The sequence below is a fragment of the Gluconobacter oxydans genome (genome assembly GCF_006539685.1).
Classification (GTDB): Bacteria; Pseudomonadota; Alphaproteobacteria; order Acetobacterales; family Acetobacteraceae; genus Gluconobacter; species Gluconobacter oxydans.
Map to the genome: position 1 here is coordinate 1 of NZ_BJNM01000002.1, position 56978 is coordinate 56978.

54 protein-coding genes and 1 pseudogene (1 of these 55 running past the window's edge) are annotated in these 56978 nt (G+C 59.6%); 41 read left to right on the forward strand and 14 right to left on the reverse strand.

Annotation, left to right across the window (positions count from 1 at the left end; all coding sequences use genetic code 11):
* Positions 1-257 precede the first annotated feature (257 nt).
* Positions 258-1016, forward strand: a complete 759-nt coding sequence (locus tag GOX01_RS00910; RefSeq protein ID WP_062269545.1) for an NAD kinase — start codon at positions 258-260, stop codon at positions 1014-1016.
* Positions 1017-1019: 3 nt separating this feature from the next.
* Here the strand turns inward: GOX01_RS00910 and GOX01_RS00915 are convergent, their stop codons facing one another.
* Genes GOX01_RS00915 through GOX01_RS00925 form a run of 3 tightly spaced genes read right to left on the reverse strand, consistent with a single transcriptional unit; the run spans position 1020 to position 3434 of the window.
* On the reverse strand, positions 1020-1952 hold the full coding sequence (locus GOX01_RS00915; protein ID WP_011252001.1) for a 2-hydroxyacid dehydrogenase: 933 nt from the start codon (positions 1950-1952) through the stop codon (positions 1020-1022).
* Positions 1953-1989: 37 nt separating this feature from the next.
* Positions 1990-2457, reverse strand: a complete 468-nt coding sequence (locus GOX01_RS00920) for a low molecular weight protein-tyrosine-phosphatase (protein WP_034954582.1) — start codon at positions 2455-2457, stop codon at positions 1990-1992.
* The gene (locus tag GOX01_RS00925) at positions 2454-3434 is read right to left on the reverse strand and encodes an AEC family transporter (protein WP_062269547.1); all 981 of its coding nucleotides are present in this window, start codon (positions 3432-3434) and stop codon (positions 2454-2456) included. The genes GOX01_RS00920 and GOX01_RS00925 overlap by 4 nt, the downstream gene beginning before the upstream one ends.
* A 160-nt stretch (positions 3435-3594) precedes the next feature.
* Here GOX01_RS00925 and GOX01_RS00930 point away from each other — a divergent pair, with 160 nt between their 5' ends.
* Positions 3595-3906, forward strand: coding sequence for a hypothetical protein (locus GOX01_RS00930; RefSeq protein ID WP_011251998.1), 312 nt, complete (start codon positions 3595-3597; stop codon positions 3904-3906).
* 20 nt (positions 3907-3926) lie between these two features.
* Here GOX01_RS00930 and acs read toward each other — a convergent pair whose 3' ends face one another.
* The 6 genes from acs to GOX01_RS00960 all read right to left on the reverse strand — a co-directional run bounded on the left by acs (position 3927) and on the right by GOX01_RS00960 (position 12994).
* A complete protein-coding gene (gene acs, locus GOX01_RS00935; protein ID WP_011251997.1) occupies positions 3927-5834 on the reverse strand; it encodes an acetate--CoA ligase in 1908 nt (635 codons plus the stop codon).
* A gap of 116 nt (positions 5835-5950) precedes the next feature.
* Positions 5951-6952, reverse strand: a complete 1002-nt coding sequence (gene holA / locus GOX01_RS00940) for a DNA polymerase III subunit delta (protein WP_024717250.1) — start codon at positions 6950-6952, stop codon at positions 5951-5953.
* 3 nt (positions 6953-6955) lie between these two features.
* Positions 6956-7627 (reverse strand): hypothetical protein, encoded by a 672-nt coding sequence (locus GOX01_RS00945; protein ID WP_011251995.1) that lies wholly within the window; start codon positions 7625-7627, stop codon positions 6956-6958.
* Complete coding sequence (leuS, locus tag GOX01_RS00950) at positions 7627-10224, reverse strand: leucine--tRNA ligase (protein ID WP_011251994.1); 2598 nt, start codon at positions 10222-10224, stop codon at positions 7627-7629. The genes GOX01_RS00945 and leuS overlap by 1 nt, the downstream gene beginning before the upstream one ends.
* A gap of 7 nt (positions 10225-10231) precedes the next feature.
* Complete coding sequence (locus GOX01_RS00955) at positions 10232-10750, reverse strand: DUF3576 domain-containing protein (RefSeq protein WP_011251993.1); 519 nt, start codon at positions 10748-10750, stop codon at positions 10232-10234.
* 135 nt (positions 10751-10885) lie between these two features.
* Positions 10886-12994 carry an AfsR/SARP family transcriptional regulator gene (locus tag GOX01_RS00960; RefSeq protein WP_062269563.1) on the reverse strand — a complete coding sequence of 703 codons (2109 nt, stop codon included), beginning with the start codon at positions 12992-12994 and terminating at the stop codon, positions 10886-10888.
* Between the two features lie 1023 nt (positions 12995-14017).
* Between GOX01_RS00960 and GOX01_RS00965 the strand changes: the two genes are divergently transcribed.
* A complete protein-coding gene (locus GOX01_RS00965; RefSeq protein ID WP_011251990.1) occupies positions 14018-15814 on the forward strand; it encodes a hypothetical protein in 1797 nt (598 codons plus the stop codon).
* A 172-nt stretch (positions 15815-15986) separates the two neighbouring features.
* Here GOX01_RS00965 and GOX01_RS00970 read toward each other — a convergent pair whose 3' ends face one another.
* The gene (locus tag GOX01_RS00970; RefSeq protein WP_080504776.1) at positions 15987-18410 is read right to left on the reverse strand and encodes a TonB-dependent receptor plug domain-containing protein; all 2424 of its coding nucleotides are present in this window, start codon (positions 18408-18410) and stop codon (positions 15987-15989) included.
* 258 nt (positions 18411-18668) lie between these two features.
* Between GOX01_RS00970 and GOX01_RS00975 the strand changes: the two genes are divergently transcribed.
* Positions 18669-19865, forward strand: coding sequence for an SMP-30/gluconolactonase/LRE family protein (locus tag GOX01_RS00975; protein WP_011251988.1), 1197 nt, complete (start codon positions 18669-18671; stop codon positions 19863-19865).
* A gap of 72 nt (positions 19866-19937) precedes the next feature.
* Here the strand turns inward: GOX01_RS00975 and GOX01_RS00980 are convergent.
* The 4 genes and pseudogenes from GOX01_RS00980 to minC form a co-directional block, all read right to left on the reverse strand.
* Positions 19938-20321, reverse strand: a pseudogene (locus tag GOX01_RS00980) (YidB family protein); the annotation flags it as partial.
* Between the two features lie 60 nt (positions 20322-20381).
* Positions 20382-20660, reverse strand: a complete 279-nt coding sequence (minE, locus tag GOX01_RS00985; protein WP_011251986.1) for a cell division topological specificity factor MinE — start codon at positions 20658-20660, stop codon at positions 20382-20384.
* A 4-nt stretch (positions 20661-20664) separates the two neighbouring features.
* Positions 20665-21477: a septum site-determining protein MinD gene (minD, locus tag GOX01_RS00990; RefSeq protein ID WP_041110869.1), complete on the reverse strand. Its 813-nt coding sequence runs from the start codon at positions 21475-21477 to the stop codon at positions 20665-20667.
* A 148-nt stretch (positions 21478-21625) separates the two neighbouring features.
* Positions 21626-22354 (reverse strand): septum site-determining protein MinC, encoded by a 729-nt coding sequence (minC, locus tag GOX01_RS00995; protein ID WP_011251984.1) that lies wholly within the window; start codon positions 22352-22354, stop codon positions 21626-21628.
* Between the two features lie 77 nt (positions 22355-22431).
* On the opposite strand from minC, the gene fzlA reads away from it, so the two are divergent.
* From fzlA to rpsE, 37 genes are all read left to right on the forward strand, one after another.
* Complete coding sequence (gene fzlA / locus GOX01_RS01000) at positions 22432-23100, forward strand: FtsZ-binding protein FzlA (protein WP_041110865.1); 669 nt, start codon at positions 22432-22434, stop codon at positions 23098-23100.
* A gap of 11 nt (positions 23101-23111) precedes the next feature.
* Positions 23112-24287 (forward strand): BaiN/RdsA family NAD(P)/FAD-dependent oxidoreductase, encoded by a 1176-nt coding sequence (locus tag GOX01_RS01005; RefSeq protein WP_011251982.1) that lies wholly within the window; start codon positions 23112-23114, stop codon positions 24285-24287.
* A gap of 146 nt (positions 24288-24433) precedes the next feature.
* The gene (locus tag GOX01_RS01010) at positions 24434-24679 is read left to right on the forward strand and encodes a hypothetical protein (protein ID WP_024717246.1); all 246 of its coding nucleotides are present in this window, start codon (positions 24434-24436) and stop codon (positions 24677-24679) included.
* Between the two features lie 46 nt (positions 24680-24725).
* Positions 24726-25958, forward strand: coding sequence for a DNA recombination protein RmuC (locus GOX01_RS01015; RefSeq protein WP_011251980.1), 1233 nt, complete (start codon positions 24726-24728; stop codon positions 25956-25958).
* Between the two features lie 64 nt (positions 25959-26022).
* Positions 26023-26754, forward strand: coding sequence for a response regulator transcription factor (locus GOX01_RS01020; RefSeq protein ID WP_034954579.1), 732 nt, complete (start codon positions 26023-26025; stop codon positions 26752-26754).
* Positions 26741-28186, forward strand: a complete 1446-nt coding sequence (locus GOX01_RS01025; RefSeq protein WP_174787466.1) for a sensor histidine kinase — start codon at positions 26741-26743, stop codon at positions 28184-28186. The genes GOX01_RS01020 and GOX01_RS01025 overlap by 14 nt, the downstream gene beginning before the upstream one ends.
* Before the next feature lie 170 nt (positions 28187-28356).
* The gene (locus GOX01_RS01030; protein WP_024717244.1) at positions 28357-31524 is read left to right on the forward strand and encodes an efflux RND transporter permease subunit; all 3168 of its coding nucleotides are present in this window, start codon (positions 28357-28359) and stop codon (positions 31522-31524) included.
* Positions 31521-32813 (forward strand): efflux RND transporter periplasmic adaptor subunit, encoded by a 1293-nt coding sequence (locus tag GOX01_RS01035; RefSeq protein ID WP_011251976.1) that lies wholly within the window; start codon positions 31521-31523, stop codon positions 32811-32813. The genes GOX01_RS01030 and GOX01_RS01035 overlap by 4 nt, the downstream gene beginning before the upstream one ends.
* Positions 32813-34483 carry an efflux transporter outer membrane subunit gene (locus GOX01_RS01040; protein ID WP_024717243.1) on the forward strand — a complete coding sequence of 557 codons (1671 nt, stop codon included), beginning with the start codon at positions 32813-32815 and terminating at the stop codon, positions 34481-34483. The genes GOX01_RS01035 and GOX01_RS01040 overlap by 1 nt, the downstream gene beginning before the upstream one ends.
* Positions 34484-34582: 99 nt before the next feature.
* Entirely contained in the window at positions 34583-35017 is a 435-nt protein-coding gene (gene rplK, locus GOX01_RS01045) for a 50S ribosomal protein L11 (protein WP_008852418.1), read from the forward strand.
* 4 nt (positions 35018-35021) lie between these two features.
* Entirely contained in the window at positions 35022-35714 is a 693-nt protein-coding gene (rplA, locus tag GOX01_RS01050) for a 50S ribosomal protein L1 (RefSeq protein ID WP_062269549.1), read from the forward strand.
* Positions 35715-36021: 307 nt separating this feature from the next.
* Positions 36022-36546: a 50S ribosomal protein L10 gene (rplJ, locus tag GOX01_RS01055; protein WP_024717242.1), complete on the forward strand. Its 525-nt coding sequence runs from the start codon at positions 36022-36024 to the stop codon at positions 36544-36546.
* A gap of 68 nt (positions 36547-36614) precedes the next feature.
* Positions 36615-36992, forward strand: a complete 378-nt coding sequence (gene rplL / locus GOX01_RS01060; RefSeq protein ID WP_011251972.1) for a 50S ribosomal protein L7/L12 — start codon at positions 36615-36617, stop codon at positions 36990-36992.
* A 240-nt stretch (positions 36993-37232) separates the two neighbouring features.
* On the forward strand, positions 37233-41405 hold the full coding sequence (gene rpoB, locus GOX01_RS01065; RefSeq protein WP_062269565.1) for a DNA-directed RNA polymerase subunit beta: 4173 nt from the start codon (positions 37233-37235) through the stop codon (positions 41403-41405).
* Between the two features lie 80 nt (positions 41406-41485).
* Positions 41486-45805, forward strand: a complete 4320-nt coding sequence (gene rpoC, locus GOX01_RS01070; protein ID WP_062269559.1) for a DNA-directed RNA polymerase subunit beta' — start codon at positions 41486-41488, stop codon at positions 45803-45805.
* A gap of 375 nt (positions 45806-46180) precedes the next feature.
* Entirely contained in the window at positions 46181-46552 is a 372-nt protein-coding gene (rpsL, locus tag GOX01_RS01075; protein ID WP_011251969.1) for a 30S ribosomal protein S12, read from the forward strand.
* Between the two features lie 12 nt (positions 46553-46564).
* Entirely contained in the window at positions 46565-47041 is a 477-nt protein-coding gene (gene rpsG, locus GOX01_RS01080) for a 30S ribosomal protein S7 (RefSeq protein WP_011251968.1), read from the forward strand.
* A 115-nt stretch (positions 47042-47156) separates the two neighbouring features.
* Positions 47157-48347, forward strand: a complete 1191-nt coding sequence (gene tuf / locus GOX01_RS01085) for an elongation factor Tu (RefSeq protein ID WP_011251967.1) — start codon at positions 47157-47159, stop codon at positions 48345-48347.
* A gap of 119 nt (positions 48348-48466) precedes the next feature.
* Complete coding sequence (gene rpsJ, locus GOX01_RS01090; RefSeq protein WP_007282720.1) at positions 48467-48775, forward strand: 30S ribosomal protein S10; 309 nt, start codon at positions 48467-48469, stop codon at positions 48773-48775.
* Positions 48776-48785: 10 nt separating this feature from the next.
* Positions 48786-49469 (forward strand): 50S ribosomal protein L3, encoded by a 684-nt coding sequence (rplC, locus tag GOX01_RS01095; protein ID WP_011251966.1) that lies wholly within the window; start codon positions 48786-48788, stop codon positions 49467-49469.
* A gap of 11 nt (positions 49470-49480) precedes the next feature.
* Positions 49481-50095, forward strand: coding sequence for a 50S ribosomal protein L4 (gene rplD, locus GOX01_RS01100; RefSeq protein WP_011251965.1), 615 nt, complete (start codon positions 49481-49483; stop codon positions 50093-50095).
* Positions 50096-50136: 41 nt separating this feature from the next.
* Positions 50137-50433 (forward strand): 50S ribosomal protein L23, encoded by a 297-nt coding sequence (locus GOX01_RS01105; protein WP_172952931.1) that lies wholly within the window; start codon positions 50137-50139, stop codon positions 50431-50433.
* 16 nt (positions 50434-50449) lie between these two features.
* On the forward strand, positions 50450-51280 hold the full coding sequence (gene rplB, locus GOX01_RS01110; protein ID WP_011251963.1) for a 50S ribosomal protein L2: 831 nt from the start codon (positions 50450-50452) through the stop codon (positions 51278-51280).
* 16 nt (positions 51281-51296) lie between these two features.
* Complete coding sequence (rpsS, locus tag GOX01_RS01115; RefSeq protein ID WP_011251962.1) at positions 51297-51575, forward strand: 30S ribosomal protein S19; 279 nt, start codon at positions 51297-51299, stop codon at positions 51573-51575.
* A 2-nt stretch (positions 51576-51577) separates the two neighbouring features.
* Complete coding sequence (gene rplV / locus GOX01_RS01120) at positions 51578-52006, forward strand: 50S ribosomal protein L22 (protein WP_011251961.1); 429 nt, start codon at positions 51578-51580, stop codon at positions 52004-52006.
* A gap of 3 nt (positions 52007-52009) precedes the next feature.
* On the forward strand, positions 52010-52687 hold the full coding sequence (gene rpsC, locus GOX01_RS01125; protein ID WP_011251960.1) for a 30S ribosomal protein S3: 678 nt from the start codon (positions 52010-52012) through the stop codon (positions 52685-52687).
* Between the two features lie 57 nt (positions 52688-52744).
* A complete protein-coding gene (gene rplP, locus GOX01_RS01130) occupies positions 52745-53161 on the forward strand; it encodes a 50S ribosomal protein L16 (protein WP_011251959.1) in 417 nt (138 codons plus the stop codon).
* Complete coding sequence (rpmC, locus tag GOX01_RS01135; RefSeq protein WP_011251958.1) at positions 53161-53394, forward strand: 50S ribosomal protein L29; 234 nt, start codon at positions 53161-53163, stop codon at positions 53392-53394. The genes rplP and rpmC overlap by 1 nt, the downstream gene beginning before the upstream one ends.
* A gap of 13 nt (positions 53395-53407) precedes the next feature.
* Positions 53408-53680 (forward strand): 30S ribosomal protein S17, encoded by a 273-nt coding sequence (rpsQ, locus tag GOX01_RS01140; RefSeq protein ID WP_024717239.1) that lies wholly within the window; start codon positions 53408-53410, stop codon positions 53678-53680.
* A gap of 12 nt (positions 53681-53692) precedes the next feature.
* The gene (gene rplN, locus GOX01_RS01145; protein ID WP_011251956.1) at positions 53693-54061 is read left to right on the forward strand and encodes a 50S ribosomal protein L14; all 369 of its coding nucleotides are present in this window, start codon (positions 53693-53695) and stop codon (positions 54059-54061) included.
* Complete coding sequence (gene rplX / locus GOX01_RS01150; RefSeq protein WP_011251955.1) at positions 54061-54381, forward strand: 50S ribosomal protein L24; 321 nt, start codon at positions 54061-54063, stop codon at positions 54379-54381. The genes rplN and rplX overlap by 1 nt, the downstream gene beginning before the upstream one ends.
* A gap of 11 nt (positions 54382-54392) precedes the next feature.
* Positions 54393-54956, forward strand: a complete 564-nt coding sequence (gene rplE / locus GOX01_RS01155; RefSeq protein WP_011251954.1) for a 50S ribosomal protein L5 — start codon at positions 54393-54395, stop codon at positions 54954-54956.
* Between the two features lie 132 nt (positions 54957-55088).
* Positions 55089-55394: a 30S ribosomal protein S14 gene (rpsN, locus tag GOX01_RS01160; RefSeq protein WP_011251953.1), complete on the forward strand. Its 306-nt coding sequence runs from the start codon at positions 55089-55091 to the stop codon at positions 55392-55394.
* Positions 55395-55406: 12 nt separating this feature from the next.
* The gene (gene rpsH, locus GOX01_RS01165; RefSeq protein ID WP_011251952.1) at positions 55407-55805 is read left to right on the forward strand and encodes a 30S ribosomal protein S8; all 399 of its coding nucleotides are present in this window, start codon (positions 55407-55409) and stop codon (positions 55803-55805) included.
* A 10-nt stretch (positions 55806-55815) separates the two neighbouring features.
* The gene (gene rplF, locus GOX01_RS01170) at positions 55816-56352 is read left to right on the forward strand and encodes a 50S ribosomal protein L6 (protein ID WP_011251951.1); all 537 of its coding nucleotides are present in this window, start codon (positions 55816-55818) and stop codon (positions 56350-56352) included.
* Positions 56352-56714: a 50S ribosomal protein L18 gene (gene rplR / locus GOX01_RS01175; RefSeq protein WP_011251950.1), complete on the forward strand. Its 363-nt coding sequence runs from the start codon at positions 56352-56354 to the stop codon at positions 56712-56714. The genes rplF and rplR overlap by 1 nt, the downstream gene beginning before the upstream one ends.
* 12 nt (positions 56715-56726) lie before the next feature.
* Positions 56727-56978, forward strand: the beginning of a protein-coding gene (gene rpsE / locus GOX01_RS01180; RefSeq protein ID WP_011251949.1) for a 30S ribosomal protein S5. Its footprint extends 324 nt past the window's final position; only the first 252 of its 576 coding nucleotides appear in the window; its start codon is at positions 56727-56729; its stop codon lies beyond the right edge, outside the window.

Here is a 56978-nt window from a genome sequence, read left to right on the forward strand (position 1 = left end):
CCTCCAGGTGCAATGTTTCTTTCGGGCTTCCCTGAGTTTCTGTTGTCGATCCGGTTCCGAGAAATGCAGACATTTCTGATGCTACTCTGTTTTGAAGCTCGGACAGGGGCGTGTTGGGGAGCGTTCTCAGGTCTGGTATTCGATTTTCGGTCCTACCGTTGGCTCTGAAAAATAATGCTCCCTCACGCCGTTCATCTGCTAAGGAGTTCGGCAATAGGGAAAATGATCTCTGCTGATTTCAGGCTGATGCGATTTTTATGAAAATTCATTTTGTTGCCTCTTCCACTGACAGCGCTCAAGCTGCACTGGCCCGACTTTCACAGAAATATGGAAATGTGCGGCTTCACGAGGCGGATGCCGTTGTCTGTCTGGGGGGGGACGGTTTTATGCTCGAGGCCCTGCACAAGGTTCTGGATAAAAGCATTGCCATTTACGGCATGAATTATGGAACGGTTGGGTTCTTGATGAATGCTGCTGATGAAGGAGATCTTTTACAGCGTCTCGAAAATGCCCAGCCTTCGGTTTTGCATCCGTTGCACATGACTGCTACGACAGTGGTAGGGAAAGTCAAAAGTGCACTGGCATTCAATGACGTCTTTCTTTTCCGTCAGACGCGGCAGACGTCCCGTATCCGGATAGAAATAGATGGCCGGTTGCGTCTTGAGGAACTGATCTGCGACGGAATAATCGTTTCCACGCCGGCCGGCTCAACAGCTTATAACCTGTCCGCTCATGGACCTATTGTGCCTTTGAGCGCTAATATTCTTCCTCTTACACCGATTTCCGCTTTTCGGCCTCGGCGTTGGCGGGGGGCTCTTCTGCCGTCGAGCGCAGTCGTGAAACTGACATTGCTTGATACCGAGAAAAGGGCGACAGCAGCGGTAGCGGATTTTACGGAAATCCGTGATGTGGCGGAGGTTGTCGTCCGGGAAGACCGCTCCCGGAAAGCCACGATCCTGTTCGATCCCGATCACGGTCTTTCAGAGCGGATCATTGCCGAACAGTTCGTGGCATAGGTCTTAGATGACGGGTGTCAGCAGGGTTTTATCGGTGAAATAGGCAATCAGGTTGTCTACGACCAGATTAGCCATGGTCGTTCTGGTTTCGACTGTGGCCGACGCCTGATGGGCCTGCAGAACTGTGTTTGGCAGGCTTAGAAAAGCCGGATTGATATTGGGCTCGTTCTGGAAAACGTCCAGTCCGGCGCCAGCGATGCGTTTTTCCTGCAAGGCGCTCAGAAGTGCGGCCTCGTCCACCACTGTTCCTCGGGCGATATTGACCAGGAAACCGTCTTTGCCCAGAGCATCCAGGGTGTCTCTGTCGATCATGTTGGCGGATCGTGGACCGCCTGAGACCGCCAGGATCAGGACGTCGCACCAGGTTGCCAGCGCCTTCAGATCGGGCTCGAAATGGCAGGTGCTTTCAGGTCGGGCATGTGAGTTGAAGTAGGCCACCTCCATACCGAACGCCGAGACGCGTTTGGCAATCGCCTGGCCAATATGTCCAAATCCTGCGATGCCCACTTTTTTCCGGGTCAGGCTTCGTCCGAGGGGAGCCGTGGCGGACGGCCATTTTCCAGCACGGACGAAGGCATCATTCGTTACGATGCTCCGCATCACTGCCATCATCAGCGCGACGGCCATGTCGGCCACGTCGTCCGTCAGGGTGTTCTGGGTGATTGCGACCCCGATGTTGCGGCGTCTTGCTTCATCCAGATTGATGCGGTCCGTCCCCACACCGTTGACGGAAATGACTTCAAGATTGGGCAGGGCGTCCATGATTTCAGAAGGAACCCCGGACCCGCCACCTGTTGTGATCCCGCGGATGGCAGGAGCAATGTTCTTCAGGTTTTCCAGTGAGGTGTAGGGGTGGAGTGTAAACGATTTCTCTAGCCTTTCCTTCATGACCGGCACGAGGGGGTCAATCGTCAGAATGTCAGGTTTGGATGACATGAAACTCTCCATTTCTGTTCCGCTCAAGCTAGAAGCTTCAGGGGCGGGGACCAAGAACTGTTCTGGCAAGGGCGGCACAAGCGGCCTCGACGTCCTCCCATGTCGTGACGAACCCTTCATCCGGCCCGTAATAGGGGTCGATGACGTCCTGTCCGGTACGGGCGGGAATATGGTCCAGCATCAGGGAAAGGCGCGCTTTTGAGTGGTGAGGGCGCATCTGTCTGAGGATGGCGAGATGGGAACGGTCCATCGCAATGATGTGGTCAAAGCGATCGAAGTCTTTTTCGGTGACCAGGCGTGCCCGAAGCGGTGACGCATCCAGACCCTGTCTGGAAGCGACGACGCGGGCACGGGGGTCAGGAGCCTCGCCGAGATTCCAGCGTCCGGTTGCCGCAGAGTCGATATCGAGGGTCAGGCCGCGAAGGCTGGCTTCGCGGCGCATGGCCAGTTCGGCCAGAGGTGAGCGGCAGATATTGCCCGTACACACAAAAAGAAAACTGGTCATGCACCTGTCAGCCAAATGAAAAATGCCATCGTGAAGATTGAACTTAACGTTCCAAAGAACAGAACGGATGCAATTTCACGTTCCAGCACATGATAGCGCATGGCAAGGATGACGTTGATCGACGCACTGGGGATCGCCATCGTCAGGATGCTCTCCTGAAGTGCGGGCAGGGGAAGATGCCACAGACGGGCCAGCGCATAGATGATTCCGGGAATAATGACATTCCGAACGCTGACGATCACGCCGACCAGAGGGCTGAATTTCACCTGGCGCGTGAAGAGCACCACGCCTGATGCGAACAACGCCGCGCCACCTGTTGTGCGGCCGAGCAGCTGAAGTGAGCCCTTCAGAAACTGTGGCAGGAAGGCGCCGGCACTGACCAGGACAAGCGCCATCATCGGAACCCAGACGACCGGCTCCCGGCAGGAATGCATCAGATGCCCGAAAAGTTCGCGGAGTTCGTTCCGGGTTTCCCCTTCAGTCTCGACCCGATGGCGGGTGCCGCGGTCATGTCCCATCAGGATCAGGGTGATGGGAAGTTGAACCAGATTCATGGCCAGGGACGCGATTGAAATCGGCACCGAACTGGCTGGCCCAAAGATCTGTCCCAGGACAGGAATACCGATGAAGGGAACGGAGGGGCCCGTGATGGTCATCGCGATCAGGGCCGCTTCGCCCAGACGGCGTTTAAGCAGTGCGCGAAGAATGGCGAAGATCAGGCCATAGCCGCCGATCATGGCCAGCAGGATCAGAGCCGCCACTGGCCCCGCTGCCAGAACCTGGTTGCGGGGCGTACTGAGAATGGATGCCAGCAGTTCCAGCGGAAGCGCGTAGAGCATGACCAGACGTGTCAGAACACCAGCCTGCTGGGCATCGAAATCCTTTCGGTATGCCGCGAAATATCCAAATCCCAGCGTTACGAGAATCGGGAGAATGGACTGAACGATCGTCAGCAGCAGGGCAGGCGAATTCGTCATCGATGATCCATGTCAGAAAATCCGGTCAGGAAAGGATCACCTTTCGTAACGGTCGCTCCAACATTCGTCTATCCCCATGGCAGATGACAGTTGACCGGAGCCGCGGAGAATGGCTTTGTGGAGTGATCTTGTCCTCTTTTAATCGGTGCCAGATCACGTGATGCAATCCATACTCGATACGTTGTGGGGTCTGATCCTCGGACTGCTGGGCGTGGTTGTGGCCGGTGTGGCGATCATCGAGGTCATGGCCCGCACCGTCCTGGCCAGTTTCGGGATACAGGGAAACTCACAGACGGTGCTGCTGTTCCTGCTTCTGGGAGCACTGATCGTGGCGTCGTTCAGGATTTTCGGACGGCTGTTTGCCGTGCTGCTGGTCGCGGCTTTTTCCGTCTATTTCATGCATGTCGTCTTCGGGTTCCTGAGCGACGCGCTCATCCCGGTTCAGACATCGGGCGGCACGACCGATGTCTGAACCCTGTCAGGGCTGACAGATCAGCTTTTCGGCACCTGGATCAGCGCGATCAGCGTTGCGACGATCTCAGGATCGGCGAGGGTGGAGAGATCACCAAATCCTTCGGTCTCTCCGCACGCAATCTTGCGAAGCAGGCGGCGAACGCTTTTCCCCGAACGGGTCTTGGGAAGGTCCGGCACGACATGGATGCGCTCCGGCGCCGCATAGCGGCCCACTTTTGACGTGATGGCCTTGGCCGCCCGGATGTGAAGATCTTCGGGCGCGTTATCGCGCGGGACGAGATAGACGACGATTCCCTGTCCCTTGAGGTCGTGGGGAACGCCGATCGCCGCACTTTCCGCGATAGCCAGTTCAGTCGCCAGAGCGTCTTCGATCTCGGCAGATCCGATCCGGTGTCCGGAGACGTTGATCACGTCGTCAACGCGTCCGGTGATCCAGTAATACCCGTCCTCGTCACGCCGCGCGCCGTCACCGGTGAAATAGTAGCCGGGATAGGACTGAAGATAGGTGCGCTCGAAAAGGGCCGCATCATTCCAGATCGTGAGCGCTCGGCCGGGCCAGGAACCTCTGAGGCAGAGCACACCTTCCGTTGCGCCTTCTTTCGGAGCGCCGCGTTCGTCCAGAAGAACCGGATGGACACCGGGCAGGGGGAGCGTGGCGGAAGCCGGTTTCTCCCGGACGGCGCCCGGAACGGGCGAAATCATGATCCCACCGCTTTCCGTCTGCCACCAGGTATCGACGAAAGCGCAGCGGCCGCCCCCGACATGATCATTGAACCAGGACCAGGCTTCCTGGCTGATAGGCTCGCCGACAGTCCCCAGAACGCGCAGCGAGGAGAGGTCATGACGCTGCACAACCTCATCGCCTTCGCGCATGAGAGCGCGGATTGCGGTAGGAGACGTATAGAACGTCGTGACCTTGTGGTCCTGAATGACGCTCCACCAGCGGCCTGGTCCCGGATAGGACGGCATGCCTTCGAACAGCAGAATCGTCCCGCCATTCAGCAGGGGGCCGTAAACGCCATAGGTATGGCCGGTGATCCAGCCGATATCGGCCGTGCACCAGAAGATGTCGCCTTCCTGATGATCGAAAACCAGTTCATGGGTGTAGGATGCCCAGACCAGATAGCCGCCCGTGCCATGTACGATCCCCTTGGGCTTTCCGGTACTGCCCGATGTGTACAGCAGGAACAGCGGGGCGGAGGCCGGCATGTCCTGCGCAGCGCAGTCGGCCGATGCCGCGTCCAGAAGGGGGGTCAGCCACAGGTCCCGTCCCGCCGTCAGATCAACGTCGTCCTGCGTCACGCTCACGACCAGAACATGCCTGACGGCGAGAGCTTCCGGACGGAGGTCCAGAGCGGCGTCCAGCGTCGTCTTGAAGGGGATCCGCTTGGGACCGCGGCGTCCCATATTGGCGGTAATGACCAGCACTGCGCCACTGTCAGACAGCCGGTCGGCGATCGCTTCCGGAGAAAACCCGCCGAAAAGAACCACGTGGATGGCTCCGATCCGCGCGCAGGCAAGCATGGCGATCAGGCCTTCAGGCACGGACGGCAGGTGAATGGCAACCCGGTCCCCGGTCTGCACGCCCTGCTCACGCAGCACGTTCGCCATGCGGCAGACGCGCTCGTGGAGTGTCCGGTAGGTGAAGGTCACAACCCGGTCGGTCTCTTCGGCCTGCCAGACAAGGGCGTTCTGATCGCCGCGCGTCTCAAGATGCCGGTCCAGGCAGTTGACGCTCGCATTGAGCACCCCACCCGGAAACCAGCCGCGTTCGGTGCAATGAGCCTGACCGGGCGTGGTGCTCCAGTTCAGCCGTCTGCTCTCACGCTCCCAGTAATGTTCAGGCGCGACAGTGGCCTGCTCCACCAGATGGCCATAGTCCGCCGGAGTCAGGCGGAATGTATGAGGTTGGGAGGAAAGAGACATGGACCTGAAACCTTACGCACGAAAGACGAACGCCATATAGCGGGCGCATCGTTATATTTGGCTTGCAGGATCGGAAATAGAGGAAAATTACTCATCCCCATTCTTGCCCGACTGGTTCAGCCCTTCCTGACGGTGCACAGAGAGGCGATGTGCCGCCTGCACAACGCCATGTCGGGGGATGCGCTCTGCTTGCAGGCCAGTTCGAACGCCTGCGTTTCCCTAGCCGCTGTGCTCAGGGCCGCAAGAGGCCACCGGTCAAGCGCCTGATTGAAAGCCGCCGTTCGTTTGAAGAACACGGGCGGTTTGAGAGCCTTCATGGACTCGGCCCGTCCCTGACCATCCTGCACGCCCTGCGCAACCTTCTGAAGCCGCACCAGAACGCCCAGAACGGTGCGTGCGACTGCCACGGGGTTGGCACCATCGGCCAGCGCCCGTTCAAGAGCCTGATCGGCCATCATGCGGTTTCCGCACAGTGCGGAAAAAGCGGCATCTTCCAGGGAATTGCCGCCTGCATCGCCGACACAGTCCTGAACGGCCTGCAGATCGAGACGGCCATTTTCGCCCGCATACAGAACAAGTTTCTCGATTTCGCCGCGTACGCCACTGCGGTCGGAGCCAAGCACGCCCGTCAGCCAGATCAGGGCATCGCGGTCGATTGTCACACCGGCCTGACCGAGAGCATCCGTCACGGTCTGGGAGAGGGCGCGTCCTTCTTCGGGATAACAGGCGATGGACGCGACCTGCTTGTGGGCTTCGGCGAGCGCACGCAGTTTCGAGCGCGCCGTAATCCCAGGCGCCTCGATAACGATCAGGGTTTCCGTGTCGGTTTCAAGTACCCGCTTGAACAGGGGGGCCAGGCTGTCCTGCCCCTCACGCACCCAGACCACCCGTCGGCCGCCGATCAGGGAAAGCGCCGTGGCCTCTTCTTCAAGCCGGTCCTGTGTCTCCCGATCCAGTTGCGCCACCTGGAAGGGATCATCCGTCGTCCCGGCCACCAGCCTGACCGCCTGCGCGGCACGCTCACGAATAAGACCCGTATCTTCGCCATGAAGCACGATGGCCCGCCAGGACCCGGCATCGGCCAGTGTCCGACTGATGCTTCGTGCGTCGATCTTCACCACTTACTGCGCAGACGTGCTGGTCGTGCTTCTGGACAGACGCCCCGTTGCGGAAGCCGGGAAGCCATCGACACCCGTCCGGTCGGTGGCGGCATTGCCGTTGTCATCCGGCATGCGGTCCGTGTTCAGATAGCGCGGCAGTTCATCCGGCGCGGCTTTCTCGGGCATGTTGTGATTGCGGAACCAGATCGCGATCTGCTGCGTCATGGTCTGCGCCAGCGTGTCCGAGACGCGCGCCTGAAGCGTTTCATCATTCAGCGTCTGGGCGAAATACTGCTCGAACGTGGTGTTGAAACCGTCCAGCGTCGTCGCATCCCCCTGCGCCAGCAGGCGCGGATTCTGCTCGACCGTGATGAGCATCCAGTGTGCCGACCCCGTGCTCCGGGTGCGGCCGGACGTATTGTCCTGATGGATGTCGACCGCTTCCTCATTCATGCCGGAAGAGACTTTCAGCATGTATTTATGAGGATCTTCCGGCCCGGCGCCAGCCAGGTTTTTCTGCAGGGCCAGACGGAGTTCCTGGCCATAACGCCCCGGAATGTTGTCCACATAAATCTGTGCCAACTCTTCCGACATGTCGGTTTTCGGGGTCAGCTTTCCATAGAGGGGGGAAAAACCACACCCCCCCAGCATAAGGAAAGCCGTGAGCAGAAAGGCGCCGCGCCGGTCAGACATCAGCCCGCCACCACGAAATTGACGATCCGGTTCGGAACATGGATTTCCTTCACCAGCCGTTTCCCTTCAAGCAGACGGGCCACGTTCGGCTCGCTCTTCGCTGCGGCCAGCACCTCTTCCTTCGGCGCATTGGGCGGAACCTCGATGGTTCCGCGCAGCTTGCCAAGGATCTGCACACCGATCGTCACACTCTGCACGGCCAGCCATTTTTCTTCGGCTTCCGGCCAGGGACGCTCCACAACCAGCGCACTGCCCGGTTCCAGAACCGCCATCATGTCTTCCGCAAGATGGGGCATCATCGGAGCCGTCAGCAGACACAGCACGCGGGCCGCCTCACGGCGCGCAGCGGCAATGCCGGCGCCTTCGATGCGTTCGGCATCCGCCAGAGCCGAGGTCAGCTCATGCAGACGGGCCACGGCAACATTCGGCGTGAAAGCTTCAAGAGCTTCACCGACGGCGGCAATGGTCCGGTGCGTGACACGACGCAGGTCATCCCCCGTCGCACCATGCGCACTGTCGGCGGCATCCCGTGCGGCTACGGAAGCTACGAGACGATGCAGTCTCTGGCCAAAGCGGGCAGCAGCGGCAACGCCTGCGGCCGTCCATTCCATGTCCCGCTCCGGCGGGCTGTCGGACAGCACGAACCAGCGGGCCGTATCCGCGCCATAACGCTCGATGATGTCGACCGGAGACACCGTGTTGCGCTTGGACTTGGACATCTTTTCCGAGCGGCCGACCTGAACCGGCGTTCCCGTCTCACGGCGCACGACCTGATCGCCCTGCCGCTCGACCTCTTCGGGATACAGCCAGCCGCTATCGTCGCGGTAGCTCTCATGCGTCACCATGCCCTGGGTGAAGAGGCCGGCAAACGGCTCGTCCACATCCAGATGCCCGGTTTCATGCATCGCGCGGGTGAAGAAACGCGCATAGAGCAGATGCAGGATCGCATGCTCGATGCCGCCGATATACTGGTCCACCGGCAGCCAGCCATTCGCTGCCGCCGGAACCGTCGGGGTTTCGGCATGCGGGCTGGTGAAGCGGGCGAAATACCAGGAACTGTCAACGAACGTGTCGAATGTATCGGTCTCACGAACCGCAGGCTTGCCGCAATGCGGGCAGTTGACGTGCTTCCAGGTCGGATGGTGATCGAGCGGATTACCGGGACGATCAAATGTCACGTCTTCCGGCAGGATAACGGGCAACTGCTCATCCGGCACCGGAACCGGGCCGCAGGTGTCGCAATGGATGATGGGAATGGGGCAGCCCCAGTAGCGCTGGCGCGAAATGCCCCAGTCGCGCAGGCGCCAGTTCACGACGCCCTTGCCAGCCCCCAGCCCTTCAAGGCGCTCAATGACTTTCGTCCGCGCCGCAGCAGGATCCAGCCCATCCAGGAAACCCGAATTGAACAGGGTCGCATCCCCCGAAACGGCCTTCTTGCCCAGGACAAAGGTCTCGGCATCCTGCCCCGGAGGCAGCAGCACCTGCGGAACCGGCAGGTCGTACTTACGGGCAAAGTCGAGATCGCGCTGATCGCCGCACGGGCAGCCGAAAACAGCGCCGGTGCCATAGTCCATCAGAACGAAATTGGCGATCCACACAGGCGCCGTCTTTTCGGGATCAAGCGGATTGGCCACCCGCAGACCCGTGTCGAACCCGCGCTTTTCGGCAGCTTCGATCACTTCCTCGGACGTCCCGAGACGGCGACATTCCTCAATGAAGGCAGCGGCCTGCGGGTTGCTTTCCGCAACCTTGCGGGCCAGCGGATGCTCCGCCGAAATCCCGATGAAGCTCAGGCCGAACAGGGTATCGGGACGCGTCGTGAAGACTTCGACGCTGTCGAGATCCTCGTCATAGCCTGCGGGCGGCTGATGCAGCGCAAAGCGGACCCGGGCCCCTTCCGAACGGCCGATCCAGCGCTCCTGCATCGTCCGGACGCGTTCGGGCCAGCGATCAAGCGTCTTCAGATCATCGAGCAGAGGCTGAGCAAATTTCGTGATTTTCAGGAACCACTGGGAGAGTTTCTTCTTCTCGATCAGGGCTCCCGAGCGCCAGCCGCGCCCGTCCACGACCTGCTCGTTTGCAAGAACCGTCTCGTCGACCGGATCCCAGTTGACCAGAGAATCACGCCGCTCAACCAGACCGGCGCCCAGCATATCGGTGAACAGCTTCTGCTGCTTGCCGTAATATTCCGGCAGACAGGTTGCGATCTCACGGTCCCAGTCCAGCGAGAAGCCCAGACGCTGCAGCGTGCCCCGCATGGTGGCAATGTTGTCCATCGTCCACTTGCCAGGATGGACATTGCGCTCACGCGCGGCATTTTCCGCCGGCAGACCGAACGCGTCCCACCCCATGGGGTGCATGACCGCGAAACCCCGGGCCCGCTTGTAGCGCGCGACCACATCCCCGAGCGTGTAATTTCGTACATGCCCGACATGAAGCTGCCCCGACGGGTACGGGAACATCTCCAGCACATAGTATTTCGGACGATCGGCCGGGGGAACATCCGGCACCGCAAAGGTATTCCTCCGCTTCCATTCGTTCTGCCAGAATGGTTCGCGGTCCTGGAAATCGAATGCGGGGGCTGTGGTATCGCTCATGTCTGACTCAGTTGTCCCGCTCGCCGTTTTCGGCACGCAGCTGACGTGCGCGCGTCAGGATACGGGTGGTGATATCGGAAGTGGTGGTGGCGGAAACAGGGGTATCTTCCCACTGGCCGTCCTGCAGAACCTGCCGGAATACGGAGACCCGAAGGGCGTCAGAACGCAGGCGACGATCCAGCACATAAGCCGCAATCTTGAACCGCTCGTTCTGGCTGGCAGACGGCTGATACCAGTCGGTCAGGATAACACCGCCCACGGCATCGGCAGACGCCAGCGGCATGAAGGACAGGGTGTCGATCGCTCCACGCCACAGATAAGCGTTCACACCGCCGCGAAGCTCGTCCGCGCCACCCTCGGCACCGCGATCAACACCAAGAAGATGATTGCGGGGTGCGGTCAGGGTGCTGGGGTCACGTCCACCACCACAGGCGGCAAGAGCGCCGAGCGCCAGAAACCCCAGGGCAAGACGGGTTGTCGGTCGGTGAAAAGGGCGAAGAACGGTCGACTGGATGCGAGACATCATGTGTGGTCCTGCGGGCCGCGCCAGGGCCGGTCACAAGCAAGGATGCAGACTGGCGAGGCCTGCAGCCGGCAACTTCTGTTTGAGTGTTCATATCGTGCCGGCGGCAAGAGGCCAAGCACCTGAAGGAAGATGTTCTTATCCTTCAGGCACGCCGGCCTTGCCCAGCGCTTCAGCCAGCCTCGTCAGTCGTGTCTTTCCCGTACAAGGAAACCGGCTGACAGCTCTGGAAATGGTCAGATCCGGGACCAGACGAAGGAGGTGGCGACAGACCTGATTCATCTCTTCGGCGCAGTCACCCACTTCAACCAGGGCAATGAGATAATAAACCAGCGAACTCGGGCAGGACGGATAAAGGCCGGACATCAACCGACCCATCGAGATTACTTCCTGATAGTCTTCCCCCAGGAGCAGGACCATCATGAAAACCGGGCGCAGCAGTTCAAGCAACTGTGAGCGATACCCGTTTTTCAGCAGCAGCTTCACCTTTCCTGCTGCTACCTTCATCTTCCCGCCCAGCAGGGCTAGGACAATCTCTGCCATCAGAAGATCAGGAGAATCCTTGTGATGTCCTTCGATCCGCAAGATTCCCTCAGCCGCGGACTGGACAACCGAAAGAGCCGTACTGTGCATGGCAGGCTCGTGCATCAGATACGCGGCGAGAAGAACTTCGACTGCATGCAGATCCGGCATCAGCGAAATGGCGGTTCGAACGCTGCGAAGACCTCGGGCGAAAACAGCCTCGGTTTCAGGGCTCCATTCATTCAGGAAGCGGATATAGCAGTGCAGGGCATCAATGAGCGCAATTGCACCGTCGTCCCCGTCCTGTTCGCTGGCGCGTTCCAGCAGAGATCCAATTCGGCCGAAAAGCGAAGAATCATGTCGCAGGAGCAGCATGAAAGCCCGCAGCGCCATTCCGAGTGCTGAAAGTTCTGAATCCGGTCGGGCTGCAATGCGCCGGGCTTCGGTGACGAAGATGCTCCACTTCATCGCCTGGGCAGGCGCCAGAAGGCTGTTTTTTGCCGTATCCGGACCGGAGCGTGGGAAATCGTAATGCGTCCCCCAAATGATGACTCCCCCGCGCCGGGCGTCCAGCACCCGGAGGATCAGCCGGTTTTCAGCCCCCTCAGGGCCTGCCCGCAGATTGCCGGAAATGATGTAATCCATGCCCCAGGCCCGGTAGGCCGCAGCCGCACCTACAGGGTCGGGCAGGGAGGCTTCGGGGAGTGCAAGAATGTCGAAAGTTCCCATGTTGACGAACATGAGTTCCAGTTGATCCCGCAGGCGCTGGCCCTGTTCGGCAAGCGTTTTATCCGTGGACGACGGGATCAGAAAAACCAGTGAGATCTTCCGCGGTTCTGCCGCAGCCGGATGTTGCGACGCGTAATGAAGCGGCAGGGCAAGCATCGGATCCGGGCGCGGTACTGGCGCTGTGAAAGACGCTTCAGGAGTTCCCGCAGCCAGTGCAGTCTGGGACAAGTCCTGAACCAGATCCTTGCCGCTGCTTTCAGTCGGAATACTCCTGATCAGTGCCTGTGTGGCCGGAGTAAGGATATGTCCTTCGGCGTCTCCGAAAAGATGTGTCATCTGGTCAGCAAGTGCGGCTGCCCGACCCTTGTCACCACGATGCAGGGCCATCTGAACCCTGGCCCGCCAGGCAACCTCGTTCAGGCTGTCAAACTTCAACAGACGCTCGGCCACGTCTTCGACCTGGTCCGGGTCGGTCAATTCCCGGACGGCACTTTCATAAACCTGCTGGAGATGTGTTGAGAGGCGCTCCCTCTGCTGGCCAAGCCATTCGTCCAGCGCCGGATCCACACCTGCCAGCTCGCCGAGCAGCGGTTCGTCAGGTAGGGTCACACTGTCGATCGTCCGCACACTGACTGTAAGCAGCCTCTCGGCGTCCACCGAAGTAAGGGCTGGCTTCAGGGCCAGCGAGTGCCGCTGAACATCGATGACGTCCACGCCCAGCGGACTGAGCGCATCCAGAAGGCGGTGGATTTCCTGCCGCAGGGATGCGCGTGCCATTTCTTCAGGCCGCTGGCTCCACAGCAGTTCCGCAAGCCGCGATCGCAGGACAGGTTTCCGGTCAGAAAGAGCCAGAATAGCCAGAAGGGCCCGTGTCTTGCCCCCCACAGGAAGCACGCTTTCGCCCGTGAGGGTTCTTGCTTCCATCTGCCCGATCAGTCGCACGCGCAAAAGGGTGGGATCGGTCTCGCGGATAGGACGGGATGAACTGTCCATCATCTTCGCCGCCTCCACGATCAGGATCCCTTGCCGAAAGGCACGGAAATTCCAGACTGTTTCAGTAAATCGTTGTCAGCAACGCAGATCATGGCAATTCTCAACCCAGTCAAACCTGCAAAACCCCCACAAAGAGGTATTGTGTAGGATGCCAGCTGCGAACGCGCTCTATCCTACTCAGGATTTGGTACTACCAGAAAAACAGATCACCTTTTTGATGGAAAAGAGGTGTCATGCAAGGCCGTAGCAGAAGCCTCACTTAAAAGACTAACCAGAAAAAGTTGAGATAGCATAAACAGGACAGGTAATCTTCATCCCCGATGATATGCCCGTCGAGGGTTCCCGTTTCCCTGGTTTTTCCCGGGTGGTGCTGGCTTGGATGGGGAATTCCCGATGTCTTCCGCTGCTTGATGTGGTGAGAGTACGGTTGCAGCGGCACCGTAACTGAGATACGGTCAGTTTGTTTGTCCGCGTAGCTCAGCAGGATAGAGCACAGGATTCCTAAGGTTTTGAATTGGGCGCCATGATGGGAAACCGCATGGTGGATTCGCTCAAATTCGGGGAACGCTCTGATCATCTCGATCGTGCCAATCCCGAGCCAAGCTTTCCGGCGTGCCGGCAAGAAGGTGTAGAGACTGTACGGGCGACACCTTGGCTTTCTGGCCATGGTGAAGAGACAGTCCAGACCACGAACGTGCCTCCGGGCATGGCGGTGAAAACCGAAGTGGTATGAATCCTGGGGCCGGAGGTTCGAATCCTCTCGCGGACACCAACAAACACGACATTCACCCAAAGAATCATATTGTTCTCTGATCGATGAGGGTTAGGGCTGGCTACCTGTATAGATGTCGCATGAGCAGAGAGCAGTACTGTCAGGCTGTTTTATAAATCTTCTGTTTATTCCTAAGCGTATTGCTCTTTATAGGGCGGCCAAAAAGTCAGCGTTTGAGATCTTGGCGAGAGCTTGGCGTTTTTGGATATTTCAGATTTCCAGGCGCTAGGCGCAGCATGATGGGAGTGAGAAGTATGCAGAGTTTACTGAGTGTCCTTTTCATTGGATCGCTCACTGCTGCCTCGGCCATGGCTCGGCCAATGCCACCATGGAAGTCTGATGCAGGGGGGGAGATCTCAGCCGGCACTGATGCAAATGAGTCCTTGGCCGGCTACGGCAGTCCGGTCCGGTTTACCGTATTTTTAGGAGCCGCTACCGGTTTTCCGCAGTTGGCAAACGATGTTCAGGAAAGTCTGAGTAGGGGAAACATTACCCTCTATGAACATGGTGTCTCGGTTAATCCCGCATATATCACTTCGGCCCAGCGTGAAGCTCTTCAAAATGTATGGGGTTCAACGGGGATAAGACTTACCACCGGTGGTGGCACGGGAATGGCAGAAATAGGTTGCTGCAGTCTTTTGTCTTTTTCTGATCTGAAAAATTTCGGTGGTTCTTTGCCCCTGCTTGCAAACGCCAATCTCCCCGATGATGAAGGTGGAGATGGAACGGTGATGACAGAGGCAAGCGAAGCTGATCTTGAACTTAAACTTGCAGCCATAGTGGCTCAGAAAGGCGCGCCCAAGAATATCGCGCCCATCATGCGTCCCGATCCAGCGCAGCCGACAAAACTCTGGGAGGCTAGCGCTCTATATGCTCCGAACCGGAAGTTGGCTCTGTATACAGGCGCAGTTGCCATCGACATACCTCCCACGCTGGCCATGAGTTTTCCAGGCGCAGCATTGGATAATTATGTCAATGAGATCAAATGGGCACTCAGAAACAGAATTCGTGTAACCCTGATCGTATCGCCTTACGTAATGGGGAAGGGGGGATGCGTATTTGATTCCAGGTTTCTAGAAAATACTAAGGCTTTCACAACATATCTGATCTCCAAAGGGGCGGATCCAACGGAATATGTAGTTGAGTCTTACTGTGGGGAGGTTAGGAATACAGTTAACTCTCCGTCGGGAGATCATGAGTCTGAAAGCATCAACCAAGTTGCCCTGTTCCTGTCTACGATGCCTGTTTCTGCGCCGGGAACCACTGTTCCGGCAATGCCAGGAGGATTATCAGAAGTAGATGCGATTGCATCGCAAATGTCAGATTCGAAGTTGCATGTTGCAAAAGTTGCGGATCAGACGTTTTTTTCTTCTGATAAAAACGTAAATTCTATTATCCGCAGAATGAATTCATTAGATGGTATGGCATATCAGTCAGATGTAAAGGTTTCTATTCATGGAGGTGCACTCGATGGCACGGTAAATCCACTGGATATTACGATTTGTCCGAACTGTTCCATGCTGATGCAAAACGCTCTTGTATTCCAGGCCACACATGGAAATGGGGTCCTGCAGGGGTCAAAGACGGACGCGATGATCCATGTGTTTAACCCTACAACGCCCGCTCCCTCGGGATTCACCTTTGGAAATATGAGTGATGTCCGTGCTCCTCAGGTGTTTCGGGAAACAGGACAGGGCATGAGCAATGTGGAAGGTCTCATGATCAGGGGAGCTGATGAAATGGTTCTGGGTCTGTGGGGTAAGAATGGCTTCGCAAATCTGGGAATATCTGATGATGGGCTTCTGGAAATTCGTAACCCCGGAAGTAGCGCAGATTACCATACAGGCGTTGAATTTGCCCCACCTGGTGCAGATTTGGCCAATCGACCGAAAATTACTGCCTCCAACGAGGGGAATACGCTCGAAATCACTTCCAAGAACACGATTTTTAAAGGAAATACCACTTACAGCTCATTGAGCGGAAATGGTAATGCTTATGCCTGCCTGGATGCTTCAGGAAATCTTTATCGCAGTATGACGGCTTGCCGATAAAACGAATTGTGAGATAAATATCCAGAGGTTTTCTGGGAAGAAAACCTCTGGAATGAAAAATGGGTAAGACGGGCCTGCATTATTTGACGTTGAGTGTGGCGTCCGACGCTTTCCTTCGCCTGGACTCCACACTCAACTGCTATGCAATCCTACCTCGCCGTACGCAGCTCGCTCAGAAGCGGGCTGAAACATCCAGATAGTAATACCCGCCATTCATGCCGAGCTGGGACGTGCTCATGTAATATTTGGGCACGCCCAGATAGCGGTTTCCTTCAGGCACGACTGACGGGAACTTGGCGAAGATGTTGTTCCCGCCGATTGTAGCACTCCACTTGGGCGTGATGTTGTAGGTAACGGAGGCGTTCGTCGTCCATTTCGGCACATTCTGGAACTCCAGGAAGTGGCTCGTGGAGTAGGTATAAGGTCCCGTGTAGTAGGTGAGCTGGGACGTTGTTTCGCCATAACGGATCTCATGGACGGAGACGGCCCACTTGTTGCGGGCAGAGCGCCAGGTCCCACCGAAGATGATCTTGCTGCGCGGATATGCCGTAGTGAGGTAGGCGACATACTGGGCGTTCAGAAGCGCCGCGCCGGTCGTGCTGGTTGCCTGATGGCGCAGACGCGTGCGGTTCAGGTTGATCGCAACATCCCAGTCCGCATGACCATAGCGCCCGAAATCGGTCGGATAGGTCGCCGTCAGATCGAGGCCTTGCGTGCGGGTGTTGGCGACATTGGCAAACCAGTGCGTGGCGAGCTGGCTTCCAGTCCAGTTTTCAGATCCTGCGGGCAGGTTGAAACCATCAGTCTGAAGCGCACTGTAGGCCTGCGATCCGTAGATCGTACCTCCTGGCATGATCCGGTCGCGCAGGTCGATCTGATATACGTCGACGGTGACGTGCAGCTTCTTGATCGGCTCGACGATGATGCCACCTTCGGCACTCGTGGACGATTCCGGCTTCAGGGCCGAGGCGCCGTTGGCAAGTGCGCCGGCGGAGTTCGCCGCAATGATGCCGCTGGCCGCCGTCGGAGAGACGGAGAGTGCGGAATAATGCTCCTGCGCCAGCGTCGGCGCATGGAAGCCATTGCTGAACGTGCCGCGGATGGCAAAGCGCGGGCTGAAATCGTAACGGGTCGAGATCTTGCCAGTCTTGGTGTTGCCGACATCCGTGTAATGCTCGACGCGGCCTGCCAGATCGATCTGCCAGTGCTTCATCAGGTTCGTGGAGATGTCGAGATAGCCCGCCGCAACGTCACGGGACCATTTGCCCGCATTGGCCGGGTTGGTGCCCGGAAAGCCGTCCGAGCTGGAATAGGTGTAGCTCGCCGGAGAGCCGGTGCCGATGGCATAGGCCTCGTAACGATAGGACGCACCACCAGCGACGTTGATGGCATAGGGCCAGAAGGACGTGCGGAACTTGCGGCTCAGGTCAACGCTGTTCGTCCACTGCGTGTCGTTATAGGACTGGGCGGCGAAGGATGTCGGGGTCTGCCCCGTGGCCGTGTACAGGCCCACATTCGTTGAGCTCTCGGTATCGAAGGCATCGTAATCCCGCCCGAAAACCGACGATACATCCCAGTGCCAGCCCGCTAGCGTTCCCTTGAAACCGGCAGTCAGTTCGTAGTCGTCCTCATTCAGGGCCTCGATGGGGGCGTAGCCGTAAGGATAGATCGCGGCATAGCCGGGATACTTGGCGAGCGTGGAGGCCAGTCGGTAGTTCTGATACGATTCCGCATGCCGGTGCGCATAGGTCGCGCTGGCATAGGCCTGCACATTGTCGGTGATGTCGTAGCCAGCATTGATGGCGACGCTCTCACGGGTCTGCTCGGGCTGGCCAAGAAGCTGATTGACATAGGTGTTGGTCCGGTTGTCCGCCCCGGACCGGACCGTATGGTCCTGATGCACGAAATCGCCGCCGATATGAACGAAACCGCGATTGTTCAGGTTCAGGCCGCCGTCGATGAACACGCCCTGCTGGAAACCGTCGCCTTCGCTCGTGATTCCTGTGTTCGAGCGCATGGTCAGACCATGGTTCTGCTTCTTCAGGATGATGTTGACGACGCCTGCAATGGCGTCCGAACCGTACTGGGCGGACGCACCGTCACGCAGGACTTCGATATGGTCGATCATGGACATGGGGATCATGTCGATATCGACAGGCGTGGAGCCCTGAGCCGGGCCGCCATCCGCATAGATATTCGCCGTGGTATGGCGCCGCTTGCCGTCCACCAGAACGAGCGTTTCGTTGGGGTTGAGCCCGCGGAGCGAAATGGTGTCGGTCAGGGCGCCCGCATCAAAACCGCCGGTGGGAACGGTGAGGGACGGCAGCAGCAGCGCCAGGGAGTCACGGAGCGTGGGCTGCCCCGTGCCTGTCAGCTGGCGATTCGTCACGATGTCGACAGGAGCAATCGAATCCCGCGCCTTCTTTCCGAACTCACGCGTCCCCGTCACAACGACCGCTTCACTGCCTCCCGAAACTTCCACAGGTGCCTTCGGAGCTGGACGGGAAGTGGCCTTCCGGGACGTCGGGGTTGCATGGGCCTGTTTGTGCTGAACCGGAACGGATTGCGTTGTCGCAGCCCGGCCCTCGTCCATCATCAGGACAAATGCAGAGCCAAGAAGGGAAGTCCCCAGAAGGGTCACATGACGAAGGGAAAGCTGGGTCAGCACTTTTACCACGCGATAAGTTAGTAATTTATACGAAATACAAAGTCGTTTCGTATTTGCGGAACGTCAACATAATTTTCCGGTTCCGGAAAAATTCCGATCACATTTTGGAGGGGCTGTGGCGTTCCTTACACGGTTGGGGCGTTATGGAAACGGTGTGTCTTGCAAATGGATCTCGGGAGTTTGTGCATGAAGCGACGTCATTTCCTGCGGGCGGCCTCGGCGGCCCCAGCCTCTTTCGCGGTTTCTGCAGCGCTGCCGGTTGCCCAGGCGCGTGCAGCCGGAAACGAGGATAACGGCACGGGTCCTTACGGGGAGCTCGATATTGTTGCCGAATTCGACGGCCCTGGCCCCTCGGGGATCGTGGTTCTTCCAAATGGCAGAACTTTTGTCGGTTTTCCACGTCATGCCGTGGATCATAAGGGAGCAACTCTCGGCGAACTGGTAGGCGGGAAGGTCGTACCTTATCCCAGTGCCGAAATGAGTCTACCCGGGAATGTTCCGGCACAGTGTCTTGTTTCCGTTCACGGCATGACTATGGACCGGAGCGGCAGGCTCTGGGTCATCGATGATGGCAAGCGCGCCGGGCATCCCCTGCAGCCGGGGGCAGCGAAGATCGTCTGCATTGATCCGGCAACGAACCGGGTCGCGCACAAGATCATCCTCAAGGCGCCGGTGCTTCTGCCGGACAGCCACATGAACGATCTGCGGGTGTCGCTGTCCCATGGGGCGCAGGGGACGGTCTTCGTGACCGACTCATCGTTCGGAACAAGCCCCGGACTGGTGATTGTTGATGTCGCGACCCAGCAGGCCCGTCGCGTGCTGACGACCCATCCCGCAATCCTTCCGGAAACAGGATTTCTGGCCATCGTGGAAGGCGTGCCCCGCCGCTATATCCCCGGTCATCCGCAACTGGTCTCAGGCGGCGTGGATGGGATCGCGCTGACGAAGGACGAAAAACGTCTCTATTTCGCGCCCCTGACCAGCCGTCGGCTTTACAGCCTGTCGGTGGATCTTCTCGCAGATCCGGCGTCGGATGATGCTGTTCTCGGCCCTGCAATCCGCGATGAAGGCGAAAAGGGAGTGGCGGATGGTCTGGCCCTGGATGACCAGAACCGGCTCTATACGACGAATTACGAGCATGACTGCATTCTGCGGCGCGACCCGGATGGATCGTTCAAAATGATGCTCCGCGATCCGCGTGCTCTCTCACCGGACGGAATTTTCGCAACTGCGGATCATGTCTATTGCACGTTCGGGCAGTGGAACCGACTGGCGTCATTTAATGAGGGAACCGATCGCAGGGTCACGCCCTATCTTCTGATCCGCTTTCCGATCGAACAGCCGCGGCCTTACAACGCCCTGCCGCAGGGGCAGAAAACCTGACCCCGAATACGAAAAAGCCCCGATGGAGCAATCCATCGGGGCTTTCTGTAGCTTCTTTGTAGAAGTTTTGCTTCAGGCCGTCGTAGAGGGCGCCTGACCGTCCGGCGTGTGCTTGTCCACGGCGGCGGGAAGAAGCTGTGCCAGTGCCGGCAGGATCGTATTGGCGGGCAGACCCGTCTTGCTGACGATCATCTGGATCTGCTGATCCGTCAGGAGACTACGCAGTTCATCCGCCGTGATGGGCAGGTTCTCGCCATTACCGATCCAGGAATGGATCTTGTCCGTCAGGCCAGCGCTCTGGGCCTGGCTGATGAGCATGTTCAGGCCATCTCCCTTGAGGAAATCGCCAATGCTGCCGCCAAACTTTTCGCCCAGCTGTCCGCCGATGGCGCCGACAGCCTGATTCATGAGGTTTCCGAGAAAGCCGCTCATCCGTATTGTTCCGTCTCTTGCGGATGCGGCATCAGGGCCGCAGCCGGTATCTCTAAAACTGGGTTGTGTCCGGAAGGCTCCGGATCACGAACCCCGCTTGCCGCTGAGTTCCTGCGGAACCTCGACGTCGATTTCGAGCATGGAGCAGCCGCTGCCACGGTCGACCTTGATCTGGACCTTGTCCTGATCAACGGCGACATGGCGCGCGATCACTTCCATGATTTCCTTGTGAAGCTGGCGGATCAGATCGGACTCACCGGCCTCACCCGCACCGCGTTCATGCGCGAGCAGGATCTGCAGACGGTCCTTGGCGACGCTGCTGGACTGCTGGCGCCGGGCGAAGATGTTTGAGAGAAAACTCATGAACTCATGCGTCCCTCTTGAAGAGCCAGTCAAAGAAACCGCGCTTCTCGACTGGAACCGAGACCTCGAGCTTCTCGCCGCTCAGGCGACGGGCTGCTTCGAAATAGGCGCGGGCAGGAAGGCTCGTAGGCGCAGCCAGCGTGACGGGCGCACCGACATTGGAGGACTTCAGCACATCCTCGCTTTCGGGCACGATGCCGAGCAGCGGGATGGACAGGATTTCGAGAACGTCCTCGACGCTCAGCATTTCCTTGCGCGCGGCGCGGGCAGGGTCATAGCGCGTCAGAAGCAGATGCTTTTCGACCTTCTCGCCCTGTTCGGCCTTCTGGGTCTTGCTGTCGAGCAGGCCAATGATCCGGTCGGAGTCACGGACCGAGCTGACTTCCGGATTGGTGACGATCACGGCCATGTCGGCGTGATACATGGCGAGCTGTGCGCCACGCTCGATGCCGGCCGGGCTGTCGCAGATGACCCAGTCGAACTTCTCGCGAAGCTCGTCCATCACGCGGGCGACGCCCTCGGAGGTCAGCGCGTCCTTGTCACGGGTCTGGGATGCCGGGAGGATGGACAGCGTTTCGCAGCGCTTGTCCCGGATCAGGGCCTGCGACAGGCGGGCATCGCCCTGCACGACGTTGATGAGATCGAAAACAACCCGGCGTTCGGCACCCATGACCAGGTCGAGGTTCCGCAGCCCGACATCGAAATCAACCACCACCACATTCTGCCCACTCTGGGCGAGAGCGGCGCCGAGTGCGGCGGTCGATGTCGTCTTGCCGACGCCACCCTTGCCGGAAGTGACAACCAGAACCTTGGCCATGAATACTCCAAAAAAACGTCTCTGCGGTCGGCGTCTGCGTGTGACGGGTTACCGCAACCGGTTTCCCATTCTATGAAAGTTTTATACCCCGCCGCAACCTGCGAATAGGGGCGCTTTCGTGGCAGGCCCCATCAATTCGCAGTTCGGTTCACGGCGTCAGAGGCAGGACCCGGACGCGGTCCTCGTCCAGGGTGGCCTGCGCGGCCTGCCCGAGGATCGTCGGATCGATGTCTTCCGTCACGGCATAATACCCGTCGAGGGCGAGCAGTTCAGCCAGCATCCGGCTTGCGAAAATCCGGCTCTGGGACTGTCCGCCCACTCCGGCGATCGCCCGGCCCCGCAACGTTCCGTATACGTGAATGGACCCCGCGGCCACGATCTCAGCGCCGGATGAGACTGATCCGAGGATGATCACGTCGCCCTGCATGTGCTGGATGCTCTGCCCCGAACGGACGGTCTGTTCGATGATGAGTGTCCCGCCACCGGACACCGGCCCCGCCGCACTGGCAGCAGGGTCTTCCGGGATCTCGACTTCCCCGGCCGGGCGGCCACCGTCGAGCGTTTCGGGCCAGTCCCAGTGCGCAACGGCCGGCCAGTGACGGCTGCCGCCCTCAATGCCGATGATCCGGACACCTCTTCTGCGGATATCGTCCAGCAGCGTCGCCAGGCCCGGCGTGGTTTCGCTGAGGAGACCGAGGTCCAGAATGACCGGTTTTCCGGTGAAAAGGCCGCCTGAACGGGCGATCTGATAGTCGAGACCTTCCAGCCAGAGGGGGAGGGGCGCCTCGGGGGACAGGACGAGCGCCAGGAAGGAGCGGCCGCGCGCACGGATGCGCATGGGGGTGTTCGAAGAGGTAGCGGAAACGGGATCGGGCATCGTGAAAATCGTCGGACCTGTGTCGGGCAGTCGGTGAGGCTCTTGTGAGCGGGTATCGGCTGACTTAGAAAGTGGCAATGCGTATCCTGCATCACCTTCCACTTTCTCCGCAATGCCGTCTCGTGAGGCTTGCCCTCAGCGAGAAGCGACTCCCGTTCGAACCCGTCATCGAGCGGGTCTGGGAACAGCGTGAGGAATTTCTGCATCTCAATCCCGCGGGCGAGGTTCCCGTGCTGGTTGAGGAAAATGGTCTGGCCGTGCCAGGCGGGCGTGTCATCTGCGAATATCTGGAAGACGCCTATCCCGATACACCGCTTCTGGGGCGTACTTTCGCCGACCGCGTCGAGACGCGACGGCTCGTGGACTGGTTCGACACCCGTTTCGCGCAGGAGGTCACCCGGAACCTGCTTGGCGAAAAGGTCGACAAGCGCCAGTTCGGACGCGGTCACCCGGACGGCAATGCGCTGCGGGCCGGCTATGCGAACATGCGCTTTCACCTTGATTATATCGGCTGGCTGGCGGAGACGCGGTCCTGGCTTGCGGGACCTGCGCTGTCGCTCGCGGATTTCGCGGCTGCGGCCCATCTGTCGGCGCTGGATTTCATCGGGGACGTAAACTGGTCCAAGGCGCCTGCCGCGAAGGACTGGTATGCGCGGGTGAAGTCGCGGCCCTGTTTCCGGGGGCTGCTGTCTGACAAGGTCAGTGGCATCACGCCGCCGGCGCATTACGCCAATCTGGATTTCTGAGAGCCGCCATGATGAACCCCGATGTGATTGTGCTCGGAGCCGGTGCAGCGGGGCTGATGGCTGCGGCGACGGGCGGTCAGAACGGGGCGCGGGTCCTGGTTCTGGATCACGGGCCGGAGCCGGGACGCAAGATCCTGATTTCTGGCGGCGGCCGGTGCAATTTCACGCATCTTGAGACCGGGCCCAACTGCTTCATCTCGCAGAACCGCCATTTCGCGCGTTCCGCACTGGCGCGATACACGCCGCAGGATTTTCTCAAGCTGGTGAACCGCTACGGGATTGCCTGGCATGAGAAGGCGCGGGGGCAGCTGTTCTGCGATGGCTCGGCCGGGCAGATCGTGGACATGCTGGTGTCGGAGTGCCGGACCGCCGGGTGTGAGTTGCGGATGCAGACCCGTATTCTCGATGTGCGGCAGGCGGAGCACGGCTTTATCGTCGTCACGGATGGGGGCGAGATCCGGACCGGGGCGGTGATCCTCGCAACGGGCGGCCTGTCCATTCCCAAGCTCGGAGCGTCCGACCTGTCGTTGCGGCTGGCGAGGAAATTCGGTCTGCGGATTGTGTCGCCAGCACCCGCGCTCGTGCCGCTGGTTCTGGCAGATGCCGATCCGGAGCTTGCGGGTGTGTCGCTGCCGATCGTGGCGCGGGTGGGCAAGAAGGGGCCACGGTTTGAAGACGGAATGGTGTTCACCCATCGGGGTGTGTCCGGCCCGGCGATCCTGCAGATTTCATCTTATCTTGAAGCCGGGGATGCGGCGCAGATCGATCTTCTGCCCGGGCAGAATGCATTGAACGTGCTGCTGAAGGTCAAGAAAGACCGTCCGAAGGCCCTGCCGCCGAGTCTGCTGGAAGCGCTGCCCCAGCGGCTGGCCCGCGTTCTGGCTGCGGGGCTGGGGGACACGATGCTGGCGAACCAGCCGGACCGCGCGATCAAGGCCCTGGCCGAGCGTGTGTCAAACTGGCAGCTTCGCCCGGCTGGTACGGAAGGTTACGCCAAGGCGGAAGTCATGCGGGGGGGGATCGATACGCGGGACCTGTCATCCCAGACACTCGAATCCCGAGATGTTCCGGGGCTTTATGCGATCGGCGAGGCCGTGGACGTGACGGGTTGGCTGGGCGGTCACAACTTCCAGTGGGCCTGGGCGAGTGGTGTTGCGGCAGGGCAGGCGGCGGCCGGACATCGCTAGTCGTTCACCAGTCCGGGCTGTCAGCGTGTCTTTGCCACAGGATTGCCATCCTGACGTCCGATCACGCGGCAACCGATGAGGTGGCGATCCGTTTCCGCTTTTCCAATTCCGGTTTTCTGAAACTGGCCGATCAAGGACACATCGAAATGTCTCGTTCCGTTTTCCGTCATGTTCTGCGTGCTGCTGCCGGTCTGTCCTTTCTGGGGCTTGGCGCCTGTGTCGGCACGGCGGCGTCCGGTCCCGTCGCGCCGGGCACGCCGATCGCGGGGTATGGCTATACCTGCAAGGCCGGGATCTACACCTGTAAGATGCCGACGCAGGTTCCGCTTGGCGCGCCGTGCTCGTGCCCGGGTCTTGGTGCTGCGTCTTACGGGAATATCCATCAGCCCTAAGACGCCGGCCATTGGCCCCGTTGTGCTGAGCGGGTAGGACTGCGCCATGCAGGAGAATATTTCCGGAATGGCGCAGTTTCTTCCCTGGATCGTGGCGGCTGTAGCGCTGCTGGTCGCATTTCTGGCTGTTCTGCGGGGCGGCAATGGCGGTGGCCGGTTCGAGCGCCTGCTGGAGCGTGAGGCGCAGGAGCGCTCACAGGACGTCGAATATCACCGGGCGCATCTGTCGGAAGTCGAGCGGGTGCTGTCCGGGCGGCTGGACCAGTTCCGGCTGGAGACCAGCGAGCGTCTGAGTACGCTGGCGCGTAATCTGGGGCAGGATCAGGCCGAGGGACGGTTCCTGCTCTCCGATGCGCTGCGGGAGATGGCGCAGAGCCAGAACGAGCAGATCGAACGGATCCGCGCGACCGTGAACGAACAGCTTCATGGCGCGGTCGAAAAGCAGATGCAGACCAGCTTCCAGCGTGTGGTGGAGCAGTTCAGCGCTATGCAGAAAGCGCTGGGCGAGGTTACGAGTGTCACGGCGCAGATCGGTGATCTGAAGCGGCTGTTTTCGAATGTGAAAACACGTGGAGGGTGGGGTGAGGCACAGTGCCGCGCCATTCTGGACGATATTCTTCCCGAAGGCAGTTACGACACGAATTTCCGCCTCGGCACAGCAGGCGAGAATGTGGAGTTCGCAGTCAAAATGCCCGTGCGCGGGACGGAGACGCCGCCACGGCTGGCGATTGACAGCAAATTCCCAACTGAAGCCTATGAAAGGCTTCTGAATGCCTCGGAGGCTGGTGATGCGCTGGCGGAACGTCAGGCGCGACGTGAACTGGAAAATGTCATCCGGTCCGAGGCAAAGAAAATTGCCTCCAAATATATTCTCCCGCCCGTGACGGTGGAATTTGCCGTGCTCTATCTGCCGACGGACGGGCTTTATGCCGAAATTGCCCGGATGCCCGGCGTGATTGACGAGATCGGCCGGCTGTATCGGGTCATGGTGATGGGGCCGTCACTGCTGCCCGCAATGCTGCGGACCGTGCATCTGGGATATGTCACGCTGACTCTTGAAGAGCGGACGGAGGCGATCGCCGGGCTTCTGGGGGCGACGCGGCAGGAGATGTTGCGGATGGATCAGGTTCTGGAAAAGCTGCATCGCAATGCCGGGACCATGGGCAACACGATCGAGGAGGCCCGCCGCCGGACACGTGTGCTCGGGAGGCGGCTGAGGGCGCTGGACGGTACGGCCGATGAAATGGAAGAAGCCTTGGACGAAGCGGCCGCTCCCTGAACATTTTACCCCTTTAAGACCGATTTTAATTGGATGACATGGGGGAGTGCCTCATGTGAGGATCATGACCATGACGTCCGTACAAGAACATGGGGCGCCCGAGCGCACTGTCGGATCCTCTCCCCGGCTCCTGCTGATCGAGGATGACGACAGCATTGCGGCCGAGGTCGCCGAGGAACTCACGACCCGTGGCTATGAGGTCACGCGCGCCGCGACAGGTGTCGAAGGGCTGGATCATGCCTGCACGGGCCAGTTCGATCTGATGATCGTGGACCGCATGCTGCCGGAGCTGGACGGGCTGACCGTCATTGAAAGCGTCCGGGCCCAGCGGATCAACATTCCCGTTCTGGTGCTCTCCGCGCTTTCGGCGGTGGATGACCGGGTGAGCGGTCTCAAGGCGGGCGGAGACGACTATCTGACCAAGCCCTTTGCCATGGAAGAACTGGCGGCCCGTCTGGAAGCGCTGCTGCGCCGTCCGACGGACAGTCGGGTGACGATGCTCCGGGTTGGCCCGCTTGAAATGGATCTGATCGAGCGCCGGGTGTTCCGTAACGGGCAGGAGATCGATCTGCTTCCGCGCGAGTTTCGTCTGCTGGAATACATGATGCGCCGTCCCGACACCGTGCTGACGCGCACCATGCTGCTTGAGGATGTGTGGAATTACCGGTTCGTTCCGCAGACGAACCTGGTGGATGTCCATATCGGGAAACTGCGTCGCAAGATCGACGTGCCCGGCGAGCCGCCGCTCATTCACAGCATTCGCGGTGCCGGGTTCAGTCTGCGTGTCCCGGGCTGACCTGCGCCTTTCCGAACTCTTCCGGGCTGATCTTTTTCGAACGGCCACGTTCCGGCTGACCCTGGCCTTTGTTGTGGCGATCATCGCGGGGATGGCGCTGCAGTTTGGGCTCGTTTACGGGCAGATGAGCGGATACGAGCAGCAGCGCTCGACCGATCTGCTCCAGCGTGAGGCGGCGCTGCTGGTCCATGAGACGCCGGCCCAGCTTGAATATGAAGTCCGCGAGCGCAGCAAGACCGATCTGCGCGTGATCCTCAACGGGGCGGCCCTGTTCGACATGAGCCGCAACCGGATTGCGGGTGACATCAAGAAATGGCCGGTCGGGCTTGAGGTCTCTCCCAAGACGCAGCGTCTGTGGGATGCGCCGCCGGGGGATACGCCGCCGGGGGATACGCCCTACGAAATGCGGTATCTGGCCGTCGAGGTCGAGGGGACGAACGGCAACCGCGACCGTATTCTCGTTCTGGCCCGCTCGCTGCACATGGCCAATGAACTGCGTTACATCACCAAGCGTGCGGCGCTGATGTCCGTAGTGCCGGTTGTGGCGTTTGCCCTGATGGCGGGGATTTTCCTGAGCCATCGCGCACTGGGGCGGATCAAGGACATGCATGAGGCGATCGACCGCATCATGGATGGTGATCTGCACGAACGTCTGCCGACCGGTCGCGAGCGTGACGACATCGAGCGTCTTGCGGTCTCGGTCAACCGCATGCTGGACCGGCTGGAACATCTGCTCGACGAGATCCGGGATGTCGGAAATGACATCGCCCATGATCTGCGGACCCCTCTGGCGCGGGTGAAGGCCCGGCTGGAGCGTGTTTCGGCCATCACGAATGACCCGGCCGCGCTTCAGGGGGCGATCGAGCGGGCGGCTTTGGATCTGGAACAGTGTTTTTCCGTCATCACGGCCCTGCTGCGGATCGGCGAAATCGAGAACGGTCGCCGCCGGGCGGGATTTGCCATGCTGGATCTGCGCGAACTCATGGCCGGGGTAGTGGATCTGTATGAGCCCATCGCCGAGACCGAAGGCGTCATGCTGGAAGTCGTGGATTCGGATGACCCGGTGCCGCTTTTCGGAGACAAGGACCTGCTGAACGAGGTTCTGGCCAATCTCGTGGACAATGCGATCAAGTTCACGCCTGAGCCGGGAACGGTCCGGCTGAGTGCGGGGCAGGGGCCTGACGGGGCGACCTGGCTTCAGGTTGCCGATACGGGGATCGGCATTGCCGAGGACGAGCGCAAGGCCGTCATGGGCCGGTTCTATCGTTCGGATAAAAGCCGGCATGTCCCGGGAAGCGGGCTGGGGCTGAGTCTGGTCTCGGCGATCCTGCGGCTGCACGGAGCTTCAGTGGATATCGTGTCCGCCCATCCCGGTCAGGCGCTGCCCGGAGCGGTTTTCACCATTCATTTCGCGCCGCCGGCCTCTGTCTGAAAAGCGCCTGAATGTGTCGTACTATGTCAATGTTTGCCGTGTGTCTTGATATTTAAACAGAATTTTCCTTGTCGTCTGAGTCTCGATGGATATGACTCGGATCAATTTGCAAGGGGACACCCGTTGAGAATGACCGGACCAGGAAGAGCCCCAAGGGGTAGTCTGACCGCATGAATGCCATTGTCGTTACCGCGCTGAAGCGGCCTTATACCTTCGTTGTTCTGTCGATCATGATCCTGATCTTCGGGGTCAGGGCCATCGTTTCCACGCCGACGGATGTCTTTCCTTCGATCAAGATCCCGATCGTGGCCGTCATCTGGTCCTATACGGGTCTGATGCCCGACGACATGTCCGGACGTATCGTTTATTATTACGAGCGCGCCCTGACAGCGACCGTCAGCAACATCGAACATATCGAAAGCTCGTCCTATTACGGACGTGGTATCGTGAAGGTGTTCTTCCAACCGGGCACGAATACGGCGGTGGCGCAGACGCAGATCACGTCGGTCTCCCAGACGGTCATCAAGCAGCTGCCGAACGGCTCCACGCCCCCGCTGATTCTGGCGATGGATGCGTCTTCCGTTCCGGTCCTGACCCTGCAGGTGAACAATCCGACCATGTCCGGGTCGGAAATCTACAACATGGCGTCCAACCTGATCCGGCCGGAGCTGATTTCCGTGCCCGGGGCGGCCATTCCCAATCCCTATGGTGGTCTGGCCCCGGACATCATGGTGGATATCGATCCGATCAAGCTGCTGGCCCACAGGCTCTCGCCTGAGGACGTGGCTGCGGCGCTGAACCTGCAGAACATCGTTCTTCCGGCCGGTGACCAGCGGATCGGCCAGCTCGACTGGATGGTGAAGACGAACTCGACGCCTCTTGATCTGGCGGTGTTCAACAAGATGCCGGTCAAGCAGGTCGGCAATTCCGTGATCTATCTGCGCGATGTCGCGTGGGTCCATCGAGGGGGGCCACCGCAGATCAATGCGGTCCTTGTGAAGGGCCAGCAGGCAGTCCTGATCGTCATCCTCAAGAGCGGTGATGCATCCACGCTGTCTGTCGTGAGCGGAATCAAGAAACTTCTGCCGCAGGTCCAGGCAACGCTTCCGGCCGGGACGACGGTGAACATCCTGACCGATGCGTCGAGCTTCGTGAAGGAATCGGTCGTGGACGTGGTGCGTGAAATGATCACCGCCGCGATCCTGACCAGTCTGACGGTCATGCTGTTCCTGGGCTCGTGGCGCTCGACCGTGATCGTGGCGACGTCCATTCCACTGGCGATGCTGTGCTCGATCATCGGGTTGAGTATTGCCGGGCAGTCCATCAACGTGATGACGCTGGGCGGTCTGGCGCTGGCGGTCGGTATTCTCGTGGATGACGCGACCGTCATGATCGAGAACATCGATGCGCATCTCGAGACCGGCAAGGAACTCGAGGACGCCATTATCGATGCGGCGAACCAGATCGTCATTCCGACCTTCGTATCCACGACCTGTATCTGCATCGTGTGGCTGCCGCTGTTCGAACTGACGGGTATTTCCGGCTGGCTGTTCATGCCGATGGCCGAGGCCATCATCTTCGCGATGATCGCGTCCTTCATCCTGTCGCGAACACTGGTTCCGACCATGGCGAACTGGATGCTGGCAGCACAGGTCCGGATGCATCGCGACCCGGAATGGCATAACCGCAAGCTGAGCATTTTCGGGCGTTTCCAGCGGGGCTTCGAGGCGCGGTTCACCAGCTTCCGCGAGCATTACAAGACGATCCTCGAGACCCTGATCTCGATCCGTGGCCGTTTCGTGACGCTGTTCCTGTTGGCCGCAGTCTCGTCCATGGCGCTGCTGCTATTCATCGGGCAGGACTTCTTCCCGGAAATCAAATCCGGCACGCTGCAGATGCACATGCGTGCACCGATCGGCAGCCGGCTTGAAGAAACCGGCAAGATCGCCGGACTGGCCGAGCGCCGGATCCGCAGCCTGCTGCCGGGCCAGGTGGTCAATGTCGTGAACAACTGCGGCCTGCCGTTCAGTCAGCTGAACCAGGCCATGATCCCGTCCCCGACCGTGGGGTCGCAGGACTGCGACATCACGATCCAGCTTCGTAATTCCGAAAGTCCGATCGCCGAATACCGCAGGACGCTCCGCAAGGGGCTGACCAATGATTTCCCGGGAACCATCTTCACGTTCCAGCCGGGTGATCTCACGGCCAAGATCCTGAACTTCGGTCTGCCGTCACCGATTGACGTGCAGGTGGTGGGGCGTGATCTGAGCGACAACTTCCGCTTTGCTACACAGCTCGCCAAGAAACTGCGCCATATTCCGGGTATTACGGATGTCTCCATCCAGGAGCCGATGACGCAGCCGACCATCATGGTGAACAACCGCCGAAGCTTTGCGCTGGGAACGGGCATCACCGAGCGGGACGTGGCGCTGAACGCGCTGGTCACGCTGTCGGGGAGTGGTCAGGTCGGTCAGACCTATTACCTGAATGCGCAGGGCACATCGCAGCTGATCGACGTTCAGGCGCCTGCGAACTATCTGCAGACCATGAACGATCTGGAAATCCTCCCGATCGACAAGGGAGACGGCAATCCGACCAACCAGACACCGCAGCTTCTGGGGGGGCTGAGTGAACTGGTGCAGACCGGGACACCGGCGGAAATCGCGCATTATAACATCATGCCGGTCTTCGATATCTATGCGGCGCCTGAAGACATGGATCTGGGAACTGTCTCGCGGTCGGTGAACCGGATCGTGGACAACGAGCGCAAGCTGCTGCCGCATGGGTCGAGCATGGTGGTCCGCGGTCAGGCCGTGACGATGAATGATGCCTATGTCCAGTTGATCGGCGGCCTCGCGCTCTCGATCGTGCTGGTCTATCTGATCATCGTCGTGAACTTCCAGTCCTGGCTCGATCCGTTCGTCATCATCACCGCTCTGCCGGGTGCTCTGGGTGGTATTTCCTGGAGCCTGTTCCTGACCCATACCGCCATGTCGGTCCCGGCTCTGACGGGTGCGATCATGTGCATGGGAACGGCTACGGCCAACGCCATCCTCGTGGTGTCGTTTGCCCGTGAGCGGATGGATCATCACGGTGATGCCATCACGGCGGCGCTGGAAGCGGGTTATGAACGTATCCGCCCGGTTCTGATGACAGCGCTGGCAATGATGATCGGCATGATCCCGATGTCCATCAGCAATTCCGACAATGCGCCGCTGGGCAAGGCGGTGATCGGCGGGCTTCTCGTGGCAACCGTTGCCACCCTGCTTTTTGTTCCCTGCGTTTTTGCCCTTATTCATTACAAGCGGCCTGCTGGGCCTGAAGGAGACCGCGCGTGAGCCATTCTGCGGATCAGGGGCAGGTGCCTCCGACAAACCATCCGGCACGCACGGGTTCTGGAACACGCGGCAAGCTCGTCCTGCTGGTGGTGATCCTGCTGGCGATCGCCCTGGCGGCCTGGGGGATCGTGCAGCGGGGAACGCATTATCATTCCCTGACCGGCGCGACAGAAGACGCTGCCATTCCGCCCGTCACCCTGATTGCGCCGCAGCCGGGTCCAAAGACGCGGCAGGTCGATCTGCCTGCCAATCTCGCGGCCTGGTATGAGGCGCCCATCTACGCGCAGGTCTCGGGCTATGTGAAAATGTGGTACAAGGATTACGGCGCGCATGTGAAACGCGGCGATGTTCTGGCTGAAATCAGCACCCCGAGCATCGACGCCCAGTTCGAGGCGGCCAAGGCGCATTACAACGTCATTCTGGCGCGGTACAATCTGGCCCTGATCACGACCAAGCGCTGGACGGCCCTGAAGGGAACACAGGCCGTGTCGCGTCAGGAAGTGGACGTGCAGGCCGCCAATGCCGCCGCACAGAAAGCCGAGCTTGAAGCCGCGCGTCATGATGTGGACCGCTTCCAGGCCCTTGAAGACTTCAAGAAGATCGTCGCGCCGTTCGACGGGATCGTGACGTCGCGTCTGGTGAACGTGGGTGACTACGTAAACGCAGGCGGTGGCAATCTCAATTCACGGGGCACGGCGTCCGAGCTGTTCTCGGTGGCCGATGTACACCGCATGCGCGTGTTTGTGTCGGTCCCGCAGGATTTCGCCAGCGTCATTTCGCCGAAAATCGAAGCCGAGCTGACGGTGCCGCAGTATCCGGGAAGCCGCTTCCGGGCGACGTTCCTTGCAACCGCCAACGCCTTCAATGCCGCGACCCGTACGGTCACGACCGAGCTGACGCTGGATAACAGCGATAATCTGCTGTGGCCGAACTCCTATGCGACCGCACATATTTCGGCTCCCGGCAATCCGAACATCCTGATCCTGCCGGAAGGCGCGATCATCTTCAGGGCCGAGGGGACACAGGTGGCCAAGGTCATCAATAACCACGCCCATCTGGTGAATGTGACCGTCGGCATCAACTTTGGCACGACAGTCCAGGTCCTCAGCGGTATTACAAAAGACGACCGTGTGGTTGCCAACCCTACTGCTGATCTGCTGGAAGGGGATGAAGTCAAGATCGTCCCGACCACGCCGGGATACAACACGCCGAGCAACGCGCAGCAGGATGCGGACCAGCAGCCTGTCCGTCAGCATGATGCAAACCCTGAGGAGGCCGGATCTCGCTGATGAAACCGGAATGTTCCCAGTCATCCCCGCTCCAGTCATCTCCGTCCGCCACCGCTTCTTCCAGACGTAACCGCTCCAGATGGCGAATCACGACGGCTCTGGCCGGCGTGTTCTCGATCGGACTGGCGTCATGTGATCTGTCGCCTGAATATCATCCCCAGAAATTCCTCTATCCCGAAGGATGGGAAGGAAAGGGGCTGATGGGCAATGCGCAGCCCGCGGATGGCGTTGTCCGCAGTGACTGGTGGACCATGTTCAACGATCCCATTCTCGATGGGCTCGAAAAGCGCATGCTGGCCGTCAATCCCGATCTGCAGGCCGCAGCGGAAGCCTTTACGCAGGCCCGCGATGTGGCCCGCGAGACGGAAAGCCGTCTGTATCCGCAGGTGACCGGCGCGGCTCACATGAGCGACAACAAGGGCTCCCTCGGCCGGCTGTATAACAACCCGGCCACGAGCAGCAGTCTCGTTTATGAATCCAATCAGGCTTATAGCGGTGCTGCGACCTGGGAGCCGGATTTCTGGAACTCGATCCGTAACACCACGCGGATGCAGAAAAACCTGGCACAGGCTTCGGCAGGCCAGTACGCGCTGGCCAGGCTGAGTCTGGAAGCGGAACTGGCGTCCGACTATATCGCCCTGCGCGGGCTTGATGCCCAGAACGCGGTTTATGATGACTCCATCCGCTACTTCCGTGCCGCGGTCGAGATCACGGAACTGCGTCAGGCGGGTTCGATCGGTGCCGGCCTGGATGTTTCCCGCGCAGAGACCCAGCTTTATTCCGCGCAGGCGGGCAAGAGCAATCTGATCGCCCGACGCAACGTCATGGAGCATGCGATTGCGGTCCTGCTCAACACGGCCCCCGCAGGTTTCCATATCGCGCCCGTCAAGGACGTGAAAATGCATTTCGGGGTCGTGAAGATCAATGCGGGACTGCCTGCGTCGCTTCTGGAACGCCGTCCTGATATTGCCATTGCCGAGCGGCAGATGGCTGCCTCGGCCCGGGCCATCGGTGTGTCACGCGCTGCGTTCTACCCGCATATCACGTTCAGTGCCGAAGGCGGCTTCGAGGATGGTGGTTTCGATCTCGCCAGCATCTCCCGGGCATTCTGGAAGATCGCGGTTCAGGCGGTCGAGCCGGCCTTTACCGGCGGTCTGCGGCGTGCAGCGCTTCAGCGCTCCTGGTCGCAGTACCGGAGCATGGTGGACAACTACCGGTCCGTCGTCCTGTCCGCATTCCAGGATGTCGAAGATGGCCTGACGCAGACACGCCAGTTCAAGATCGCACAGGATCAGCAGCAGAAGGCCGTGGATGCGGCTCTGCGCACGCAGAGCATGACCATGGCGCTCTATACGGGCGGCCTGTCGAACTATCTTGATGCCCTTGTGGCCCAGCAGGATGCCCTTCAGGCGCGTCTGGCCGAGGTCGAAGTCCAGACGGCTCAGGTCCAGTCCTCTGTGCGTCTGGTCCGTGCCCTGGGCGGTGGCTGGAGCGCCAGTGATCTTCCAGGCATCAAGCAGATCGATCCGTTTGGCCCGCTCCAGTACAAGGACCTGCGGACGCCAAAGCCCGTGAACGGTATCGACAGTCATGCCTCCCCGCTGGACAATGATCTGCGCGGTGATCAGGTGTCGGCAAATGTCCCGCAAGGCTTGACGGGACGGCCCTGACTGGTCTAGGGGTCCGCCTCACTTCGAACGCGGGAGGAGGAGGCGTGGCCGACTCCGTTGAACCGCGGTTCGGGAACGACAAACAGGGGAGTCCCGGATATGGCCAAAAAAGTTGTTGGCTACATCAAGCTTCAGATCCCGGCTGGTAAAGCCAATCCTTCTCCGCCGGTTGGTCCGGCTCTGGGTCAGCGCGGCCTGAACATCATGCAGTTCTGCAAGGAGTTCAACGCCAAGACGCAGCAGCTCGAGCCCGGCATGCCGATCCCGGTGGTCATCACCGCCTATGCGGATCGCACGTTCTCCTTCATCACGAAGACGCCGCCGAACACGTACTTCCTGCTGAAGGCTGCCAAGATTTCCAAGGGCAGCCAGACGGTCGGCAAGTCCGCTGCGGTTGGTTCCGTGACGACGGCTCAGCTTCGCGAGATCGCTGAGACGAAGTTCAAGGACATGAACGCCAACGACATTGACGGTGCCGTGCGCATGCTCGCCGGTTCTGCCAAGTCGATGGGCCTGAACGTGGTGGAGGGCTGATATCATGGCCAAGAACAAGCGTCTGACCGCCGCACAGGCAACTGTTGAGCGTAACAAGTCGTATGGTCTGTCCGAGGCCGTCGCTCTGGTGAAGAGCAACGCCAAGGCAAAGTTCGACGAGACGATCGAAATCTCGCTGAACCTCGGCATTGACCCGCGTCATGCTGACCAGATGGTCCGTGGTCTGATCTCCCTGCCGAACGGTACGGGCAAGACCCTTCGCGTTGGCGTTTTCGCCCGTGGCCCGAAGGCTGAAGAAGCCCTGGCTGCCGGTGCGGAAGTTGTTGGTGCGGAAGATCTGGCTGAAAAGATCCAGGCTGGCGAAATCGATTTCGACCGCTGCATCGCAACGCCGGACATGATGGCTCTCGTGGGTCGTCTTGGTAAGATCCTCGGCCCGCGTGGCCTGATGCCGAACCCGCGTCTCGGCACGGTGACCATGGACGTCAAGGGTGCCATCACGGCAGCCAAGTCCGGTCAGGTCGAATACCGCGCCGAGAAGGCTGGTATCATTCATGCCGGCGTCGGCAAGGCTTCCTTCGATGAAGCCAAGCTGGTCGAGAACATCAACGCTCTGGTCGATGCCGTTCAGAAGGCTCGTCCGACGGGTGCCAAGGGTACGTATCTGAAGAAGGCAGCCCTGTCTTCCACGATGGGTCCGGGCGTTCGCGTTGACGTTGCGAGCTTCGAGGCCTGATTGACAGGTGGTCTTCCTTCTGGGAAGACCACCATGAAATGACGTCACGCCTTCGGGTGTGATGGCTAAGGGGTGGCCCGCTTCGGTGGGCTGCTTCCAAACCTGTCCAAGACCGCACGTGGACCTTCGGGGCCTTAAGGATCTTTCGGGATCGCGGGCGTCAGACGGGGCGACGGTATTTTTGTGGCTCTGCTGCGATGTGCTGGGTTCGCTCACTTCTGTGGACAGGCGAGCGGGACTGCTTCGAAAGAGGCGGTTCCATGGGTAACCTGGTCCGGTGAAAGCCGGACTGACGAGGAGACAGGTTTTGGACCGTACGGAAAAACGGGCCTTTGTTGAGTTCCTCGCCGATGTGTTTGGCAGCACGTCCATGGTTGTCGTCACCCAGAACAAGGGTCTGACGGTTGCCGATGTGACGGAACTGCGTCGACGCATTCGTGCGGCAGGGGCGACATACAAGGTTGCGAAGAACCGGCTGGCCAGCCGTGCTCTGGATGGGACCCAATTCGACGGCATCGCGCCGCTGCTCAAGGGACCGACCGCGCTTGCGTGGTCTGAAGACCCGGCATCGGTGGCAAAGGTGATCGTCGAGTTCGCCAAGACGAACGACAAACTGGTGGTGCTTGGTGGCGCCCTCGGTTCCCAGGCGCTTGGCGTCGATGGAATCAAGGCCCTTGCCGAGCTGCCGTCGCTGGACGAGCTGCGCGCAAAGCTGGTGGGTATGATCAATACCCCGGCCACGCGTATCGCAGGTGTTGTCCAGGCGCCGGCTGGCCAGCTTGCTCGCGTCTTTGGCGCCTATGCCAAGGCCGGCGAAGCAGAAGCCGCCTGAGAATAAAGGTCCGCGCTGCGGCGTAGGCCTTGAACCTGATCAACAGTACATCAATTTAGGATAAGACCATGGCCGATCTGGCAAAGATTGTTGAAGAGCTGTCCGCTCTGACCGTTCTGGAAGCTGCAGAACTCTCCAAGATGCTCGAAGAGAAGTGGGGCGTTTCCGCTGCTGCTCCGGTTGCAGTTGCTGCTGCTGCTGCCGGTGGCGCTGCTGCTGCACCTGCGGAAGAGCAGACCGAATTCACGGTTGTCCTGGCTGACGCCGGCGACAAGAAGATCAACGTGATTAAGGAAGTCCGTGGCATCACGGGTCTGGGTCTGAAGGAAGCCAAGGACCTGGTCGAAGGTGCACCGAAGACCGTTAAGGAAGGCGCGTCCAAGGACGAAGCTGCCAAGATCAAGAAGGCTCTTGAAGACGCCGGCGCCAAGGTCGAAGTCAAGTAATTCACTGACTTCAGGCTGCTCCGTTCGCGGAGCAGTCTCTGCCTGGCAGACAGATGGGGCGGGGATCGCATGCGGTTCCCGCCCGATTTGCCGTTGGAGCAAAACGGGCGTATAGTGCGCGGCTCGCCACGTACTGAAAATTTCATAATGGCCGGTCGTTCCGGTCGTCCGCAATGCTGGGGCCAGTTTCCCAGCGCCGTTTACGGGCGACTCGAAGGTCTGGTGCAGAGGGCAGAAGAGATGAACGCGATCACCAAATCGTTCACGGGACGCAAAAGGATCCGCAAAAGTTTCGGGCGTATTCCCGAAATTGCGCCGATGCCCAATTTGATCGACGTGCAGCGCGCCTCCTACGAGGCATTCCTGCAGATGAACGTGAGCCCTGACAGCCGGCAGGATGCCGGGCTTCAGGAAGTCTTCCGTTCGGTTTTTCCGATCAACGATTTTGCGGGTCGCGGTCGTCTGGACTTCATGTCCTACGAATTCGAAGATCCGAAATATGACGTCGAAGAGTGCATTCAGCGCGGTCTGACCTATGCAGCGCCGCTGAAGGTCATTCTTCGTCTGACGACGTGGGATATTGACGAGGATACGGGCTCGCGCTCGATCCACGACATGAAGGAACAGCCGGTTTACATGGGCGACATGCCGCTCATGACCGATAACGGCACCTTCATCATCAATGGCACAGAGCGTGTCATCGTCTCGCAGATGCATCGTAGCCCGGGCGTGTTCTTTGATCACGACAAGGGCAAGACGCATTCTTCCGGCAAATACCTCTTTGCTGCCCGCGTCATTCCGTATCGTGGTTCCTGGCTCGATTTCGAATTCGACGCCAAGGACCTGATCTATGTGCGCATCGACCGCAAGCGCAAGCTGCCGGTCACCACGCTTCTGTATGCGCTTGAGGGTGCAAACTACCTCGCGCAGCGTGAGCAGAAGATTGCGGAAGGTGGCGATGTCGAGGGTCTCGATATCCGCGGTATGGATCAGGACGAAATCCTGTCCTACTTCTATGAGGCTGTGCCGTTCACCCGTCTGGGGGGCGAATGGGCGCGTCCGTTCGATCCGGATGCCTTCCGTGGTCTGAAGCTTCTCAGCCCGCTGGTGGATGCCGACACGGGTGAAGTCGTCGCCGAGGCCGATGCCAAGCTGACCGCGCGTATGGTCCGCAAGATCGCGGAAAAGACCCGCGTCGTGCAGGTCGGTCGCCTCGATATTCTTGGACGCTTCCTGGCCTATGATCTCGTGAACGAGAACACGGGCGAGATCTACGGCGAAGCCGGCGAAGAGCTGACGGAAGACCGTCTGGCCGCGCTTGAAGAGATGGGGATTACGGAGCTTCCACTGCTGTCCGTGGACGGTTCGCACGGTCCCTGGATCCGCAACACGCTGGCTGCCGACAAGAACAGTTGTCGTGACGAAGCCCTGATCGATATCTACCGCATCATGCGTCCGGGTGAGCCGCCGACCAAGGAAACGGCGGAAGCCATGTTCCATGGTCTGTTCTTCGACCAGGGCCGCTACGATCTCTCCGCGGTCGGTCGTGTGAAGATGAACATGCGTCTTGATGTCGATGCGCCGGATACCCTGCGCGTCCTGCGTAAGGAAGACATCCTGCGCACGATCAAGATCATGTGCGAACTCAAGGACGGTCGCGGCCAGATCGACGATATCGACAATCTTGGTAACCGTCGTGTCCGCTCTGTCGGCGAACTGATGGAAAACCAGTATCGCGTCGGTCTGCTCCGCATGGAGCGCGCCATCCGCGAGCGTATGGGTTCCGTCGACATCGACACGGTCATGCCGCATGACCTGATCAACGCAAAGCCGGCTGCCGCTGCCGTGCGTGAGTTCTTCGGATCCTCGCAGCTCAGCCAGTTCATGGATCAGACCAACCCACTCTCCGAAGTGACGCACAAGCGTCGTCTTTCGGCGCTTGGTCCGGGCGGTCTGACCCGTGAGCGTGCAGGCTTCGAAGTTCGTGACGTTCATCCGACGCATTACGGCCGTATCTGCCCGATCGAGACGCCGGAAGGCCCGAACATCGGTCTGATCAACTCGCTGTCGACCTATGCCAAGGTGAACAAGTACGGCTTCATCGAGACGCCGTATCGTCTGGTGGAAGAGGGCGTTCTTCAGGATGGCTGGAAATATCTTTCCGCCATGGAAGAAGAGAAGCTCGTCGTTGCCCAGGCTGATGCCAAGCAGGACGATCAGGGCCGTCTGACAGATGAACTCGTTTCTGTCCGTCGTTCCGGTGACTTCCGCGTCGTTCCGCCGGATCAGGTCACGGCCTGTGACGTTTCGCCGAAGCAGCTTGTGTCTGTCGCTGCCGCGCTCATTCCGTTCCTTGAGAACGATGACGCCAACCGCGCCCTGATGGGTGCGAACATGCAGCGTCAGGCTGTGCCGCTGGTGAAGGCTGATGCCCCGCTGGTTGGTACCGGCATGGAAGCTGCTGTTGCGCATGACTCCGGTGCGACCATCGTTGCCAAGCGTCGTGGTGTCATCGACCAGATCGATGGTGCCCGTATCGTGGTGCGTGCGACGGACGAGGCTGGCGCCACGCAGGGTGTGGATATCTACCGTCTGCGCAAGTACATGCGTTCCAACCAGTCCACCTGCATCAACCAGCGTCCGCTGGTGAAGGTCGGTGACACGGTTCATGCCGGTGACATCATTGCTGACGGTCCGTCCACCGAGCTGGGTGAACTGGCTCTGGGTCGCAACGTGCTTGTCGCGTTCATGCCCTGGAACGGTTACAACTTCGAAGATTCCATCCTGATCTCCGAGCGTATTGCCCGTGATGACGTGTTCACTTCGATCCATATCGAAGAGTTCGAAGTCATGGCTCGCGATACGAAGTTGGGTCAGGAAGAAATTACGCGCGACATTCCGAATGTCGGTGAGGAAGCCCTGCGCAACCTCGACGAAGCCGGTATCGTCTATGTCGGCGCCGAGGTGAACCCGGGTGACATTCTCGTTGGCAAGGTGACGCCGAAGGGTGAAAGCCCGATGACGCCTGAAGAGAAGCTTCTGCGCGCCATCTTCGGTGAAAAGGCTTCCGATGTCCGTGACACGTCCCTGAAGCTGCCGCCTGGCACGACGGGTACGATTGTCGACGTTCGCGTCTTCTCCCGCCGTGGCGTGGACAAGGACGAGCGTGCAATGGCCATCGAGCGCGCCGAAATCGAGCGTCTCACCAAGGACCGTGACGACGAGCGTGGCATTCAGGAACGCAGCTTCTACAACCGTCTGCGTGAGCGTCTGATTGGCCAGACGGCCGGTGCCGGCTTCAAGGGCATCCGTTCCGGTACGCCGATCACGGAAGAGGTTCTGGACGAGCATCATCGCGCGACCTGGGCCAGCATCACGGTCACGTCCGATGAAGTCATGGCAGAGCTCGAAAAGCTGCGCGGTGAGTTCAAGGAAGCGACCCGTCGCATCGATGCGCGTTTCGACAGCAAGGTCGAGAAGCTGCAGCGCGGTGACGAGCTGCCGCCTGGCGTGATGAAGATGGTCAAGGTCTTCGTTGCCGTGAAGCGCAAGCTTCAGCCGGGTGACAAGATGGCCGGTCGTCACGGTAACAAGGGTGTCGTCTCCCGCGTTGTTCCGGTCGAGGACATGCCGTTCCTTGAGAACGGTCAGGCTGTCGACATCGTGCTGAATCCGCTGGGTGTGCCGTCGCGCATGAACATCGGTCAGATCCTCGAGACCCATCTGGGCTGGGCCTGTGCCAATATCGGCGCAAGCATCGGTGATATGGTGGACGAGTATCAGCGGACCGGTGAGCGCAAGCAGGAACTGCTGGATCGCCTGCACGAAGTCTATGGCGATGTCATCTTCAACGAAGATGTGGCGACCTTGCCGAACGAACAGCTGATCGAGCTTGCGAACAACCTTCGCAAGGGTCTGCCGATCGCAACGCCGGTGTTCGACGGCGCCTCCATCCCGGACATCGAAGAGATGCTCGAGAAGGCCGGTGTCAACAAGTCGGGCCAGTCGCAGCTGATCGATGGTCGTACGGGTGAGCCGTTCGAGCGTCAGACGACGGTTGGCTACATCTACATGCTGAAGCTGCATCACCTTGTCGATGACAAGATCCATGCCCGTTCGATCGGTCCTTACTCGCTCGTCACGCAGCAGCCGCTGGGTGGTAAGGCGCAGTTCGGTGGTCAGCGCTTTGGTGAAATGGAAGTGTGGGCCCTTGAGGCATACGGTGCAGCCTACACGCTGCAGGAAATGCTGACGGTGAAGTCGGATGACGTGTCCGGCCGTACCAAGGTCTACGAGGCAATCGTTCGCGAGCAGGACGATTTCGAAGCCGGCATTCCGGAGAGCTTCAACGTTCTGATCAAGGAACTGAAGTCGCTCGGCCTGAACGTCGAACTCGAGCAGAGCGGGCTTTAATTGCCCGCTCCCTCCTTCTCGCCACGGTTCATTTTTAAGGTGTCCGCGGGACGCCGCGGTACACATTGGGGTTTCGGCGGATGAACGAACTCATGAAGATCCTGGGTCAGACCGGCCAGTCGGTGACCTTCGACCAGATCAAGATCCAGCTCGCCTCCAGCGAGCAGGTGCGGTCGTGGTCTTACGGCGAAATCAAGAAGCCGGAGACCATCAACTACCGGACGTTCAAGCCTGAGCGTGACGGTCTGTTCTGTGCTCGTATCTTTGGCCCGATCAAGGATTACGAGTGCCTCTGCGGCAAGTACAAGCGGATGAAGTTCCGCGGTATTGTCTGCGAAAAGTGCGGTGTGGAAGTCACGCTGGCCAAGGTGCGCCGTGAGCGCATGGGCCATATCGAGCTGGCGTCCCCGGTTGCACATATCTGGTTCCTGAAGTCCCTGCCGAGCCGCATCGCCACGATGCTGGATCTGCCGCTCAAGGACGTCGAGCCGGTTCTGTATTTCGAGAAGTTCCTGGTGCTCGACAAGGGCGTCTGTGAATCCGATCAGATCGACTCGTACAAGAATGGCAAGAAGCGCGACCAGTACCTGCTGGACGAAATCCGCTGCGAAGACCTGCTGGATGAATATCCGGATGCAGGCATCGATGTCGGAATCGGTGCGGAAGCCATCAAGCGCGCGCTGTCCAGCTATGACTGGGGTATTCCGAACGACCAGGAACGTGAGCTGAGCCTTGCGGCAAAGGAAAAGGGCCTGCCGGATCCGTTCGACTATGACGCTGACGTCATGGAAGGCGATTCCGAGAAGACCATGATGCGCAAGAAGCTGCGCAAGGCGACCTCGGAAGCCGCGCGCAAGAAGCTCGTGAAGCGTCTGAAGCTGGTTGAAGCCTTCGTGGAAAGCGGCTCGCGTCCGGACTGGATGATCATGGACATCGTTCCGGTCATTCCGCCAGAACTGCGTCCGCTGGTGCCGCTGGACGGCGGTCGTTTCGCGACGTCTGATCTGAACGACCTGTATCGCCGCGTTATCAACCGTAACAACCGTTTGAAGCGGCTGATCGAGCTGCGTGCGCCGGACATCATTGTCCGCAACGAAAAGCGCATGCTGCAGGAAGCTGTTGACGCCCTGTTCGACAACGGCCGTCGTGGCCGCGCCATCACGGGTGCCAACAAGCGTCCGCTGAAGTCGCTGTCCGACATGTTGAAGGGCAAGCAGGGCCGCTTCCGTCAGAACCTGCTCGGAAAGCGCGTCGACTATTCCGGCCGTTCGGTCATCGTGGTCGGTCCGGAACTGAAGCTGCATCAGTGTGGTCTTCCGAAGAAGATGGCGCTCGAGCTGTTCAAGCCGTTCATCTACTCGAAGCTCGAGAAGTACGGTCACGCCACCACCATCAAGGCTGCAAAGCGCATGGTGGAGAAGGAGCGTCCGGAAGTCTGGGATATCCTTGAAGAGGTGATCCGCGAGCATCCGGTCATGCTGAACCGTGCGCCGACGCTTCACCGTCTGGGTATCCAGGCGTTCGAGCCGACGCTGATCGAAGGTAAGGCCATCCAGCTTCACCCGCTGGTCTGCACCGCGTTCAACGCTGACTTCGACGGTGACCAGATGGCCGTTCACGTGCCGCTGTCGCTTGAAGCCCAGCTTGAAGCCCGCGTGCTGATGATGTCCACGAACAACATCCTCAGCCCCGCGAACGGCAAGCCGATCATCGTGCCGTCCCAGGATATCGTTCTGGGTTTGTATTACCTGAGCCTTGAGGTTCCGGAATACCGCGAGACGCCTGACGAAGCCGTCATCAAGGATGGCAAGATCGTCACGGCAGCTCCGCCGGCCTATTCGGATGTCGCCGAAATCGAGAGCGCCATGCTTTCGGGCTCGCTGAAGCTGCATGACAAGATCCGTCTGCGTCTGCCGACGATCGATGCAGAGGGCAAGTCGGTCCGTCAGACGATCCTGACGACGCCGGGTCGTGCGCTGATTGCGCAGATCCTGCCGAAGCACCAGGCCATTCCTTTCAGCCTGGTCAACAAGCAGCTGACGAAGAAGAACGTGTCCGACGTGATCGACACGGTCTATCGTCACTGTGGTCAGAAGGAAGCCGTGATTTTCTGTGACCGCCTGATGGGGCTTGGTTTCCGTCATGCAGCCCGCGCCGGCATTTCCTTCGGCAAGGATGACATGATCATTCCGGAAGCCAAGGCAACGCTGGTTGGCAAGACGTCGGAAGAGGTCAAGGAATTCGAGCAGCAGTATCAGGACGGTCTGATCACGGCTGGCGAGCGTTACAACAAGGTGGTTGATGCCTGGTCACGCTGCACGGACGAAGTCCAGGCGGCGATGCTCAAGGAAATCTCCAAACAGGTCATCGGCAAGCCGACGAACTCGGTCTGGATGATGAGCCACTCGGGTGCCCGTGGGTCGCCGGCCCAGATGAAGCAGCTCGCCGGTATGCGCGGTCTGATGGTGAAGCCTTCGGGCGAGATCATCGAACAGCCGATTATCGCGAACTTCAAGGAAGGCCTGTCGGTTCTCGATTACTTCACCTCCAGCCACGGTGCCCGTAAGGGCCTCGCGGATACGGCGCTGAAGACCGCAAACTCGGGTTATCTGACGCGTCGTCTCGTCGACGTGGCGCAGGACTGCATCATTGTCGAGCCGGATTGCGGTACGGAGCGTGGCCTGACAGTCCGTGCGGTCATGGATAGCGGCGAAGTCGTTGCTTCCCTGTCCGAGCGTATCCTGGGTCGTACCCTGTCCAAGGATGTGATCCATCCGGTGACGCAGGATGTCATCCTGCCGCGCAACACGCTGATCGAAGAAGCCGAGGCCGAGCTCATCGAGAAGGCTGGCGTGGAAAGCGTCGATATCCGCTCTGTCCTGACCTGTGACAGCCGCGTCGGTATCTGTGCTCACTGCTACGGCCGTGATCTGGCCCGCGGTACGCCGGTCAATATCGGTGAGGCTGTCGGTGTCATCGCTGCCCAGTCCATCGGTGAGCCGGGCACCCAGCTGACGATGCGTACCTTCCATATTGGTGGTGCGGCAACGCGTGGCGCCGAGCAGTCCATGGTTGAAGCGTCCCGCGACGGTATCGTGACGATCAAGAACCGCAACGTCGTCGAGAACTCGCAGAAGGTTCTGGTCGTGATGTCGCGTAACTGCGAGATCCTGCTGACTGACGAAAACGGTGTGGAACGTGCCCGCTACCGTGTGCCTTACGGCGCACGTCTGATGGTCTCGGAAGGCGAAGCGGTGACGCGGACCCAGAAGATGGCCGAGTGGGACCCGTACACCCTGCCGATCATTACCGAGCAGGCTGGTACCGTCGAGTATCTCGACCTGATCGACAGCATCACGCTTGTTGAGCGCATGGATGAAGTCACGGGTCTGAGCTCGAAGGTCGTCGTTGACTACAAGCAGGCAGCCAAGGGTGTGGATCTTCGTCCGCGTCTGCAGCTCAAGGATGCTTCCGGCAACGTCGTCAAGCTCGCCAATGGCAATGACGCCCGCTACTTCCTCTCTCCGGACAGTATTCTGTCTGTGGAGAACGGAGCAGAGGTCAATGCCGGTGACGTGCTGGCCCGTATTCCTCGCGAAGGGTCCAAGACGCGTGACATTACGGGTGGTCTGCCGCGTGTGGCAGAACTATTCGAGGCACGTCGTCCGAAGGATCATGCGATCATCGCCGAAGGCGAGGGCCGCATTGAGTTCGGGAAGGACTACAAGTCCAAGCGCTGCGTCATCGTCAAGAACGACGATACGGGTGAAGAGACCCAGTACCTCATCCCGAAGGGCAAGCACGTTTCCGTTCAGGAAGGCGACTTTGTCCAGAAGGGCGATCCGCTGGTCGACGGTCCGCGCGTGCCGCATGACATTCTCAAGGTCATGGGTGTCGAGGCCCTGTCCGACTATCTCGTCAACGAGATCCAGGACGTCTATCGACTGCAGGGCGTGAAGATCAATGACAAGCACATCGAAGTCATTGTCCGTCAGATGCTGCAGAAGGTGGAAATCCTTGAGCCGGGTGACTCGACCTACCTGATCGGCGAGACGGTAGACCGTATCGAGTACGAGGGTGAAAACCAGCGTCTCATGGAGAACGGGGATACGCCTGCAAAGGCCATGCCGGTTCTGCAGGGTATCACCAAGGCGTCTCTGCAGACGCAGTCCTTCATCTCGGCGGCCTCCTTCCAGGAGACCACACGTGTCCTCACGGATGCGGCGACGTCGGGTAAGGTGGATACCCTCAATGGTCTGAAGGAGAACGTGATTGTCGGGCGTCTGATCCCGGCAGGAACGGGCAGTGTGATGAACCGCCTGCGGGGTATCGCTGCCAGCCAGGACCGTCAGCGCGTCGGTGGAGCATCTCCGAAAGCCGTCGAAGACGCAGCGGAATGAGAGAGGGATCCCCGCTTTTGAATGAGGTGGGGATCCGGCTCGCCCGATTCCGGAAACTTTCTTTGCAGAATCGGGCCATTTCGGCTGAACCACTTGACTTGGCGTCGAACCCTTCGTAGGTTCCGCGCCCTCGGCTACTGCCTTCCCGGAAGGCTGAAGAAGCCGACGAAGTTTAAAGAATCGCATGCGGTGCCGCTATTCTCTCAGGAGGAAATGCCAAGGCCGCACGCTAAAGAGAGAAGGGAACAGCTCAGGCTGTTTCCTTTTCACGATGTGGAAATGGCAGGCGGTCCTACCGCATGTCGGTTGGAACAAATGTCACGACAGAAACAGCAATGTTGCTGTCTGAAATAGGACAAGGATTGGGAAGGGCGCATGCCGACCATCAACCAGTTGATCGCGAACGGCCGTGAGCCGGCCGCAAAGCGGAACAAGGTCCCCGCACTGCAGGGCTGCCCGCAGAAGCGCGGCGTTTGCACGCGTGTGTATACCGTAACGCCGAAGAAGCCGAACTCCGCTCTGCGTAAGGTCGCCAAGGTGCGTCTGACCAACGGGTATGAGGTCGTGAGCTACATTCCGGGTGAAGGCCACAACCTTCAGGAACACAGTGTTGTTCTGATCCGTGGTGGCCGCGTGAAGGATCTTCCTGGCGTCCGTTATCACATCCTGCGTGGTGTGCTTGATACACAGGGTCTCGCCAAGCGTCGTCAGCGTCGTTCGCTGTATGGCGCGAAGCGTCCGAAGTAAGAGGTATTTGGAATGAGTCGCCGTCACCGCGCTGTAAAGCGCGAGATCCTTCCCGATCCGAAGTTCGGAGACGTCGTCATTACGCGCTTCATGAATGCGCTGATGTACGATGGTAAGAAATCCACTGCCGAAGGCATCGTTTACGGTGCTCTCGAAGTCATGCGCCGTCGCGGCGGCACGACTGCAGATCCGGTGGCCATGTTCCACTCGGCTCTGGATAACGTGAAGCCTGCGGTTGAAGTCCGCTCGCGTCGCGTCGGTGGCGCAACCTATCAGGTTCCGGTTGAAGTCCGCGCCGAGCGCCGTCAGGCTCTCGCGATCCGCTGGCTGATCGATGCCTCCCGCAAGCGTGGCGAGAACACGATGCAGGAGCGTCTGTCCAACGAACTGATGGATGCGGTCAACAACCGTGGCTCCGCTGTCAAGAAGCGCGAAGACACGCACCGCATGGCTGAAGCCAACAAGGCATTCAGCCACTATCGCTGGTAATCAGAACCGGTTAAAGGGCTTCCGGCAGTGTGTCGATCTCAGGATCGTGCACTGACTGGTTTGAACTTTCAGTCTTACTCCCGTTCCAGGTGGAGCGGGGTTTTGGAGAAAGACGATGGCAAAGGCTAAATTCGAGCGGACGAAGCCGCACTGCAACATCGGCACCATCGGTCACGTCGATCACGGCAAGACCTCGCTGACTGCTGCAATCACCAAGGTGCTGGCTAAGACCGGCGGCGCCACCTACAGCGCGTACGACCAGATCGACAAGGCTCCGGAAGAGCGCGCCCGTGGTATCACCATTTCCACAGCTCACGTTGAGTACGAGACGGCTGACCGTCACTACGCTCACGTCGACTGCCCGGGCCATGCTGACTATGTGAAGAACATGATCACGGGTGCAGCTCAGATGGACGGCGCGATCCTCGTCGTGTCCGCTGCTGATGGTCCGATGCCGCAGACCCGCGAGCACATCCTGCTTGCCCGTCAGGTTGGTGTGCCGGCACTGGTCGTGTTCCTGAACAAGGTTGACCAGGTTGACGATCCGGAGCTGCTTGAGCTCGTGGAAATGGAAGTTCGTGAGCTTCTGTCTTCCTACCAGTTCCCGGGCGACGATATCCCCATCGTCAAGGGCTCCGCTCTTGTGACGCTGGAAGATGGCGATCCGTCCATCGGTGAAGACCGCGTTCTCGAACTGATGACGCAGGTTGACGCCTACATCCCGCAGCCGGAGCGTCCGGTTGACCGTCCGTTCCTGATGCCGATCGAAGACGTGTTCTCGATCTCGGGTCGTGGTACGGTTGTCACGGGTCGTGTCGAGCGCGGCGTTGTCAACGTGGGTGACGAAGTCGAAATCGTCGGCCTGAAGGACACCGTCAAGACGACCGTTACGGGCGTCGAGATGTTCCGCAAGCTGCTCGATCGCGGTGAAGCCGGTGACAACATCGGTGCGCTGGTTCGTGGCACGAAGCGTGAAGACGTCGAGCGTGGCCAGGTTCTGGCAAAGCCCGGCTCCATCACGCCGCACAAGAAGTTCAAGGCTGAGGCTTACATCCTCACGAAGGAAGAGGGTGGCCGTCACACGCCGTTCTTCACGAACTACCGCCCGCAGTTCTATTTCCGTACGACCGACGTCACGGGCGTCGTGACGCTGCCGGAAGGCACGGAAATGGTCATGCCGGGTGACAACGTTGCCATGGACGTGGAGCTGATCGCTCCGATCGCCATGGACGAAGGCCTGCGCTTCGCTATCCGCGAAGGTGGCCGTACCGTGGGTGCCGGTGTGGTTTCTTCCATCACCGCCTAAGTCCTGCGTTTAGCCGTTGGCTTTGACAGCCCCGGTCAGATTTTTTCTGACCGGGGTTCCCTTTCAGGGGCAATGGCAGTAGGACGACACCCGAATTTTTGAGTTGGACGAACAAGAACATGGACAACCAGAACATCCGCATTCGCCTTAAGGCGTACGATCATCGCGTGCTGGACAACAGCACCAAGGAGATCGTAAACACGGCGAAGCGTACGGGTGCGCGGGTTCGGGGTCCGATCCCGCTGCCGACGCATATCGAACGGTTCACGGTGAACCGCTCGCCACACGTGGATAAGAAAAGCCGCGAACAGTTCGAAATTCGGACTCACCGCCGGCTGCTCGACATTGTCGAGCCGACCCCGCAGACCGTGGACGCCCTCATGAAGCTCGACCTCGCCGCTGGCGTGGACGTCGAGATCAAACTCTAAGGTCCAGACGATGCGAACCGGATTGATTGCAAAGAAGCTGGGAATGACCCGGCTGTTTAAGGAAGATGGCACGCATGTGCCTGTGACGGTCCTTCACCTTGACAATGTCGAGGTTGTGGATGCCCGCACGAACGAGCGCGATGGCTATACCGCCATTCAGCTCGGACTTGGTAATGCCAAGGTGAAGAATGTCACCAAGGCGAACCGTGGCCATTTCGCCCGGACCAAGGTCGAGCCAAAGAGGCATCTGGCAGAGTTCCGCGTCTCTGAAGACGCCCTGCTGGAAGCTGGAACCAAGCTGTCCGCTGCTCACTTCGTTGTGGGACAGAAAGTTGACGTCACGGGCCAGAGCAAGGGCAAGGGTTTTGCGGGTGTTATGAAGCGTCATAACTTCGCAGGTCTCGAAGCGTCCCACGGCGTCTCCATCAGCCACCGTTCCCATGGTTCTACGGGCCAGCGCCAGGATCCTGGCAAGGTCTTCAAGGGAAAGAAGATGGCAGGTCACATGGGTGACGAGCGTGTTACCACGCTGAACCTCGAGATCGCTGCCGTGGATGAAGAGCGCAACCTGATCATGGTCAGGGGTGCAATTCCTGGTGCGAAGAACGGCCTTGTGCTGATTCGCGATGCAATCAAGAAGGCTCGCCATGCTGATGCGCCGTATCCGGCAGCAACAGTGGCGGCCGCCGGTTGAGGACGAGGGGCATGGAATACGATATCAAGACCCTCGATAACGGTAGCGCAGGCTCTGTCGCGCTTCCTGAAGAGATTTTCGCGGTCACTCCGCGCTCTGACATCATGGCACGTGTTGTGCACTGGCAGCTCGCAAAGCGCCGTGCCGGTACGCACCGTACGAAGGGCATGGGTGAAATTTCTGGCACGACCAAGAAGCCTTACCGCCAGAAGGGCACGGGTTCTGCCCGTCAGGGTTCCCTGCGTGCACCACAGTTCCGTACGGGTGGCGTTGTCCATGGTCCGGTCGTTCGCGACCACGGCTATGACCTTCCCAAGAAGGTCCGTCGTCTCGGCCTGATCTGCGCCCTGTCGCAGAAGGCAGCCGAGGGCAAGCTGATCGTTCTCGATGCCGCCAACGGTGTCACCAAGACCCGTGAAGCCGCAGCGAAGATCAAGGCCCTGGGCTGGACGTCCGCGCTGATCGTTGATGGCGCTGTTGACGAGCAGTTTGCTCGCGCAATCGCCAATCTGCCGAAGATCGACGTTCTGCCGACCATTGGTGCAAACGTCTATGACATCCTCAACCACGATGTGCTGGTCATCACCCGCGCCGGTCTTGAGGGTCTTAAGGAGCGTCTGGCATGACCACCAATACCGTCATGAACGCACACAAGACGGCACAGAACATGTCGCAGGAAGCCCTGTACGACGTGGTCCGTGCACCGCTGATCACCGAAAAGGCTACGCTTCTTTCCGAGCGTAACCAGGTGGTGTTCAAGGTCGCTCCCAGTGCGACGAAGCCTCAGATCAAGGCTGCGGTTGAGAAGCTCTTCAACGTGAAGGTTACCGGCGTGAACACGCTGGTCCAGAAGGGTAAGGTCAAGCGCGTCAAGGGTCGTCCCGGCCGTCGCTCGGACATCAAGAAGGCGTATGTACAGCTTGCTGAAGGTCAGTCCATTGACCTTACAGCCAAGCTGGGCTGACGCGGGGTAGGATACCATGGCACTCAAGCACTTTAATCCCACGACGCCGAGCACACGCGGCACCGTGCTGATTGACCGCAGCGAGCTCTTCAAGGGCAAGCCGGTCAAGCAGCTGACGGAAGGCAAGAACAAGTCGGGCGGCCGTAACAATCACGGCCGTACCACGGTTCGCTTCCGTGGCGGCGGGCACAAGCAGTCCTATCGTTATGTCGACTTCAAGCGTCGCAAGTTCGATGTGGCCGCAACGGTCGAGCGTCTCGAATACGATCCGAACCGCACGGCATTCATTGCGCTGATCAAGTATGAAGATGGCGAACTCGCCTACATCCTTGCTCCGCAGCGCGTGAAGGTTGGCGATCGCGTCATCTCCGGCGCCCATACGGACGTCAAGCCTGGCAACGCCATGCCGCTGGGTGCAATGCCGGTTGGAACGATCGTGCATAACATCGAGCTGAAGCAGGGCGCTGGTGGCAAGCTGGCCCGCTCCGCTGGCACGTATGCCCAGCTGGTCGGCAAGGATGCCGGCTACGCGCAGGTTAAGCTGCAGTCCGGTGAGCTGCGTCTCGTTCGCGGTGAATGCATGGCAACCGTTGGTGCCGTGTCCAACCCGGACAACATGAACCAGCACATGGGCAAGGCCGGGCGTTCCCGCTGGCTCGGACGTCGCCCGCATAACCGTGGCGTTGTCATGAACCCGGTTGACCATCCGCATGGTGGTGGTGAAGGCCGGACCTCTGGTGGCCGTCATCCGGTTACGCCGTGGGGTGTTCCGACCAAGGGTTACAAGACGCGTGTTAACAAGAAGACGGATAGCCTGATCATCCGTCGCCGTAAGTCCGGCAAGTAAGAGGGGGCAAACAGAGATGGCACGTTCCGTCTGGAAGGGCCCGTTCGTTGACGGGTATCTGTTCGGTAAGGCTGAAGCGTCACGCGCTTCGGGTCGTAATGAAGTGATCAAGATCTGGTCGCGTCGTTCGACGATCCTTCCGCAGTTCGTCGGGCTTACGTTCGGCGTCTACAATGGTCACAAGTTCCTGCCTGTGCAGGTCACGGAGAACATGGTCGGTCACAAGTTCGGCGAGTTCTCGCCGACGCGGACCTACACCGGTCATGGCTCTGACAAGAAGTCGAAGCGGGGCTGAAAATGAGCAAGCCGAAGCACATCCGCACGCTCGCTGACACGGAAGCGCAGGCAGTTGCCCGCAACATCCGCGTCAGCCCGCGCAAGCTGAACCTGGTCGCGGCAATGATCCGCAACCAGCCGGCTGACAAGGCTATCGCCGCTCTGACCTTCTCGCGTCGTCGTATCGCGCAGCAGGTCAAGAAGACTCTTGAGAGCGCCGTGGCCAACGCTGAGAACAATCACCAGCTCGATGTCGATCAGCTGGTGGTCAAGACGGCAGAAGTGGGCAAGTCCATCGTCATGAAGCGTTTCCACGCTCGTGGCCGTGGCCGTTCCGCTCGCGTCGAGAAGTTCTTCAGCCACCTGAAGATTGTTGTTGCCGAGCGTGCAGAAGCACCGGAAGAGACGAAGCCGTCTCGCGGAACCAACAAAGAGCAGAAGGCAGCCTGATCCATGGGACACAAGGTCAATCCGATCGGGCTTCGGCTCGGCGTCAACCGTACCTGGGACAGCCGCTGGTACGCCGGTCAAGACTACGCACGTCTGCTGCATGAAGACCTGAAGCTTCGTGCATTCCTGCGTCGCAAGCTGTCCGGCGCAGGCGTGTCCCGCGTTGTTATCGAGCGTCCGGCCAAGAAGCCCCGCGTGACGATCTACGCCGCCCGTCCGGGCGTCGTGATCGGCAAGAAGGGCCAGGACATCGACGCGCTCCGCAAGGAACTGAGCCGTATGGCGAAGACCGACGTGGCGCTGAACATCGTCGAGATCCGCAAGCCGGAAATCGATGCGACCCTCGTTGCCGAGAACATTGCTCAGCAGCTGGAACGTCGTGTTGCTTTCCGTCGTGCCATGAAGCGCGCAATTCAGTCCGCAATGCGTCTTGGTGCCCAGGGCATCCGGATCACCTGCGGTGGTCGTCTGGGTGGTGCTGAAATCGCTCGTGCCGAAAAGTATCGTGAGGGACGTGTTCCCCTGCATACGCTTCGCGCCGACATCGATTACGGTACGGCAACCGCCAAGACAACGTATGGCACCTGCGGTGTGAAGGTATGGATCTTCAAGGGTGAGATCCTGGCTCATGACCCGCTGGCACAGGATCGTCGTGCTGCGGAGCAGGCTCCCCAGCGCTAAGACTGTGAGCGAAAGCTCACAGTTCCATTGCTGGTGCTGATTTGAGGATTTAACAACATGCTTTCCCCGAAGCGGACAAAGTTTCGTAAGGCCCACAAGGGCCGCATTCACGGTCTGGCGAAAAGCGGAACCCAGCTCAACTTCGGTGCCTTCGGCCTGAAGGCGCTGGAGCCGGAGCGGATTACCGCTCGCCAGATCGAAGCCTCCCGTCGTGCGATCACGCGTGCCATGAAGCGTGCCGGTCGTGTGTGGATTCGTATCTTTCCGGATACTCCGGTCTCGACAAAGCCTGCAGAAGTGCGTATGGGCTCCGGTAAGGGTAATCCCGAGTACTGGGCAGCACGTGTCAAGCCGGGTCGTATCCTGTTCGAGATCGAAGGCGTTCCGCCTGAGGTTGCCAAGCTGGCCCTGAGCCTGGGTGCTGCAAAGCTTCCGATCAAGACCAAGTTCGTTCAGCGTATCGGAGACGCGTAATGGCCGACACGTACAAGCCTGCCGATCTGCGCGCGAAGAGCGAGGACGAGCTGAACGCTCTTCTGCTCGATCTCAAGCGCGAACAGATCAACCACCGTTTTTCGGCTGCCACCGGGCAGTCGGAGAACACAAGCCGCGTCAAGGTCGTGCGCCGTGCAGTAGCACGTATCAAGACACTGGCTCATCAATCGAAGAACCGTGCGGGCGCCAAAACGTCCGCCGCTAAGTCCTGAGAGGAGACGGACGATGCCAAGGCGCGTCCTGACGGGTAGGGTCACGAGCGACAAGATGGACAAGACGGTTACCGTTCTTGTCGATCGTCGCATCATGCATCCGCTCTACAAGAAGTTTATTCGCCGCTCCAAGAAGTATGCGGCTCATGACGAAGAGAACGTCTGCCAGACGGGCGATCTGGTGCGCATTGAAGAATGCGCACCGATCTCCAAGCGCAAGACGTGGTCTGTCGTGTCGCGCAACGGAGAGGATCTGGCTTCTGCCTCCTCTTCCGTCAGCGCTTAAGGGGGTAGGCACATGATTCATCCCGAGACCAACCTGGACGTCGCCGACAACTCCGGCGCACGTCGGGTGCAGTGCATCAAGGTGCTGGGCGGTTCCAAGCGGAAGACCGCCTCGGTCGGCGACGTCATTGTCGTGTCCGTCAAGGAAGCAATTCCCCGCGGCAAGGTGAAGAAGGGTGACGTCCATCAGGCCGTTATCGTTCGCACCTCCTACCCGGTCCGTCGTGCAGATGGTTCCGCCATCCGCTTCGACAAGAATGCTGCCGTTCTGCTGAACAAGCAGCAGGAGCCGATTGGTACGCGTATCTTTGGCCCGGTGGTTCGTGAGCTGCGTGCGCGCAAGTTCATGAAGATCATCTCGCTGGCTCCGGAGGTGCTGTAATGGCTGCTCGTATCAAGAAGGGTGACCAGGTTCTGGTCCTCTCCGGCAAGTCCCGTGGCGTTCGCGGCGAAGTCCTCGCCGTGATGCCGAAGGCCGAGAAGGCTGTTGTGCGTGGCGTGGCAGTTGCCAAGCGTCACACGAAGCCCAACCGCATGGGCGGAGAAGGTGGGATCATCGAGCGCGAAATGCCGATCCACCTGTCCAACCTGAAGCTGGTTGATCCGAAGAGCGGCAAGCCGACGCGCGTTGGTTTCCGTATTCTGGAAGACGGTCGCAAGGTTCGCGTTGCCAAGGCAACCGGCGAAGTGATCGAAGGCTGAGGAGCGCAACAATGAGCGAATATAAAAACGCTTTGCCGCGTCTGCACCAGCGCTACGAAGACGTTCTGAAGAAGCAGCTGCGTGAGCAGTTCGGTTACGCCAACGAACTCCAGGTTCCCAAGCTCGAGAAGATCGTGCTGAACATGGGTGTTGGTGAAGCCGCCGGCGACCAGAAGAAGCTTGATGCCGCTGTTGCGGAAATGACCGTCATTTCCGGTCAGAAGCCCGTCAAGACCCTTGCTCGCAAGGCTATTGCCGGCTTCAAGATCCGTGAGGGTCTGCCCATCGGCTGCAAGGTCACGCTCCGTCGTGCCCGCATGTACGAGTTTCTTGATCGTCTGGTGACGATCGCCATGCCGCGTATCCGCGATTTCCGCGGTCTGCCGGCAAACAAGGGCTTTGATGGACATGGCAACTTCGCCATGGGCATCAAGGAACAGATCGTGTTTCCTGAGATCGAATATGACAAGATCGATGCCGTCCGCGGCATGGACATCATTTTCGTGACCAGCGCCAAGTCTGATGCTGAAGCAAAGGCCCTGCTGAAGGCCTTTGATCTGCCGTTCAACGGCTGATCCATAATTTTTCAGACCGATCACGGTTAAAATCAGGATTCGGCCTTCCATTGGAAGGCCGCTTTCCTTTATAGACACGCTGATTGGAAAACCGTCGGGATAGGCCTGACAGGTTCCGGGAGAAAATTCGAGATGGCGAAGGTCTCAGCGGTAAACCGTAATAACCATCGCGCTGCCCTGGTGAAGCGCGACAAGGAAAAGCGGACCGCTCTCAAGAACATCATCAAGGATCGCACTCTGTCGGTTGAAGACCGCTTTGATGCGACCCTCAAGCTGGCCCAGATGCCGCGTAATGGATCCGCCACGCGCGTCCGTCTGCGTTGCAAGCTTTCTGGTCGCCCCCGTGCCAACTATCGCAAGTTCGAGCTGAGCCGTATTGCTCTGCGTGACCTTGCCTCCGCCGGCCAGATTCCTGGCATGGTCAAGTCGAGCTGGTAAAGGGTAGATCGAATGTCTTTGTCTGATCCACTGGGCGATATGCTGACCCGGATCCGCAATGCGCAGCGTGCCCGTCATGCTGTCTGCGTTGCGCCTGCATCCAAGCTGCGCGCAAGCGTTCTGGAAGCTCTGAAGCGTGAGGGCTACATCCGTGGCTTCGCAGCTGAGGAACTCCGCAAGGGTGTTGCACAGCTCCGCATCGAGCTGAAGTATGTAGAAGGCCAGCCGGTCATCAAGGAAATCCATCGCGTTTCCAAGCCCGGCCGTCGCGTCTACTCGAAGATCAAGGAACTTCCGCGCGTTTATGCCGGCCTTGGTGTGTCGATCCTGTCCACCCCGCGTGGCGTCCTGTCGGACGTCGAGGCTCGCGCTGCCAACGTTGGCGGCGAAGTCCTCTGCCGCGTCTTCTAAGGAGGATCGCATGTCTCGCGTAGGTAAATATCCCGTCGAAGTTCCGGCTGGCGTGCAGGTTTCCGTTGCTGACGGCTTCTTCAAGGCCAAGGGCAAACTCGGTGAACTGACCGTTCCGGTGTCCCGTCACGTGGAAGTCAAGATTGAGGGCAGCAACGTTTCCGTCGCTCCTGTCGGTCGTCGCTCCCGTGAAAACTGGACCATGTGGGGAACGACCCGCGCTCTGATCGCCAATACGGTCAAGGGCGTGTCCGACGGCTTCTCCAAGGGGCTTGAAATTCAGGGTACGGGTTTCCGTGCTGCTGTTCAGGGCTCCAACCTGGTGATGAACCTCGGTTTCTCGCACGATGTTGTCTATCCGATTCCGGAAGGCATCAAGATCACCACTCCGCGTCCGACCGCGATTGTCGTTGAAGGTAACGACAAACAGCGTGTTGGTCAGGTTGCGCTCGATATTCGCAGCTTCCGCAAGCCTGAGCCTTACAAGGGCAAGGGTGTTCGGTACGAGACCGAGGTTCTGCGTCGTAAGGAAGGTAAGAAGAAGTAATGGCATCGCAGCAAGGATTGCAGGAACGTCGCCGTCAGCGGCTGCGCTTCCAGCTTCGTCGCAAGAGCGGCGGCCGGCCGCGTTTGTCGGTCTTCCGTTCCAGCAAGCACATTCACGCCCAGATCATCGACGATGCACAGGGCCGCACACTTGCCAGCGCTTCCACGCTGGAAAAGACGCTCCGCGACGCTGGCAAGACCGGCGCCGACGTGTCTGCGGCTACGGTTATCGGCAAGCTGATTGCCGAGCGCGGTGTTGCAGCTGGCGTCAAGACCGTCGTGTTCGACCGCGGCTCTTATCTGTATCATGGCCGGGTCAAAGCCCTGGCAGAGGCTGCCCGTGAGGGCGGACTCTCGTTCTAAGGAGGATCACACATGGCACGTGAGCCAAGAGAAGGCGGCCGTGGTGGTCGTGAGCGCGAGCAGGGCGATGATCTGGTCGACAAGCTCGTAACCATCAACCGTGTCGCCAAGGTCGTGAAGGGTGGTCGCCGTTTTGCGTTCGCTGCCCTCGTGGTTGTTGGTGACCAGAAGGGACGCGTTGGTTACGGTGCGGGCAAGGCCCGTGAAGTTCCCGAGGCGATCCGCAAGGCAACCGAGCGCGCGAAGCGCACGATGATCCGCGTA

Coding starts and splice junctions, on each gene's coding strand:
- GOX01_RS00970 (WP_080504776.1), bottom strand. CDS start 18,410: ATGATGGACGAGGGCCGGGCTGCGACAACGCAATCCGTTCCGGTTCAG.
- minC (WP_011251984.1), bottom strand. CDS start 22,354: ATGCCCGATCCCGTTTCCGCTACCTCTTCGAACACCCCCATGCGCATC.
- rpoB (WP_062269565.1), top strand. CDS start 37,233: ATGAACGCGATCACCAAATCGTTCACGGGACGCAAAAGGATCCGCAAA.
- rplR (WP_011251950.1), top strand. CDS start 56,352: ATGGCATCGCAGCAAGGATTGCAGGAACGTCGCCGTCAGCGGCTGCGC.
- rplP (WP_011251959.1), top strand. CDS start 52,745: ATGCTTTCCCCGAAGCGGACAAAGTTTCGTAAGGCCCACAAGGGCCGC.
- GOX01_RS00975 (WP_011251988.1), top strand. CDS start 18,669: ATGAAGCGACGTCATTTCCTGCGGGCGGCCTCGGCGGCCCCAGCCTCT.
- GOX01_RS01030 (WP_024717244.1), top strand. CDS start 28,357: ATGAATGCCATTGTCGTTACCGCGCTGAAGCGGCCTTATACCTTCGTT.
- fzlA (WP_041110865.1), top strand. CDS start 22,432: ATGCGTATCCTGCATCACCTTCCACTTTCTCCGCAATGCCGTCTCGTG.
- rpmC (WP_011251958.1), top strand. CDS start 53,161: ATGGCCGACACGTACAAGCCTGCCGATCTGCGCGCGAAGAGCGAGGAC.
- leuS (WP_011251994.1), bottom strand. CDS start 10,224: ATGAGCGATACCACAGCCCCCGCATTCGATTTCCAGGACCGCGAACCA.
- rpsC (WP_011251960.1), top strand. CDS start 52,010: ATGGGACACAAGGTCAATCCGATCGGGCTTCGGCTCGGCGTCAACCGT.
- GOX01_RS00955 (WP_011251993.1), bottom strand. CDS start 10,750: ATGATGTCTCGCATCCAGTCGACCGTTCTTCGCCCTTTTCACCGACCG.
- minE (WP_011251986.1), bottom strand. CDS start 20,660: ATGAGTTTTCTCTCAAACATCTTCGCCCGGCGCCAGCAGTCCAGCAGC.
- rpsJ (WP_007282720.1), top strand. CDS start 48,467: ATGGACAACCAGAACATCCGCATTCGCCTTAAGGCGTACGATCATCGC.
- rplV (WP_011251961.1), top strand. CDS start 51,578: ATGAGCAAGCCGAAGCACATCCGCACGCTCGCTGACACGGAAGCGCAG.
- rplF (WP_011251951.1), top strand. CDS start 55,816: ATGTCTCGCGTAGGTAAATATCCCGTCGAAGTTCCGGCTGGCGTGCAG.
- rplB (WP_011251963.1), top strand. CDS start 50,450: ATGGCACTCAAGCACTTTAATCCCACGACGCCGAGCACACGCGGCACC.
- rplN (WP_011251956.1), top strand. CDS start 53,693: ATGATTCATCCCGAGACCAACCTGGACGTCGCCGACAACTCCGGCGCA.
- minD (WP_041110869.1), bottom strand. CDS start 21,477: ATGGCCAAGGTTCTGGTTGTCACTTCCGGCAAGGGTGGCGTCGGCAAG.
- rplC (WP_011251966.1), top strand. CDS start 48,786: ATGCGAACCGGATTGATTGCAAAGAAGCTGGGAATGACCCGGCTGTTT.
- GOX01_RS00965 (WP_011251990.1), top strand. CDS start 14,018: ATGCAGAGTTTACTGAGTGTCCTTTTCATTGGATCGCTCACTGCTGCC.
- GOX01_RS00925 (WP_062269547.1), bottom strand. CDS start 3,434: ATGACGAATTCGCCTGCCCTGCTGCTGACGATCGTTCAGTCCATTCTC.
- GOX01_RS01040 (WP_024717243.1), top strand. CDS start 32,813: ATGAAACCGGAATGTTCCCAGTCATCCCCGCTCCAGTCATCTCCGTCC.
- GOX01_RS01005 (WP_011251982.1), top strand. CDS start 23,112: ATGAACCCCGATGTGATTGTGCTCGGAGCCGGTGCAGCGGGGCTGATG.
- GOX01_RS00915 (WP_011252001.1), bottom strand. CDS start 1,952: ATGTCATCCAAACCTGACATTCTGACGATTGACCCCCTCGTGCCGGTC.
- rplD (WP_011251965.1), top strand. CDS start 49,481: ATGGAATACGATATCAAGACCCTCGATAACGGTAGCGCAGGCTCTGTC.
- tuf (WP_011251967.1), top strand. CDS start 47,157: ATGGCAAAGGCTAAATTCGAGCGGACGAAGCCGCACTGCAACATCGGC.
- rplE (WP_011251954.1), top strand. CDS start 54,393: ATGAGCGAATATAAAAACGCTTTGCCGCGTCTGCACCAGCGCTACGAA.
- rpsQ (WP_024717239.1), top strand. CDS start 53,408: ATGCCAAGGCGCGTCCTGACGGGTAGGGTCACGAGCGACAAGATGGAC.
- GOX01_RS01020 (WP_034954579.1), top strand. CDS start 26,023: ATGACCATGACGTCCGTACAAGAACATGGGGCGCCCGAGCGCACTGTC.
- rpoC (WP_062269559.1), top strand. CDS start 41,486: ATGAACGAACTCATGAAGATCCTGGGTCAGACCGGCCAGTCGGTGACC.
- rplL (WP_011251972.1), top strand. CDS start 36,615: ATGGCCGATCTGGCAAAGATTGTTGAAGAGCTGTCCGCTCTGACCGTT.
- GOX01_RS00930 (WP_011251998.1), top strand. CDS start 3,595: ATGCAATCCATACTCGATACGTTGTGGGGTCTGATCCTCGGACTGCTG.
- GOX01_RS01010 (WP_024717246.1), top strand. CDS start 24,434: ATGTCTCGTTCCGTTTTCCGTCATGTTCTGCGTGCTGCTGCCGGTCTG.
- GOX01_RS01105 (WP_172952931.1), top strand. CDS start 50,137: ATGTCGCAGGAAGCCCTGTACGACGTGGTCCGTGCACCGCTGATCACC.
- rpsS (WP_011251962.1), top strand. CDS start 51,297: ATGGCACGTTCCGTCTGGAAGGGCCCGTTCGTTGACGGGTATCTGTTC.
- GOX01_RS01015 (WP_011251980.1), top strand. CDS start 24,726: ATGCAGGAGAATATTTCCGGAATGGCGCAGTTTCTTCCCTGGATCGTG.
- GOX01_RS00920 (WP_034954582.1), bottom strand. CDS start 2,457: ATGACCAGTTTTCTTTTTGTGTGTACGGGCAATATCTGCCGCTCACCT.
- acs (WP_011251997.1), bottom strand. CDS start 5,834: ATGTCTCTTTCCTCCCAACCTCATACATTCCGCCTGACTCCGGCGGAC.
- GOX01_RS00945 (WP_011251995.1), bottom strand. CDS start 7,627: ATGTCTGACCGGCGCGGCGCCTTTCTGCTCACGGCTTTCCTTATGCTG.
- GOX01_RS00960 (WP_062269563.1), bottom strand. CDS start 12,994: ATGATGGACAGTTCATCCCGTCCTATCCGCGAGACCGATCCCACCCTT.
- rplX (WP_011251955.1), top strand. CDS start 54,061: ATGGCTGCTCGTATCAAGAAGGGTGACCAGGTTCTGGTCCTCTCCGGC.
- GOX01_RS00910 (WP_062269545.1), top strand. CDS start 258: ATGAAAATTCATTTTGTTGCCTCTTCCACTGACAGCGCTCAAGCTGCA.
- rpsL (WP_011251969.1), top strand. CDS start 46,181: ATGCCGACCATCAACCAGTTGATCGCGAACGGCCGTGAGCCGGCCGCA.
- rpsH (WP_011251952.1), top strand. CDS start 55,407: ATGTCTTTGTCTGATCCACTGGGCGATATGCTGACCCGGATCCGCAAT.
- rplK (WP_008852418.1), top strand. CDS start 34,583: ATGGCCAAAAAAGTTGTTGGCTACATCAAGCTTCAGATCCCGGCTGGT.
- rpsN (WP_011251953.1), top strand. CDS start 55,089: ATGGCGAAGGTCTCAGCGGTAAACCGTAATAACCATCGCGCTGCCCTG.
- rpsG (WP_011251968.1), top strand. CDS start 46,565: ATGAGTCGCCGTCACCGCGCTGTAAAGCGCGAGATCCTTCCCGATCCG.
- rplA (WP_062269549.1), top strand. CDS start 35,022: ATGGCCAAGAACAAGCGTCTGACCGCCGCACAGGCAACTGTTGAGCGT.